Origin of the sequence: Microvirga sp. 3-52 (assembly GCF_018383585.1) — a bacterium.
GTDB lineage: Bacteria > Pseudomonadota > Alphaproteobacteria > Rhizobiales > Beijerinckiaceae > Microvirga.
This window is the reverse complement of record NZ_JAHAMK010000015.1, coordinates 1-55713: the sequence shown is the minus strand read 5'-3', so window position 1 is coordinate 55713 and position 55713 is coordinate 1. Positions and strand designations below refer to the sequence as shown.

The window sequence follows — 55713 nt, the reverse complement described above, 5'->3', positions numbered from 1 at the left end:
ATGTTCGATATCCCCGGCATGCCCGGCGCATCGGTGGGCGCGATCAATCTCTCCGACATGTTCGGCAAGGCCTTCGGCGGAGGACGGGCGAAAACGCGCCGCACCACCGTGCGCGAGGCCTATGACCCGCTCGTGACGGAGGAGGCCGACAAGCTGCTCGATCAGGACGCCATCGTGCAGGAGGCGCTGCGCCAAGTGGAGAACAACGGCATCGTGTTCCTCGACGAGATCGACAAGATCTGCGCCCGAGAAAGCCGCGGCGGAGCCGACGTGTCCCGCGAGGGCGTGCAGCGCGATCTGCTGCCACTGATCGAAGGCACCACCGTGTCGACGAAATACGGACCGGTGAAGACCGATCACATCCTCTTCATCGCGTCCGGCGCCTTCCATGTGTCCAAGCCGTCGGACCTGCTGCCCGAACTGCAGGGCCGGTTGCCGATCCGCGTCGAACTCGCGCCGCTGACGGTGGAGGATTTCAAGCGCATCCTCACGGAGACCGAAGCGAGCCTGATCAAGCAATCCGTGGCGCTGATGCAGACCGAGGGCGTGAGCCTGGTCTTCACGGACGATGCCATCGACGCGCTCGCGCAGGTGGCTGTCGACGTGAACAACTCGGTCGAGAACATCGGCGCCCGCCGCCTGCAGACGGTGCTGGAGCGGGTGCTCGACGATGTCTCGTTCACGGCGCCGGACCGTTCGGGCGAGACGGTGACCATCGACGCATCTTACGTGCGTGGCGAGGTGGAGACGCTGGCGAAGAACACGGATCTGAGCCGGTTCATTCTATGATGCGGACAAGCACGACGTCATGGCCGGGCCTGTCCCGGCCCTCCCGGTGATGTGAAGCGCCGCGCTTTGCGAATCCGGATCACCGGCGCAAGGCCGGTGATGACGGGAATGTGGAACCACTTTCCCGATTCGCGACTTGCACCGGGATGAATCCGGACCTGCAGGATCTGAAAGCGAAGGCGCTGATCATCCACCAGCGCCTCTGCGAGGTCTATGGCTGCCCGATTCCCTATTTCCATGCCCTCGATCCGTTGAGCGAGCTGATCTCGTCGCTGCTGTCCCATCGCACCCGCAACGCGGATTCGGGCCGCGCCTTCAAGGCGCTCAAGGCCCGCTATGCCGATTGGTGCGCGATGATGAACGCGCCGACGGAGGACGTCGAGGAGGCGATCCAGGGCGTGACCTGGCCGGAGCAGAAGGCACCACGCCTGCAAGCGGTGCTGCACGCTATCGAGGAGCGGCATGGCAGCCTCTCGCTCGATTTTCTCGATGCCATGCCGGTCGCGGAGGCGAGGGCGTGGCTCGAGAGCATTCCGGGAATCGGGCCGAAGACCAGCGCGGCGGTGCTGTCGTTCTCGATGCTGCGCAAGGCGGCTCTTCCCGTCGACAGCCATCATCATCGGGTCGCGCAGCGCACCGGCCTCATTCCACAATCGACAGCGGTTGGGCCGTCCCACGCGGCGCTCGCCGCCCTGCTGCCCGAGGAGTGGGACGCACAACAGGTCTATGACCACCATGAGGTCATGATGCTGCACGGCCAGCGCTGCTGCTTCTTCAAGAGCCCCGCGTGTGAGCGTTGCGCGGTACTCGATCTCTGCCCGACAGGGCAGGGGCGGGTGGAGGGCAGGCGGGCGGCTTCCTTGAAGACTGACAGTGTGGCGCAGGATCATCAATCCTCACGTTCCCGCGAGAGGTAGAGCGAAATTCTTCAAAAGCGGAACGACCCGCGGGTTTCCCGCGTTCGCCCCCCACGATTGAAGGAGTTAGCTCATGCGTAAGTTTGTCATGGCTGCCATCGCCACGGCAGCCCTCGGTACCCTTGGCCTTGCCGCTCCGGCCTCTGCCGCCGAGGCGCAGACGGCGCCGGTGAATGAACTCGTTGCGGCCCTGAAGAAGGGCGAGGTTCAGTCCGATTACGTTCAGTATCGCCGCCATTACCGCGGCGGAGGTGCCCGGTACGTGGATCGCGGGCGTTACCGCGGCAATCGCTACGGCTATGGCGGTCCGCGCCGCTATTATGGTTCACGTTATGGCTACTATGGACCGCGCTACTACCGGCGCGATTATGGCTCGGCCGCTGCAGCGGGTGCGATCGGTCTTGCCACCGGCGCCATCATCGGCGGCGCCATCGCCCAGTCGCAGGCCGCTCCAGCCTATGGCGGCAACGCCTACTGCGCCCAGCGCTTCAAGTCCTACGACCCGGCTTCGGGCACCTATCTCGGCTACGATGGCCGGCGCCATCCCTGCCCGTAATGGAATCGACGCTTGAATGAACGAAGCGGGCCCCTGGGCCCGCTTCTTTTTGGAACCTTGCGTTCTCGCGATCTTACTTCGCCGCGATGACGGCGATCTCGACCTTGAAGGCCGGAGCCGCGAGCTTCGCCTCGACGGTGGCGCGGGCAGGCGCGTTGCCGGCCGAGACCCAGGCGTCCCACACCGCGTTCATCTCCTGGAACGTGCTCATGTCGGTGAGCCAGATATTGGCCATCAGGATCTTCGACTTGTCGGTGCCGGCTTCAGTCAGCAGGCTGTCGATGATCGCGAGGATTTCCTTCGTCTGCTCGGTGACGCTCTGCCCGGCGCTCTGGCTGGCGACCTGGCCGGCGAGATAGACGGTATTGCCGTGAACGACGGCGCCGCTCATGCGGGGGCCGGGCTTGATGCGTTGGATCGTCATGGAATGTCCTTGTGCGTTTTCCAGAACAGGTGAGATCTGCCTTTTCGGGGGCAGGGGACTTCAGGTCAAGAGCGTCGGCTTCAGTAGAGGGTCATACGCTGCCTCTCCGGCAACTCCCTGTCATAGGCCTCGCCGCCGACCTGGTCGTTCGACAAGGCCGCGAGGATCTGGCCGGGGCTCGGCAAAGAGCCGCGCGCCACATGCTTCTTCGGATTCCACAGCTCCGAGCGCAGGATGGCGCGGGCACACTGAAAAAAGACGGTCTCGACCGTGATCGCGATGACCGATTTCGGCGCCTTGCCGTCGATGGCGAAGCTTTCGAGCAGGGACGGTTCGACCGAGATCACCGCACGCCCATTGACGCGCAGGGTCTCGCCGATGCCCGGAATCAGGAACAGCAGGGCCGCGCTCGGATCGCGCACGATGTTGCGCAGGGAATCGATGCGGTTGTTGCCGCGACGGTCCGGCAGCAGCAGGGTTTTCTCGTCCTGCACCCGCACGAAGCCCGGCCCATCGCCGCGGGGCGAGCAGTCGAGTCCCTCCGGCCCCCGCGTCGCCAGCGCCACGAACGGCGCGGCCTCGATGAAGGCCCGGTATTCGGGCACGACCCGATCCGTCTCCTTCAGGAGCGAGCCTTTGCTGATCTCGCCGTAAAGGGCTTCAAGTTCCGTGATGCTGGAAATGATATGAGACATAGGATTCGAGCCGGTGCAGGGATCGTGATTTGACAATCCGCACCTTGGTGCAACTGCATAGCAGCAGGCAAGCCGGAATGCGTGTGACGGCGAAACCGAAGTGAAAGACGTGTATGAAGAGCCTGCAAGGCAAAGTAACACCTGAAGCACCCGCCTCCGAGATCACGATCCGGACGCGCGAGATCCGTCTGGTGACGGGACTGGTGCTAGCAGCCTTTCTGCTCACCCATTTTTCCAATCATGCCCTCGGCCTCGTCTCGATCGAGGCCATGGAAACCGGACGCTCCTGGTTCAACCGCCTGTGGCGCAATCCTGTCGCCACGGTGCTTCTCTACGGCTCGGTTCTCACACATTTCCTGCTGGCCATGCTGGCGCTCTACCGGCGGCGGACCCTGCGCATGCCTGTTCGCGAGGCGGCGCAGCTGGCTTTAGGGGTGAGCTTGCCGTTCCTGATCATCGCCCACGTGGTCGGCACCCGGATCGAATGGGCCGTGACGGGGCACGATTCAGGCTATCCTGAAGTGGTCCGCAATCTCTGGATCCTCAGTCCCGAAGCCGGGGCCCGTCAGGCGATCACCCTGATCATCGCCTGGCTGCATGGATGCTTCGGGATCTACTTCTGGCTACGCCCGAAACCCTGGTTCCCGCAGCTCGCGCTGCTTCTCTACACGGGCGCCATTCTCGTCCCGGTTCTCGCATTGCTCGGCTTTGCGGAGGCGGGGCGGGAAATCGCGGAAGCGCCCGAGCAGCTGACCCAAATTCCGGACCCTCCCGCGTCCGACATCCTGCCGATGGTCGCGCCGGGCCTCTATGCCTTCTTCGGGGGACTGCTCGCGGCCACGATCGCCGCCCGCTTCGTCCGCAGCGGATGGCTGTGGTCGCGGCGGGTGCGCGTCTTTTACCCGAACGATCAGGTTGCGACCGTGCCGCAGGGCTTCAGCGTGCTGGAGGCAAGCCGCATCGCTGGCATCCCGCATATCTCGGTCTGCGGCGGGCGCGGCCGTTGCTCTACCTGCCGGGTGCGGGTGCTCGAAGGCCATCAGAGGCAACCGCCGCCCTCCGCCCAGGAGCGGGGCACGCTCGCGCGCATCAAGGCCGGCCCCCATGTGCGGCTCGCCTGCCAGTTCAGGCCGACTCACGACGTCTCGGTGGTGCCGATCCTGTCCACCGGACGCAACGGCGTGACCTCGCTGGTGCGCGGCGGCAGGGCCCAGGGGCAGGAGCATGAGATCGCCGTGCTGTTCTGCGACCTGCGCGGCTTCACGAGCCTTGCTGAGCAGCGCCTGCCCTTCGACACGGTCTTCATCCTCAACCGGTATTTCGAGGCGGTGGGCGAATCTGTCGAGGAGGCGGGAGGCTATATCGACAAGTTCATCGGCGACGGCGTGCTGGCCCTCTTCGGGCTCAAGACCTCGCCGCAGCAGGCGGCGAAGCAGGCGCTCGATGCGGCGCTGCGGATCAAGGCGGCGCTCGTGCATCTGAACCGGGAATACGAGAGCGAGTTCGAGCACCCGTTGAAAATCGCCATGGGGCTTCATGCCGGTCCGGCCATCGTCGGGCAGATGGGCTACGGCCAGGCCACGAGCCTGACTGCCGTGGGCGACACCATCAATGCCGCAAGCCGCCTCGAAGGGCTCGCCAAGGAGCTCAACGTCGAACTCGTCATCTCCGAGGACCTCGCCACCCGCGCCGGCCTCGACCTCTCCGACCGCGACTGCCAGATCATCCAGATCAGGGGGCGGGCTGCGCCCTTGGGAAGCTGGATCATCCCGGAGGCGGAGAGCCTCGCCCCCTGACGAAAAGAGCAGGATTTATCAAAAGCGTTCCGCTTAAGGTTGGACCAACGACCTTGAAGACGGATTGCCGCACGATGGAACAAGCGGCTTCGGAGAGCTATGCCGGCCGCCTCATGCGGGTCTCATCCTATATCCACGATCATCTCGATGAGGAACTCAACCTCGATGTGCTGGCCGATATCGCGTGCCTTTCAACGCATCACTGGCATCGGATCTATCATGCTCATTTCGGGGAAACGGTTGCCGCCACTGTCCGGCGTCTGAGGCTGCAGCGCGCCGCCGATCTGGCCCATACCAGCATGCCGATCATGAAAGTGGCAGGGCGGGCCGGCTACGACAGCCAGGCCTCGTTCACCCGCGCCTTCAGCGCCGCCTTCGGCTTGCCACCCGCGAAGTATCGCGAGGTCGGCAGCCATTCCGTCTTCAAAGCAAAAACGCCACAAGGAGTTCATGCCATGTACGATGTCGGCATCACGCCCGTTGCACCCAAGACCCTGATCGCCGTCGAGCACCGCGGTTCCTATATGGCCATCGGCAGGAGCTTCGATCTGCTCTTCACGACGCTCGCGCGACGCAACCTGATCCGACCGGACCTGGGCATAGTGGGCGTGTATCTCGACGATCCGATGAGTGTTCCCGAAGCCGAATTGAGATCGCAGGCCTGTGTCGTCGCGGATGAATCCATAGCTGTCAAAGCACCCCTTTTCAGCTCGCTTATCGAGGGCGGAGATTATGCGGTGCTGAAATACAAAGGTCCCTATGGCGACATGCGCGCGGCCTATGACTGGCTCTATGGTCAGTGGCTGCCGTCGTCCGGCCGCGAGGCCGCCGATGCCCCGGTCTTCGAGGATTATCTCAACAGCCCGCGCGATACGCTACCGACGGAGCTACGGACGGATATCTATCTCCCGCTGAAGTAAGATTCTTCCAGCGGGCAAAGAAAAGGCGCGGTTCAAAACCGCGCCTTTTCTGTTCTCAATCAGGCTGAAACCTTACTCGCCGGCAGCCTTCTGCTGATCGCGCTGGGCGCGTTCGGCGTCGCGCTCGGCCTTGAGCTGCTCGGTGATGTCTTCGCCAGTGTCCTGGTTGACGACCTTCATGGAGAGGCGGACCTTGCCGCGCTCGTCCATGCCGAGGAACTTCACCTTCACCTTGTCGCCCTCTTTCACCACATCGGTGACCTTGCCGACCCGGTTCTTGGCGAGCTCGGAGATGTGGACGAGGCCGTCGCGGGAACCGAAGAAGTTCACGAAGGCGCCGAATTCCATCACCTTCACGACCGTGCCCTCGTAGATCGTGTTGATCTCGGGCTCGGCCACAATGGAGCGGATCCAGTTATAGGCTGCTTTGATCGACTTGCCGTCGGCCGAGGCGATCTTGATGAGACCGTCGTCGTTGATGTCGATCTTCGCGCCGGTCTTCTCCACGATCTCGCGGATGACCTTGCCGCCCGAACCGATGACTTCGCGGATCTTGTCGACCGGGATCTGCATGGTCTCGATGCGCGGAGCATGCTCGCCGAGTTCGGCGCGCGGAGCGGTGAGCGCCTTGTTCATCTCGGCGAGGATGTGCGTGCGGCCGGCCTGAGCCTGCTCGAGCGCCACGCGCATGATCTCTTCCGTGATGCCGGCGATCTTGATGTCCATCTGGAGCGAGGTGATGCCCTGCTCCGTTCCGGCCACCTTGAAGTCCATGTCGCCGAGGTGATCCTCGTCGCCGAGAATGTCGGACAGGACCGCGAAGCGCTCACCCTCGAGGATGAGACCCATGGCAATGCCCGCCACCGGACGGCGCAGCGGCACGCCTGCATCCATCAGCGCCAGCGAGGCGCCGCAGACGGAGGCCATGGAGGAGGAGCCGTTCGACTCGGTGATCTCCGACACGACGCGGATCGTGTAGGGGAAGTCGTGAGCCGCCGGCAGCATCGGGTGGATGGCGCGCCAGGCGAGCTTGCCGTGGCCGATCTCGCGGCGGCCGGGCGAGCCCATGCGGCCGGTCTCACCGACGGAATAGGGCGGGAAGTTGTAGTGCAGCAGGAAGGTTTCCTTGCGGGTGCCTTCGAGCTGATCGATGAACTGCTCGTCCTCGCCGGTGCCGAGCGTGGTCACGACCAGCGCCTGGGTCTCGCCGCGGGTGAACACGGCCGAGCCGTGGGTGCGCGGCAGGATGCCGACTTCCGACTGGATCTGACGAACGGTCTTGAGATCGCGGCCGTCGATGCGGGAGCCGGTGTCGAGAATGTTCCAGCGCACGACCTTGGCCTGGACTTCCTTGAAGGCAGCCTTGACTTTCTCGGGATCGAACCTGGGCTCGCCGTCGGCGGGAAGCAACTCGGCCATCACCTTCGCCTTCACGGCGTCGACGGCGGCATAGCGGTCCTGCTTCTTGGTGATTCTGTAGGCTTCGCGCAGGTCCTTCTCGGCGATGGCGAGAACGGCCTGCTCGACCTCGGACATGTCCGCGGGCTGGTAGTCGCGCGGCTCCTTGGCGGCCTTTTCGGCGAGGCGGATGATCGCCTCGATCACCGGCTGGAAGTGCTTGTGGCCGAACATCACGGCGCCGAGCATCACATCCTCGGCCAATTCCTTCGCCTCGGATTCGACCATGAGCACGGCGTCGGCGGTGCCGGCGACCACGAGGTCGAGGGAGGTCTGGTCCATCTCCTGCAGCGGCGGGTTCAGCTTGTACTGGCCGCCGATATAGCCGACGCGGGCCGCGCCCACAGGACCCATGAAGGGGACGCCCGAGAGGGTGAGAGCGGCGGAAGCCGCCACCATGCCGACGATGTCGGGATCGTTCTCGAGATCGTGCGAGAGCACGGTCACGACGACCTGGGTGTCGTTCTTGTAGCCCTCGACGAAGAGGGGGCGGATCGGACGGTCGATGAGGCGGGAAACCAGGGTTTCCTTCTCGGTCGGACGGCCTTCGCGCTTGAAATAGCCGCCCGGAATGCGGCCGGCGGCATAGGTGCGCTCCTGGTAGTTCACCGTGAGCGGGAAGAAGTCGAAGCCCGGCTTCGGCTCCTTGGCCGAAACCACGGTGGCAAGAACGGTGGTCTCACCGTAGGTGGCGACGACGGCGCCGTCGGCCTGACGGGCCATCTTGCCCGTTTCGAGCACGAGCTTGCGCCCGGCCCAGATCAGTTCTTCGCGTTGAATATCGAACATGGCATGTCTTTCATGACAGCGGGGCGGGGGCTCGATGCCATGAGCAAGACGGCGAGAGGCTCGCGCCGGCGGGTGAAACCGCCTCACAAGCCCCTTGCGATCCTGCCATGGTCATCGTGTCTGCCGCCTCCTTAGAAAACACCGGGACGTGGATCGTCTTAACCGGTGCCGGAGCGAGGTGCCCGGACCTTGTCCGAGCGTCCGCTCCATTCGTGTTTGGGCATGATCTGGCCGAAAAACCGGAACTCGCTTTTTCGGACCATGCCCGGAGACCGTCCGGAGCCGGGCTCCGGACGGAAGTTTTCAGATCAAGCTTAGCGGCGGATGCCGAGCTTCTCGATCAGCGTGCGGTAGCGGCTCTCGTCCTTCTTCTTGAGATAGTCGAGAAGCGAACGGCGTGCCGACACCATCTTCAGGAGGCCACGACGGGAGTGGTTGTCCTTCGTGTGGCTCTTGAAGTGGCCGGTCAGGTTGTTGATACGCTCGGTCAGAATGGCGACCTGCACCTCGGGGGAGCCTGTGTCGCCAGCCTTCTGGGCGAATTCCTTTACGAGCGCGTTCTTGCGCTCAGCCGTAATCGACATCGTCATTCCTTTCAGGTTGGTTTTGTTGAGGGACCTTGGCCTTCAGGCTTCAGGTCCGGGGCATCCGGAAGGGCCGGGCCGGGATGTCGTCCAGCGCGGTCCGAACTCGGACGCGTCTTTCAGGGCATAAGCCTCAGAAAAGATGGCGCACCATACACGAAATGCGCCCAAGTGCCAGAGAAATCATTTTTCCCAAGCAGAGCAATAAGATGGCCCGATTGAGCCGATCTCAGCCGGAACAAGTTATCAGCGCCACGGTTGGTGAACGAGACACCCCCAATATAGGAAGTTCAAACCATGGTTGCCACCACAGCCGATCTCGCGTCTTCGGAAACCGTCAAAAACATCTTCATCACCGGCGTTCAGAATGCCCATGCGCTCGAGAAGGAAGCGCTCCAGCTCATGCAGCGTCAGGTGGAGCGTTTCGAGAACTATCCGGAAATGTCGCAGATCCTGCGCACGCACATCGCCGAGACGGAAGGGCAGATCCGCCGCCTCGACGAGATCCTGCACACTTTCGGCGAGGACCGGTCGCTCCTGAAGGACATAGCCACCCAGTTCATGGCCAACATGGCAGCCGCCGGCCACATGCCGATGGCTGACGAGGTGATCAAGAACACCTTCGCCAACCATGCCTTCGAGAATTTCGAGATTGCCGCCTACACGTCCCTGATCGCCATGGCCGAGGCCTCGGGCCATCAGCGATTCATCCCGGCGCTCGAGGAGACCCTGCGCGAGGAGCAGAAAACCGCGCAGCTGATTCGGGACCAGATCGTGCCGATCACCCAGAAGTACCTGATGCGCGAAGCACAGGGTCTAAAGGCGGATCGGTAAGTTTCGCGTTCTTTTTGCGACGTCATGGCCGGGCTTGTTCCGGCCATCCCTGTTCAGAGGAGCACGGCGCTCGTCGGATCTGGATCATCGATACGAGAGCCCCGGGTGGAATGAACAATCGGATCCATTTTTCCGTGCGCTAGAGCATCGTGCGGAAAAGTGGACCCGGTTTTTCCGCGCACAACGATGCTCTCATTTTATGGAGAAAGCATCGGATGGGTCCCAAAAGTGCAAATCCACTTTTGGGTCCGATGCTTTAGGCCGGAGAGCACGATTGTGCGGCTTCAACCGCCCAGGTTGAACACCCGATGCGGCACAAGCTCGCCGCGCTCCACGTCCCCCACGGCGATGAGGACGCCGTTGCAGGTGGCATAGACTTTTCCTGACAGCGGCGCCTCGCGGCCGCGCAGGATGATGGACTGGCCGCGCATCAGGCGGCCGGCCATGTCGCGGCTCACGGGAATCGAGGGAATTTCGCTCAGGGCGGTTTCAACCGGGCGAAGCGCCGCCGGGTCGGTGGCGATATCGTCCACGGTGACGGCATCGTGTTCGGTGAAAGGGCCGACGCGCGTGCGCCGCAGGGCCGCGATATGGCCGAGGCAGCCCAGCGCACGGCCGAGATCGCGCGCGATGGCGCGCACGTAAGTGCCCTTGCCGCAATCGGCCTCGATGATCGAGCGGTCGCCTGCGTGGTGGATCAGGGCCAGCCGGTCGATCTCCACCATGCGCGGCTGCAGTTCCACCACTTCGCCGTCGCGGGCGAGATCATAGGCGCGTTCACCCGCGATCTTGATGGCGGAAAAGCGCGGCGGCACCTGCTGCACCTGGCCGGTGAAGCGGGGCAGGAATGCCTCGATCTCCGCCGGATCCGGCAGCCAGTCCGTCCGCTCGACCACGTCGCCCTCGGTATCGTCGGTGGTGGTCTCGGAGCCCCAGGCTACGGTGAAGACGTAGGATTTGCGCCCGTCCATGACGAAGGGCACTGTCTTGGTCGCCTCACCGAGGGCAATCGGCAGGATGCCGGAGGCCAGCGGATCGAGGGTGCCGGCATGGCCCGCCTTCTTGGCGGACAGGCCGCGTTTCACCACCGCCACCGCGTGGGTCGAGGTCATGCCAACACCCTTGTCGAGGATGATCCATCCGTTGACGTCGCGCTTCTTCGGGCGGTCGCCGGGCGGCCTCCGCTGCGGGCGTTCTTCGCTCATCGCTTCTTACTCGCTGTCGTCGTCGGATGTGTCGGCGTCAGGCTTGACCGTGTCGCGGGCGACGCGCTCGGAGCGCAGCAGCGCATCGATGCGGGCGGCCTCGTCGAAGCTCTCGTCGCGGCGAAAGCGCAGATCGGGCGCAAATTTCAGGTTCACCCGCCGGGCCACCTCCTGGCGCAGCAGCTTCTTGTTCTTGTCGAGGGCCTTGAGCACCGCCTCCTCGTCGCGGCCGCCGAGCGGCATGACGTAAGCCGTGGCGAGCTTCAGGTCGGGGGACATGCGCACTTCCGGGATCGTGATGACGTTTCTCGTCAGCACGTCGTCCTGCAGGTCGCCGCGAGAGAGGACCTCGGCGAGCGCGTGGCGGATAAGCTCGGCAACGCGCTGCTGGCGCTGGGAGGGTCCCGTGGTTTGTTCGAAACGTTTGGCCATTTTTACTTCTCCGGGATTGGACCGGATCGATCAAAAGGGATCATGGCCGGGAGCGACCCGGCCATGACGATTGATGTGCGGTTGTGGGATGAAGATGGAAGCTTTTTACAGCGTCCGCTTCACCTCTTCCACGCGGTAGCACTCGATGAGGTCGCCGACGCGCATGTCCTGGTAGTTCTCGAAGGACATACCGCATTCCTGGCCGGACGTGACCTCGCGGGCATCGTCCTTGAAGCGCTTGAGCTGCGAGAGCCTGCCTTCGTGGATCACCACGTTGTCGCGGATCAGGCGGACATGGGCGCCGCGCTGGACCACGCCATCGAGGACGCGGCAGCCGGCGATCTTGCCGACCTTCGACACGTTGAACACCTCGAGGATCTGCGCCTCGCCGAGCCGCTCCTCGCGGAGCGTCGGAGCGAGCAGACCGGACATCGCCGCCTTCACGTCATCCACGAGGTCGTAGATGATGTTGTAGTAGCGGATCTCGATACCGGCACGCTCGGCCGCTTCGCGTGCTTCCTTGTGAGCGCGCACGTTGAAGGCGAGGATGATGGCGCCGGAGGCTTCCGCCAGGGTGACATCGGATTCCGAGATGCCACCGACGCCCGCCTGGACGATGCGGGCCGCAACTTCCTCGTTGCCCACCTTCTCGAGAGCACCCACGATCGCTTCCGCCGAGCCCTGCACGTCGGCCCGGACCACGAGCGGGAATTCCTTGCGGCCCGCTCCGGCCTTGAGATCGCGCATCATGTCGGCCAGCGTGCGTCCGGCCGAACCCATGCGGGCCGCCTGACGCTCGCGCTTCTGGCGAGTCCGGTACTCGGTAACCTCGCGGGCACGGGCTTCCGACTCGACCACCGCAACGCGGTCGCCGGCCTCGGGCGTGCCGTTGAAGCCCAGAACCTCGACGGGGACGGAGGGACCTGCCTCCTTCACGTTAGCGCCGAGATCGTTGATCAGAGCGCGCACGCGGCCCCATTCGGCGCCGGCCACCACGATATCGCCGGTGTGGAGCGTGCCGCGCTGAACGAGCACTGTCGCCACCGGACCACGGCCGCGATCGAGCTTCGCCTCGATGACGGTGCCTTCCGCCGACCGCTCGGCATTGGCCCTGAGCTCTAGGATTTCGGCCTGGAGCTGGAGGCCTTCGAGCAGGGTCTCGAGGCCCTGGCCGGTCTTGGCCGAGACCTCGAACTCGAGGGTTTCGCCGCCCATCGACTCGACGACGATGGAGTGCTGAAGCAGTTCCGTGCGGACCCGCTGCGGGTTGGCGTCAGGCTTGTCCACCTTGTTGATCGCTACGATCAGCGGCACGCCGGCCGCCTGCGCGTGGTTGATCGCCTCGATGGTCTGCGGCATGACGCCGTCATCGGCCGCCACCACTAGCACGACGATATCCGTCACCTTGGCGCCGCGGGCGCGCATGGCGGTGAAGGCCGCGTGACCGGGCGTATCGATGAAGGTGATCTTGCCGCCGAGCGGCGAGGTGACCTGATAGGCGCCGATATGCTGCGTAATGCCGCCGGCTTCGCCGGAGACCACGTTGGTCTTGCGGATCGCATCGAGCAGCGAGGTCTTGCCGTGGTCGACGTGGCCCATGATGGTCACGACCGGCGGACGGGTGACGAGGTTCTCGTCCACGTCCGGAGTATCGAACAGGCCTTCCTCGACGTCCGATTCCGCGACGCGTTTCACCGTATGGCCCAGCTCCTCTGCGACGAGCTGGGCGGTATCGGCATCGATCACGTCGGTGATCTTGTGCATCTCGCCCTGCTTCATCAGGAACTTGATCACGTCCACGGCGCGCTCCGACATGCGGTTGGCGAGCTCCTGGATGGTGATCGTCTCCGGAATCGTCACCTCGCGGGCGATCTTTTCCTTCTGTTCCACCTGGCGGTGGCCCATGAGACGCTGATTGCGGCGCCGGAAGGCGGCGAGCGAGCGGGTGCGCTCCTCTTCGCCCGAGGTCGCATTGGCCAAGGTCAGGCGGCCGCGGCGCTTCTCCTCGCCGGGCGCGGTCTTGGGTGTTTTCGGCAGAGCCGCGGGCTTGGCCGCAACGCCGGGGCGCCGGATGGTGCGTGCTCCCTCCTCGTCATCCGCCGCAACAGCGCGGGCGGCAACGGGCGGAGCCGTGCGGACATTGGGTTTGGCCGTTTCCGGATCGGGCGCGACCGGCGCGGCAGGGCGCGCCATGTGGTTCAGGCTCGGCGGACGTCCGCCGGTGGTGCCACCACCGCTGCGCGGACCGCCGTAACCGCCCGGCCGGGGACCGTCCGAGCGAGCTCCGCCCGTGCGCGGGCCATCGAAACGGCCGGCAGGACGGGGACCCTCGGTGCGGGGCCGGTCGGAACCGGGCCCACGACTGGCGGGAGCCGGTGCGGAAGACTGGCGCGGGGCCTCTTCGCCCAGGCGGCGTCGGGCCTCGTCCTCGGCGCGGCGCTTGCGCTCCTCGTCGAGGCGGCGGCGCTCGTCTTCCTCGCGCTTGCGGGCTTCGGCCGCCTCGCGCTCCTTGGCTTCGGCCGCCTCGCGCTCGGCGCGGCGGGCAACCTCTTCAGCCTGCCGCTTGCGATCTTCCTCGTCGCGGCGACGCGCGTCGACGAGCGCGTTCATGCGCGCATCACGTTCCTGCTCGGATAGGGTCTGCAGCACCATGCCGCCGGAACGGGGGGTGTTCGGGGCGCTGCGCTGCGGACGGCCGCCCTGAGCAGGCGCTGCCGGTTTCGGAGCCGGAGCGGCCGGCTTGGGCGCACTCACGGGTGCCGCAGCCTGTTGGGGCGCGGGCCTTTCATCTTTGGTCCCGCTGCCGGGGCCGACAGCAGGGCGACGCTTGACCGTCTCCACCACGACCGACTTGGACCGGCCATGGGAGAAGCTTTGGCGCACCACGCCCTGTTCGACGGGTCGCTTCAGAGAAAGCGTCTTGGACGACACATGGAGAGTCTTGTCGCCCTGGTTTTTCGTATCACTCATTCCGCCTCAGTTCCTGCGGGTTTCATAGTCGTGGGTTCGCCGGTCCCGTTTCCGAGGCCAGTTTGATCGGCGTCGATGCCGCGAAAGGAGCGGTAACGATGCCAGCGGTTCAGAAAGCCGTCGCTCCCAGCGCCCGCGACGAGGGCAGCATGTATCACATGTGACCGGCCTAATGCCAAATCCAATTCGTCATTCGACAATTCTTGGATGACCGGAAAGCTAGATATTGCCTCGCCGAGGCGTTTTCGCAACTGGTTCGCTAATTTTCTTCGCCCATCTTCGGCCGCTTCTGCGGCATGAATAAGGGCAACGATGGGCTTATCCGTGATTGCCGACTCAACCTTGAAGAAGCCGGTGATCACCGCGCCCGCCTTGTTGGCGAGGGCCAAACCCTGGCGAAGATCGTCCCGGAGAATGCGTTCTATATCCTGGGCCAGGGTCTCCGGGGCCTTGGCTTCGGTTTTGAAGGCACGGGAGAAGAGGCGACGTTTGGCCGCTTCTTCCACCAGATCGGACCGGGCCGTGACCCAGACGCCGCGACCCGGCAGCTTGTGTCTGAGATCGGGAACGACCTGATGGTCGGGCCCGAGGACAAAGCGGATCAGTCCCGCGGGGCCTTGAGCCTCGCGGGTGACGATGCAGGTGCGCTCCGGTTCGTGCCGCGGCACAGGTGCTGACCTCGCTTTGCCATTGCCGGATTAAGACGGCTGAGCTTCGGTTTCGGCCTCTTCGGCCGATTCCTCAGTCTCAACGGTCTCTTCCGGCTGCTCGATCCAGCCCGCTTTCACGCGGGCGGCCATGATCATGTTCTCCGCATCGGCACGGGAGACATCGAAGCCGTCGAGAGCGCCCTTGTAGCGGGTCGCCTCGGCGCCGCGGCCTTCCGTCCAGCCGGCGAGATCGTCGGTGGCGCAGCCGGCCAGATCCTCGACATTCTTGATGTCGTTCTCGCCGAAGGCCACGAGCATGGCGGTGGTGACGCCGTCGATCTCCTTCAGATCGTCGGCGACGCCCAACTCCTTGCGGCGGGTCTCGTTCTCGGCCTCGATCCGGGCCAGATATTCCTGAGCGCGGCTCTGGATCTCGGCGGCGGTGTCCTCGTCAAAGCCCTCGATGGAGGCCACCTCGGCGGCGTCCACATAGGCGATCTCCTCGACGGAGCGGAAGCCTTCCGAGGCCAGGAGCTGGCCCACCACCTCGTCCACGTCGAGGGCGTTCATGAACAGTTCGGTGCGCTCGAGGAACTCCTTCTGGCGGCGCTCGGACTCTTCGGCCTCGGTGAGGATGTCGATGTCCCAGCCCGTGAGCTGCGAGGCCAGACGCACATTCTGGCCGCGGCGGCCGATGGCGAGCGAGAGCTGATCGTCGGGCACCACCACCTCGATGCGGTCGGCCTCCTCGTCGAGCACCACCTTGACCACTTCCGCGGGCTGGAGTGCGTTGACGATGAAGGTCGCCTGATCCGGGGACCAGGGAATGATGTCGATCTTCTCACCTTGCAACTCGCCGACCACCGCCTGGACGCGGGAGCCGCGCATGCCGACGCAGGCGCCGACGGGATCGATGGAGGAATCGCGTGAGGTCACGGCAATCTTGGCGCGGGAGCCCGGATCGCGGGCGACCGCCTGCACAGAGACGATGCCGTCATAGATCTCGGGCACTTCGGAGGCGAAGAGCTTCGCCATGAACTGCGGGTGAGTGCGCGACAGGAAGATCTGCGGTCCGCGCGCCTCGCGGCGCACATCGAACAGATAGGCGCGGATGCGGTCGCCGGGACGGAAGGTCTCGCGCGGAATGAGCTCGTCGCGGCGGATGATGGCTTCACCACGGCCGAGATCGACGATCACGTTGCCGTACTCGACGCGCTTGACTGCGCCGTTCACGACCTCCCCGATGCGATCCTTGTATTCCTGGTACTGGCGGTCGCGCTCGGCGTCGCGCACCTTCTGCACGATCACCTGCTTGGCCGACTGGGCCGCAATGCGGCCGAAATCGAACGGCGGCAGGGTGTCGGCGATCACGTCGCCCACCTGGGCGGCCGGATTGTGGCGGGTCCGGGCTTCGGCGAGGGTGATCTCGCGGGAGTCGTTTTCCACCGCGCCGTCGTCGACGACGAGTAGATGCCGGGCTAGGCGCAGCTCGCCGGTCTTCGGGTTGATCTCGGCGTGGATGTCGGTTTCGGCGCCGTAGCGGGACCGGGCTGCCTTGGCGATGGCATCCGCCATGGCGTCGAGCACGATCTGCTTGTCGATCACCTTCTCGCGCGCGACCGCATCGGCGATCTGCAAGAGTTCCAGCCTGTTGGCGCTGATAGCCATCGAGGTCGCTCCTTAATTCGGTTTCGTCTTATCAGATGGGCCGCGCGGCTCGGGCGCTTCCACCACATCCGTATCTTCATCAAGCTCGTCCGTGGTCGGCGCCGTTCCCCGGCGCAGCGATTCACGGATCAGCTCGTCGGTCATAACGAGGTGCGCCTCGCCCAGGTCCGTCAGAGGCAGATGCGCGATGGGCTCGAGGCCCTCCTTCACATCAGGCAACTCGACAACCAGCTTCCCGTTCTCCACGCCTCGAAGAAAGCCCCTGAAGCGCTTGCGTCCTGCCAGCGGCACGGCCATCTCGATCTTAGCGTCATAACCTATCCAGCGCTCGAAATCGCTGACGCGCACAAGAGGACGGTCGATGCCCGGTGAGGAAATTTCCAGATAGTAAGCCTGCGGAATCGGATCCTCGAGGTCGAGAACCGGCGAGATCGCCCGGCTTACGGTCTCGCAATCGGCCACCGACATGGTGCCGTCCGGCCTCTCGGCCATGATCTGCACGGTGCATCCATTCGTGCCGGTGACCCGCACCCGCACGAGGTTGAAGCCGAGATCCTCGATCACAGGCTCGACGATGGCCGCTACTCGGGCGGCTACGCCGTTCTCGGTAATCAGCCGCTTGTCGCGTTCGTTCGTCATGTCTCTCCGCATGCTCCGGCATTCAAACAATAAAAAAGAGCGGACCCGGCGGGGCCCACTCTTGACCAGCAGCTTGACGCTACAACCAGAGCTGACAACGGAAATATACTGATTCCAACCTCAAAATACAAGCGTTCTGCGAAAGTGGCCCTTTATCTCAGGTTCGCACGAAGGTGAGGTAGCTCGGCACGCGGCCCTCGCGGATGGCCTTGGCCTCGTAGCGCGTGCCCGGCCAGCCTTCATAGGGCTTGCGCCAATCGTCGGCACGGGCCGCGGTCCAGCGGAAATGCCGGGACCGCAAGGCTCGGGCGAGAACCCAGCCGATATAGTCGTCGATATCGCTGGCGAAGCGCAGCTCGGCGCCGGGCTTCATCACGCGGGCGAGCAGATCGAGGGTCTCGTCCGAGACGAGGCGGCGCTTTCGCTGCCGGCGCTTCGGCCAGGGATCGGGATAGAGGATATAGACCCGGTCGAAAGACGCATCCGGCAGGGTCGGCAGCAGGTCGGTGATGTCGTCGTCCCAGACGCGGACGTTGTCGAGGTGCTCGTGCTCGATCACGGCCAGGAGCTTCGCCATGCCGTTCACGAAGGGCTCGCACCCGATGAAGTTGACGTCGCGATGGCTACGGGCCTGGGCGGCGAGATGCTCGCCGCCGCCGAAGCCGATCTCGAGCCAGGTTTCCTGTGCCTGACGGTTGGGAAACTGACTGGAAGGTGCGCTGCCCGGAGTCACGCGGATTGCGGGCAGCAGGTTTTGGACCAGTTCGTCCTGGCCGGCGCGAAGCTTCTTGCCTTTCCGGCGCCCGAAAAAGGCGCCGGCCCGTTCCGATGCTTCGCTCATGAGCCGATATCTTTGAACATGATCTTGCCGGAAAACCGGAATCCACTTTTCCGGATCATGCCCTTAGCGGAACGCCGCCTTCAGACGGTCGGCGAGGTCCGTGCGCTCCCAGGAGAAGCCGCCATCCGCATCCGGCTTGCGGCCGAAATGGCCATAGGCCGAGGTGCGCGCATAGATCGGCTTGTTGAGGCCGAGATGCGTGCGAATGCCGCGGGGCGAGAGGTCCATGGCGTCCATGAGGACGGCCTCGAGCTTGCCCTCGTCCACCTTGCCGGTGCCGTGGAGGTCCACGTAGATCGACAGGGGCTTGGCCACGCCGATGGCGTAGGAGAGCTGCAGGGTGCAATTCTCGGCGAGCCCCGCCGCCACCACGTTCTTGGCGAGATAGCGCGCGGCGTAAGCGGCCGAGCGGTCCACCTTGGTGGGATCCTTGCCGGAGAAGGCACCGCCGCCGTGGGGGGCCGCGCCGCCATAGGTGTCGACGATGATCTTGCGGCCGGTGAGGCCGCAATCGCCGTCGGGACCGCCGATCACGAACTTTCCGGTGGGGTTCACATGCCAGATGGTCTGGGCCGAGATCCAGCCTTCGGGCAGGGTCTGGCGGATGTAAGGCTCGACGATGGCGCGCACGTCCTGGGAGGAGAGGTTCTCGTCCAGGTGCTGGGTGGACAGAACGATCTGGGTCGCCGCGACGGGCTTGCCGTTCTCGTAGCGCACCGTAACCTGGCTCTTGGCGTCCGGACCGAGCTTGGCCGCCTCACCGACCTTGCCCTTGCGGGCAGCGGTCAGGTTCTCGAGGATCTTGTGGGCATAGTAGATCGGCGCCGGCATCAGCTCGGGCGTCTCGTTGCAGGCATAGCCGAACATGATGCCCTGGTCGCCCGCGCCTTCGTCCTTGCTGCCGGCAGCATCGACGCCCTGGGCGATATGCGCCGACTGGGCGTGGAGATAGACCGAAACGTCGGCGTTCTTCCAGTGGAAGCCTTCCTGCTCGTAGCCGATGTCCTTGATGGCATCGCGGGCGAGCTGGATCACCGTATCCTTGGTGATGGAGCCGGGGCCGCGCACCTCGCCGGCGATGACGACGCGATTGGTGGTGGCAAGCGTCTCGCAGGCCACGCGGGCTTCGGGCTCGGCGCCCAGATAAGCGTCGACGACGGCATCGGAGATTCGGTCGCAGACCTTGTCCGGATGACCTTCGGAAACCGACTCGCTCGTGAAAAGATAGCTCGAACGCCGCACGATGGAATTCCTTCAGGCAATAAACATTGGCGCCCGCAACGATCCGCGGGCTCTAAAGCATGCTCATGCCGCAGGCTGAAGGAAAGGTCAAGCGAACGTGTTCTTTATGACGAACGCTCTGCCTCTTCTTGAGTGGCAAGCTCCTGGGTGGCAAGCGCGCTCACGAGCTGAACGATGCTTTTGCGGACCTTCGGGCTTTTGATGCCGGCGAAAGTCCGGACGAGTTGAAGCCCTTCAGGGGTCGACATCATGTCAGAGACGTAGGGAGGAGCACCGCTTTCGGCGAAACCTGGCTCGGACTTGCCGCCTTTGATCCCGTCGAAGAAGAAACCGATCTCGACATTGAGGATCTTGGCGATTTCAACGAGGCGGGCAACGCTGATTCGGTTCATCCCCTTTTCGTATTTTTGAACTTGCTGGAAGGTCAGCCCAAGCATATCGCCAAGTTTTTCTTGACTCATTCCGATAGAAACACGGCGCATACGCACTCTGCTTCCGATTTCCTTATCGATCGAGCCCGTCGATTTCTTCATTATGGCCTGTCCCCGTGCCGAAACTGACGCCACGCCAAGGCATGATTTACTTAAGGAGAGCGATTTGGCGCTTGCGACGTGCAATCAAGATGATTAAGCAGATCGCAAGCGTAGCCGTCAAAGAAAACCTGCTCCACTTCCTATAAAGAGTAACGGGTTCGGCAACTGGAAGAGAGACGTCAATAATCCCTTCAACTCCTAGTGGAAGTGCCTCCACGCTTCGGCCGAAGGGATCGACGACAGCCGAGATTCCCGTATTGGCCGCCCTAACCAGAGGCAGCCCTTCCTCAACGGCCCGCAGGCGGGCTTGAGCAAAGTGCTGATAGGGCCCCGGCGTCTGCCCGAACCACGCGTCATTCGTCACATTGAGGATCAGGTCCGGGCGCGGGCCTTCGGCCAGGATCTCGCCGGGAAAGATGGCCTCGTAGCAGATGGTCGCAGCGACCGAGGGCAGACCCGGAATGGACAAGGTGGCGCGCTTTTGGCTCGGCTCGAATCCGCCGGGAATATGCACGAACTGGCGGAGCCCTGCAGCTCGGATCAAGGTGTCGAGAAATTTCGGCACGTATTCGCCGAATGGCACCAGATGGACCTTGTCATAGGCGCCAAGGATCGTGCCCTTCTCGTCGATCACCTGAATGGCATTGTAGAATTTTCCGGCTGCCTCGCCCGGCAGCGGGGTGTCCATGCGGGCCGCGCCCGTGATGAGCACGGAACCCGGCCCGAGCAGTGTGGCGATCTGAGCCAGCGAGCCGGCATCGCGGTGAAGCAGGAAAGGAAAGGCCGATTCCGGCCAGACGACGTGCGTCGGGGTCGCGGCGCTGCCGTCTCGGCCCGGGCGGGCACTCAAGCTCAGGTAGTGCCGCATGATGGCGTCCCGGTTGCGCGGGTTGAACTTGGCGTCCTGAGGCAGGTTGGGCTGCATGATGCGCAGGCGCACATTGTCGACGATCGGGGAGGCCTTTGACGGGACGCGCCAGAAGCCGAAGGCGGCAAGGCCGACGAGGAGACCCGCCGCGATGCCCGGCGCCGTCCAGCGCGCGCGCATCATCTTTCCCGTGACAAGGACGGCCGGCGCGGCGCCGATCGCGAGGCTCAGGAAGGTCAGGCCATAGAGGCCGACCAGCGAGGCCGTCTGCATCAGCCAGAGGTTCTGGCCGAGCGCCATGCCGGGGCTGTTCCAGGGAAAGCCCGTGAAGAGATGGCCCCGCAGCCATTCGCTCACCGTCATGCCGAAGGCGAAGGCCAGAATCCGCCAGGCGTCAGGCAGCCAGAGCAGGCGCGCGAGAGCAAAGCCGAAGGCGGGAAAGAAGGCGAGCAGGGCGGGCAGGCCCAGCACTCCGAACGGCATGGCCCAGGCGAACTGATCCGCTTCCACGAGAAAGGCCGCGCCGAGCCACCAGAGGCCGGCGACAAAATAGCCGAAGCCCCAGAACCAGCCGAGGAGGGCGGCGGACTTGAAAGGAGTCGACCGCGAGGGCCCGTCCTTGACGGTGCCGTCCAGGAGCCAGACCGCGGGAGCAAGGGAGAGACCAAGCGCAGGCAGAAACCCGAAGGGCGGCATGGCCAAGGCGCCGACGGCCCCGGCCACAAGGGCCATCAGCCAGCGACGCAATCCTCGTGCGAGGATGGCGTGATCGGCCAGCCGCATCATTCTGCGGCGGCACTTTCAGGACGCGGGACGTTGGTCTGACCTTCTCCGGCCTCGCTCTCGGGAGCGAAGGTGCGGCGATGGACACGCAGGCGCTTCACGCGCCGCGGATCGGCGTCCAGAACCTCGAATTCCAGGCCCGAAGGTCCCTCGATCACCTCGCTCCGGGACGGGACGCGCCCCGCGAGCGTCACGATGAAGCCGCCGATTGTATCGATGTCCTCGGCGCCTTCCTCCTCGGTCAGGTCGAGCCCGAGCACGTCCTTGACCTCGTCGAGGCTGGCGCGGGCATCGGCGATGTAGGTGCCGTCGGCGGCCGCCACGATGGTGAGGGTGGCATCCTCGTCGTGCTCGTCCTCGATGTCGCCGACCACCATTTCGACCAGATCCTCGATGGACACGAGGCCGTCGGTGCCGCCGTATTCGTCGATCACGAGGGCCATGTGCGTGCGGGTGGCCTGCATGCGCACCAGAAGGTCGATGGCGGGCATGGAACGCGGCACGAACAGGACCGGGCGCAGGATATTGGCGGAGGACAGCGCCATCGACAGGTCGATCTGGCCCAGGCTCGGCAGAGGAGCCTCATCGCCCGACCCCGCTTCCGAGGCGCCGCCATCGGCGCGCATGGCGATGAAGTCGAGGAAATCGCGGATGTGGACCATGCCCTTGGGATCGTCGAGGGTCTCGCCATAGACGGGCAGGCGGGAATGCCCGGCCGTCCGGAACAGGCTCAAGAGCTCGCCGAGGTTGGTGTCGGCCGCCACCGCCACGATGTCGGCACGGGGCACCATCACGTCCTCCACACGGATCCGGTGGAAGGAGAGCACGTTCTTGAGCATCGCCCGCTCCTGGGGCGAAAAGTCGGTGTCCTCGACGGTCTCCGCGAGGACGTCCTCGAGATCGTGGCGGATGGATTCGCGGGGTTTCAGGCCGAGACGGGTCAGGACCCGGTCGTACCAGTGGTCGCGTGTGTCGTCTGTCTCCGTGAGCGTTCGGACAGGTCGGTCGCTACGACTTCGATCTTCGTTCATTGCTTTGGGTTGTCAGCCGTTCATGCTGCCATATCGCGATAGGGATCGGCGATGCCAAGGGTGGCGAGCGCCTTGACCTCAAGACCTTCCATGATTTCCGCTTCCGCTTCGACCTCATGATCGTAGCCGAGAAGATGCAGAACCCCATGGACCATCAAATGAGCAAAATGATGCGCGAGCTCCTTGGATTCCTCCTCGGATTCGCGCACCAGGGTTTCGTACGCTAAAGCAATATCGCCTAAATTGCGAGGGCCTGTCACACCAGGCTGCTCGGGTGCCGGGAAGGAGAGCACGTTGGTGGGCTTGTCCTTCGCTCTCCAGGTGCGGTTCAGCTCCTGGATCCGCGCATCGTCCGTGAGCATGACGCTCGCCTCGAAATCGCCCTTCGCTTCGTAGGTTACGGCGAGCGCCGCCTCGGCCGCCTTCTGAGCCAGAGCCTCTGCGTCCTTGAGTCGGTCCCAGTCGCCCGCCTCGATCATGATGTCGAGCGTGATCACGGCCTGCGGTCCCGATCGTAGCGGGGTTGATCCTGCTGAGGCGGCGCGTCGCGGGCCGCCCTGTCGTAGGCCGTCACGATGCGGCGCACGAGATCGTGGCGCACCACGTCCGCCTCCTTGAACGTGACCCGGGCGATGCCTTCGACCCCATTCAAGATGCGCACGGCCTCGACCAGGCCGGATTTCTGGCCCGGCGGCAGGTCGATCTGCGTCGGATCCCCGGTGATGATCATCCGCGAGCCCTCGCCGAGGCGTGTCAGAAACATCTTCATCTGCATCGACGTGGTATTCTGCGCCTCGTCGAGCAGCACCAGGGCATTGGTGAGCGTGCGCCCGCGCATGAAGGCGAGCGGCGCGATCTCGATCATGCCGGTCTGCAGGCCCCGGTCCACATGGCGGGCCTCCATGAAGTCGTAGAGCGCATCGTAGATCGGGCGCAGGTAAGGATCGACCTTCTCGCGCATGTCGCCGGGCAGGAAGCCGAGACGCTCGCCTGCTTCCACGGCCGGACGGGAGATGATCAGGCGGTCCACCTGTCCCGCTTCGAGCAGCGAAACCGCATAGCCCACCGCGAGCCAGGTCTTGCCGGTACCGGCGGGGCCCTCGGCGAAGACGAGCTCGTTGGTTTTCAGCGCCTTGATATAGGTGTTCTGCGAGGCGTTGCGGGCGCGGACCGGCCCGCGCCTGCGGGTGGAAATCTGGTCGAAGGAGGTCAGCCCCGGTGCGGCAGGTTCTTCGGCCGCAGGGAAGAGGCTGCCCTGCAGCGTGCTCTCTTCGATGGCGCCGTCGACATCGCCCGGTCCGAGCGCTCCGCCCAGGCGGGCACGCTCATAGAGCCCTTCCAGGACCCGGCGCGCCATTTCGGAGGCCTCGGGCGTGCCCTTCACCGTGACCCGGTTGCCGTTGGCAATCGCCGTCACGTTCAGGCGCCGCTCCAGATGGGCGAGGTTCTGGTCGTATTGTCCGAAAACGAGGCTGGCGAGGCGGTTGTCGTCGAAGGTGAGGATGATTTCAGCCTCTTCGACCACGCCAGGATGCAAGCTGTTGGCGTTCCGTCCCTTTTGTGCGCGTGCGGTCACATTGTCCGCTGGGCTCAAATGCCTCTCCTCTGAATTGTCGCTCGATCATGCGTAGCGACCGGATATGGGGTCTTATCGGACAAGGAACTAGGCCGCGGCTTGGCTGCCGGGCTCAGATACTTCTCCGAACAGGCTGTTGGAGCCAGCCTGCGTGATCCGCACCGTCACGATCTCACCGATCCGGCGGCGGTCGCTCTGAAACTGCACCGGCTGCAGGTAGGGCGACTTGCCAGCCATCTGGCCTGGGTGACGACCCGGCTTCTCCAAGAGAACGTCGAGGGTCTGGCCAACGGTTCCGCGATTAAAAGCCTGCCGCTGCATTTCCAGCAGATTCTGCAACCGCGCCAGACGCTCGGCCTTCACGGCCTCCGGCACCTGGGCCTCGAGCTCCGCCGCCGGTGTGCCGGGACGGGGGCTGTACTTGAACGAGAAGGAGCTGGCAAAGCCCACATCGGCCACCAGCCGCATGGTTTCCTCGAACTCCGCATCCGTCTCGCCGGGAAAGCCCACGATGAAGTCGGAGGACAGCGCCAGATTGGGCTGAGCCGCTCGGATGCGCTCGATCAGACGGCGGTATTCGTCACCCGTGTGCTTGCGGTTCATGACGTCGAGGATGCGATCGGAGCCGGACTGTACCGGCAGATGCAGGTACGGCATCACCGCCGGCAGATCGCGATGGGCCGCGATCAGCTCGTCGTCCATGTCCCGTGGATGGCTCGTGGTGTAGCGCAGCCGTGCGATGCCGGGCACGTCCGCCAGTCGATGGAGCAGGCGGCCGAGCGACCAGACCGAGCCGTCCGGCCCCGCGCCGTGATAGGCGTTCACGTTCTGCCCGATCAGCGTCAGCTCGCGCACTCCCGCATCGGCGAGGCGCAGGGCCTCGTCGAGGATCTTCGGCACGGGGCGCGAGGCTTCCGCGCCGCGGGTATAGGGCACCACGCAGAAGGTGCAGAACTTGTCGCAGCCTTCCTGGATGGTGAGGAAGGCCGACACGCCACGGCTCTGGGTCTTGGCCTTGCTTGGCACAGGCAGGTGATCGAACTTGTCCTCGATCGGGAATTCCGTGTCGACGACGCGATCAGTGCGGGACTTCTTCAGCAGCGCCGGCAGGTTGTGATAGTTCTGCGGGCCGACCACCACGTCGACGGCGGGCGCCCGGCGCAGGATCTCCTTGCCCTCGGCCTGGGCGACGCAGCCGGCGACCACGACCCTGGTCTCCTGGCCGTGGGCCTGACGCTCCTGCTTCAGTTCGCGCACACGACCGAGTTCGGAATAAACCTTCTCGGCGGCCTTCTCGCGGATGTGGCAGGTGTTGAGGATGACGAGATCCGCCTCCTCCATCGCCCTGGTTTCGCTGTAGCCCTCAGAGGCCAGCATGTCCGCCATGCGCTCGGCATCGTAGACGTTCATCTGGCAGCCATAGGATTTGACGAAGACTTTTTTCACGAGGTCGGCCTGTTCTGCTTGCAATCGGGCGGTCGGAGATGGAGCGCCCTTTTAAGCCTTTTATGCGTGCAAGAGAATAGCGGCTGTTTGGCTCAAGAATTTTGACGGCTTGAGCGCATCCCGGCGCAGCGCAGCCGAACCCGGGATCGTCGGACAAATACGATGCTGGGACCGCGACATTGTCATTTCCGCGAAGGCGGAAATCCATAGCCGCTGACGGTGCCGAACTCGTTCGGGGTCGTGGTTATGGATTCCGGGGCTCCGCTTTGCCGCCTGGGGGCGCTTGGCTCACTCCTGAAAGGCGCCCTCGACCGGCGCCGACAATTCCGCATCGGCGGCCAGAATTTCGTTCACCACCTTCGCGAAAGCCGGACGCGCGCTGAGCCTCGCGTACCAGGAGGCCAGAGCCTCGTGCCCTCTCATGGACGGACCGCCAAGGCGGCGGGTCCAGAATACGGCCATGAAGACGGAGATATCGGCGGCCGAGAAGGCGCCGCAGAGATAATCCTTGCCCCGCAGCGTGCGGTCGAGCGCGTCGAGGTGGCCGGCGAGAACCGGCTCGGCCTCCCGGGCCTTCGCTTCCTTCGCGTGCCACCGCTCCGGATCATCGGGCATCGGTTCGGTGCGATGCATCAGGAGGCGCAGGGGCGCCAGCATGACCTCGTCCCCGAACACATCGAAGAGCCGGCATCGGGCCCGCTCCACCGGGGATTTCGGATAAAGCGCCGGGTCGGGATGGGCATCTTCCAGGTATTCGACGATCACGGTCGAATCGTAGAGGGACAGGTCCCCGTCGACGAGGACCGGGACCTGTCCCTTGGGATTGACGGCCAGCACGTCCGGGTTCCTGGGGCTGTAGCCCTTCGTCTGCGTGAACGGCACCAGGATCTGCTCGAAGGCGAGCCCCTTCTCGTGAAGGGCAATCTCGACCTTGCGGGAAAAGAGGCTCACCGGACCGGAATAGAGCTTCATCAGGGTGCCTTTCGGGAGATCATCGGCTGAAAGTGGAGGGAAGGTGATCCTGCCAGGAGGCTGCATTCAAGCCCTCCACATCGGCCCGCGACAACCCGATATCGGCAAGCGCATGGTCGTCCAACTGGTACAGGACCTTGGACGTCTTGCGCCGGTCGAGCCAAGCCTCGTAGCGGAGCAGGAGCTGCAGCAGAATGCTCTTCCGCTCGCGGCGGGTGGTATGAAACCCAAGATTTATTGTGGCATGTCCGATCGCCATGACGTTCTCCTTCGATGGCGTTCCATTGAGGATAAATGTGCTCCTGTGATAGGCTGCGAGCAAACGAGAAGTTCTTGAGTTGTGCCCAAGGAGAGCTTGGGCGAGAGACCCGGATCCGCCATGTCCCGTCGACGCCTTCCGCCGCTGAATGCCTTGCGCGCCTTCGAGGCTGCGGCCCGCCACCTGAGTTTCGAGAAGGCGGGTGACGAGATCGCCGTCACCGCGAGCGCCGTGGGCCAGCAGGTGAAATCGCTCGAAGCCTGGCTCGGACGACCCCTCTTCGTGCGCCAGCCGAGCCGCGGCGTGGTGCTGACGCCGCTCGGCGAGCATTATGCCGCCTCCCTGTCCGACATCCTCGACCGGCTCGACAATGCCACGGCGCAAGCCCTGCGGTCCGACCGCTCCAACGTGATCACGGTGAGTTCCATGCCGAGCTTCGCCGCAGGGTGGCTGATTCCCCGCCTCGGCTCCCTCAAGGGGCAGCATCCCGACCTGGAGGTGCGGGTCTCGGTGGATACCCGCCTGACGGACTTTGCCCGCGAGGATGTGGACGTGGCAATTCGCTTCGGAAGAGGAAACTATCCCGGCCTGCGCTCGGACCTGCTGATGGAGGAGTTCTTCTTCGCCGTGTGCAGCGCGTCCCTGCTGGGGGACCCCGCACGTCCGCTGAAAGAGCCGTCGGATCTGCGCCATCACACCCTCTTGCACGAGAGTGTCGAGAGCATTCCCGACTACACCACCTGGGACCGCTGGCTCGCGGCTCTCGGCGTGACAGGCATCGACACCTCCCGCGGTCCGCGCTTCACCCATACCTATCTCTGCCTCCAGGCCGCAGCCTCGGGACAGGGCGTGGCGCTCGCGACCAATGTGCTGATCGGCGACTACCTCCAGGCGGGCCGCCTCGTTCAGCCCTTTCCGCAGCAGGTGAAGGGGTCCTACCAGTATTACGTGGTCTGCCCGGAAGCCACCGCCGACCGGCCGGCCCTCGCGGCCTTCCGGGCATGGCTTCTGGAGGAGGCGAAGGCCCATGCCGCCGAGGCGGCAGGGATGTGATGAGCTGTGTCATGGCCGTCCTCGGCCGTGATCCGGGACGGCCATCCCGATCATGTGAGGCGCAGCGCTGTTCACATCGAGATCACCGGCACAGGGCCGCTGATGACGTGGAGGGGTTTGTCGAAATCACGCTGCCTTCAGGGCGCGGCGCACCTCCGCTTCGGCAGAAGCGGTGGCCTGTTTGCGGTTGCCGTTGAAGGGGATCGGTTCGCCCCAGGTCACGACGACATCGAGCGGAACGCCCCGCACGAACATTTTCAGATGGGGCCCGAGATCCATATCGCCGTACCAGGCGATGTAGGGACGATCGCGCCGGGTCACGGGCAGGCCGTTGCGGCGGGTGTAGGAGATGGCGAGCGGCTGGAGATAGACCCGCTCGACGCTGTCATGCATGAGGGCGGTCTGGGCCGCGCCGACGAGCGAGGAGCGGAAGGGCAGGAGGCGGTTGCCGTCGCTGGTGGTGCCTTCCGCGAACAGCACGATCGCCTCGCCCTTCACCAGCCGGTGGGCGAGCGCGTCGTTTACTTCCGCCGTGGCCTTGCGGCGCTGGCGGTCGATGAAGACGGAGCGCTGGAGCTTTGCGAAGAGGCCGACCACGGGCCAGCCTTCGACCTCCGATTTGGCGATGAAGGAGAGCGGATGCAGCGATCCGATCACCGGGATGTCGAGCCAGGAGACATGGTTCGACAGGACGATCGTCGGCGCATCCCCCGGCGGCGTTCCCTGTTCGATCACGCGCACGTTGAAGATCTTCAGGAGCGCCCTGTGAAACCACACGGGCAGCACATGCAGCATGGACGACCAGCCGAGGCGCAGGGCCAGGACCTGCAACGGCACGAGCACGAGGCTGCACAGGCCGAGCAGCACGAGCCGCAGGACGACGCCGATTTTCGTCACGCGTCATCCTTGTCCAGGGGCACCGCGTAGAGTTCGAGCCGGTGGTAGACGACCTTGTAGCCGAGCCGCCTGGCGATCTCGTTCTGCAGCGCCTCGATCTCCTCGGAGCGGAACTCGATCACGTCGCCGGTCTCGAGATTGATGAGATGGTCGTGGTGCTCCCGCGCTGCCTGCTCGTAGCGCGAGCGCCCGTCGCGGAAATCGAGCCGCTCGAGAATGCCCTCGGTCTCGAACAATTTCACGGTGCGGTAGACGGTGGAAAGCGAGATGCGGTCGTCCACCTCGGCCGCGCGCCGGTGCAGCTCCACCACATCGGGATGGTCCTCGGCGGAATCGAGAACTTGCGCGATGATCCGGCGCTGGCCGGTCATGCGCAGGCCCTTGTCCCGGCAGGCACGCTCGATGGCGTCCGACCGGCGCGGTTTGGCGGATGTGCTGTTCCGAAGTGCCAAGGCTGCAATGACTCCTTGCCGAGGCTTATAAGCGAGGGAGGCGAAGCGGGCTATAGGTCCAATGCCATGGTGAGTGCTGCAGCCCTCGTCCCATCGGCTTTCTGATAATAGCCTTCCCGCCGTCCGATGTCCCGAAAACGCAGGCGGCGGTAGAGGGCAATGGCCGGCATATTGCCCTCCTCCACCTCCAGGTGCACTTGGGCAACCCCCTGGCGTGAGAGTATGTCGAGATGATGGGAGAGAAGCGGACGGGCATGGCCCCTGCCCCGCGCCTCCGGGGCGATGGCCACCGTGATGATTTCCGCCTCGTCGAGCACGATCCGCGACAGGGCAAAACCCATGGGCTTGGGCGCGCGCCCGAGAAAGAGCCCATCCGCCACGACGCCTCGCTCACTGAGCAGGCGCTCGAAATCGAGCGTGCTCCATGCCCGCGCGAAGGCGGAGGCATGGATGGCCGCCAGGCGAGCGGCCGCCTCCGTGCCGAGGGCCTCGATACGCGGAGCCGGCGGATGGATGAAGCGGTCGAGAATGCTCATTGCGAGAATTCTCATTGCCTTGCGATTCGGGCCCCGTCCTGCGGTTTGGCATCGGGCTCGCGCAGGTAGAGCGGCTTCGGCAGCGCCTGGTTCGGATCGGCCAGAGCTCCGAGCCGGGCCACCCAGGCGATATCCGGATAGGCCGATACATCGCTGATATAAGCCTCGACCCCCTGGGCGCGGGCCTCCGCAGCGAGCATGGCCGAGGCCGACCCGGCGATGAGGATCGGACCGGAGCCGAGAAGCCGGATGGCATCGCGATAGGTCATGAGCCCCGGCGGAATGATGGTGCGCCCGCCGGGCGCGATGGCCTGGATATAGATATGGCCGTGCTTCGCATCGATCGCAGCGGTGAAGAGCCCGCGCTTGTCGCTGACCATCAGCGGCGCCAGGAAGGCCGAGAGGGTCGCGACGCCCACGACCGGGATCCCGGCCGCCAGACCGATGCCGCGGGCAGCGCTGATGCCGACCCTCAGGCCCGTATAGCTGCCCGGCCCGACGGTGACGGCAACCCGATCCAGGCTCTCGAAGCCGCCTTCGACCTGCGCGGAGAGCCGGTCGAGGAGCGGCATCAGGGCCTCGGCATGGCCGCGGTCCATGGGAATGGTCTCAGCGGCCAGCGGCACGGGCTCGCCCGCTTCCAGGATAGAGGCCGAGCAGGCGCCGAGGGCGGTATCGATGGCAAGGACGCGCAACGTTCGTCTCCGTCAGGTCTGCAGAAGTCTTTAGAGCATGAAGCGGACCGGAGGGAACCCGGTTTCACGCTTCTGGGGTGCGGTCGGACAGTTTCAGCTTGAGCGGGCCGACGGGCCGGTGCCATGATCGGTCCATGACAATCCCAACCGACCCTGCTTCCCCCGAACCCAAGCCCTGGACCGTGAGAACCTCGCGGGACGTGATTCGCGACCGTTGGATCAAGCTTCGCGCCGACGATTGCGTGACCGCCGAGGGTGTGGAGGTGGCCCCCTATTACGTGCTCGAGTATCCCGACTGGGTTCATGTGGTGGCCCTCGACGACGAGGATCACATCATCCTGGTCGAGCAATATCGCCATGCCTTTAGAGGCCTGTCCCTCGAAGTGCCCGCAGGAGCGATCGACTGGGAGGATTCATCTCCGCTCGCAGCGGCGGCCCGCGAGCTCGAGGAGGAGACGGGATATGTTGCGGAGCAATGGCGCCATTTCGGCAAGCATTCGCCCAACCCCGCGACCCACACGAATTTCTGCCATACCGTGCTGGCGCAAGGGGTGCGCCTGTCCGGCAAGAAGCTGAACGACCCGACCGAGCAGATCAAGGTGGTGCGGATGCCGGTTCAGGAAGCCATTCGGCTCGCTGCCGATGGCACCATTACGAATGCGATGCAGATCGCCTCCCTTGCCATTGCGCTGAGCGCCATCGGCAAGTGGCGCCTGTGAACCTCACTCGATCCGGCAGAATTCCTCGAAGGCGAAGCGCGGCTGGCGCGGATGGAGCCTTTCGGGGATGCCGTAGCCGAGATTGATCAGGAAGTTCGACCTGAATTCACCATCCGGAAAGAAGGCTTCGTCAACGCCCTTGCGGTCGAATCCTCCCATGGGTCCGCAATCGAGCCCGAGCCCGCGGGCGGCCATGATGAGATAGGCGCCCTGGAGGCAGGAGCCCTGGAAGCCCGTCCGCTCGATGGTCTCGGGCTTGCCGGCGAACCAGCTGCGCGCATCGGGGCTGTTCGGCGCGAGGAAGGTGAGCTTTTCATAGAACTCCGTGTCGTAGGCGACGATCACCGTCGCCGGCGCGCTCATGGTCTGGCGCATATTGCCTTCGTCGAGATGGGGTCTGAGCTTCTGCTTGGCCTCTGGAGACACCACGAAGACGAAGCGGCCGGGCGACGAATTGGCGCTTGTCGGGCCGAGCTTGGCGAGATCGGCGACAGCGCGCAGGGTCGCCTCCGGGATCCGGCGATCCTCCCACCAGCGATAGGTGCGGGCTTCGCGAAAAAGCTGATCCAGGGCGGCATCGGGCAGGGCGGACAACAGGCGATCTCCCAAGAAAAAGCGAGGCTCGAAAAGGCCGCGCTTCGTTAGGCGAATTCCCGAGATCAGATCAAACGGCTTGTTAGACCGCCTGCACTTCGCGCACGTCCGGCAGGAAATGGCGCAGCAGGTTCTGGATGCCGTGACGCAGGGTGGCGGTCGAGGAGGGGCATCCCGAGCATGCGCCCTTCATGACCAGATACACGGTGCCGTCCTTGAAGCCACGGAAGGTGATGTCGCCGCCATCGCCCGCCACCGCCGGGCGGATGCGGGTTTCGAGCAGTTCCTTGATGGTCTCGACCGTGGCGGCGTCCTGTTCGTCGAAGAACTCCTCGCCGTCTTCCTCCGTGGCGCCATAGCCGTTGGCGAAGAGCGGCGCGCCGGCCATGAAATGCTCCATGATCGCGCCGAGGATAGCAGGCTTCAGATGCTGCCATTCGCCGTCTGCCTTCGTCACGGTGACGAAGTCATACCCGAAGAACACACCCGTGACGCCCGGCACGGAGAAGAGCCGCTGGGCGAGAGGGGAGACTTCGCCGGCTTCAGGGGTCTTCGCCTCGAACGTGCCTTCCGGCATCACGACGCGGCCGGGCAGGAATTTCAGGGTGGCGGGATTGGGGGTCGCTTCGGTCTGGATAAACATCGCTTCTTTCGTCCTCTGCGCCGGTTCAAGGCCGGCCGAGTGGGGTGTTAGAATCGTTCTAACAGGTTCCACCCCCAATGTGGAATGGCTCGCGGTGGATTCCAAGGGGAGAATATATGCCCCCAAGGCATTCCGGGGCTGCGGCGCGGCGCCAGGCCCGGTGGATCGAGCGTTGATCCCCTGCAGGGAGGGTCGGGGGTAGACCGGGCAGAACCTGCCTGTCAGGGCCAGCCATCCCGGTCCTGTGAGGCGCGACGCCTCATTCAACCGGGATCACCGGCATAAAGCCGGCGATGACGTTGTAGGGAGAGCAGCGCGGGACCTATGGAGCGCGTTGCTGCGACTTTGCGATCCCCACCCTTTCCGCTCCTCCCTGCAAAAGGGAGGAAGATGCCGATCAGCCGGCCAGCGCGTCGATTTCCTCGTCCGTGAGGCTGCCGGGCACGATGACGATGGGAACCGGGAAGGAGGCGGCGGCGCGACCGCCAAGGGTCGAGACCAGGGGGCCGGGACCTTCCTTGCCGCTGCCGGCGGCGAGAACCAGGAAGGAGATGTCCTCATCTTCCTGGATGAGCTTCATGATCTCGTCCGCCCGGGTGCCGACGCGGATGAGCTGTTCCGGCTCGACGCCTGCCGCATTGCGCGCCTCGCGGGCGGCCGCGTCGAGCTGCTTCTGGGCTTCCTCGCTCGCTTCCTCGATCATGGCTTCGCCGACGCCGAGCCATTCGAAATTGTCGGGCGGGTCCACGACCGCGAGCATGACCAGGCTCGCGCCGGTGCGGGCCGTTCGCCGCGAGGCGAAGTGAACCGCGCGGGCGCATTCCGGGGTCTTGTCGACCACCACCATGAATTTCGGACGGTGGCCCGATTCGTAGGATCGGCGCTTGCCGCTCACAGAACGCTCTCCTGCATGATGCCTGATGCTGCCCTGCCATAGCGGCAAGAGCAAGCCCGGAGCATCAGCGCGACCGCACGAAACCGACGATGTCCTTAACCGCATCCATGGTCACGGAGGCAAGGGCGCGGGCGCGGCCTGAGCCGTCGGCCAGCACCGCATCGATATGGCCTGGATCGGCCATCAGCTGGCGCATCTCGTCGGCGACGGGCGAGAGCTTCGTCACGGCGACATCCACGAGGGCCGCCTTGAAGCCCGAGAACTGCGCGCCGCCATGCTGCCGCAGCACCTCTTCCGGTGTCGTGTCCATGAGGGCCGCGTAGATCGCCACGAGATTATCGGCCTCAGGGCGGGCCTTCAGGCCGTCGACCTCGCTCGGCAGGGGCTCGGGATCCGTCTTCGCCTTGCGAATCTTCTGGGCGATGGTGTCGGCATCGTCCGTCAGGTTGATGCGCGAGTAATCGGACGGGTCCGATTTCGACATCTTCTTCGAGCCGTCGCGCAGCGACATGACGCGGGTCGCAGGACCCTGGATCATCGGCTCGGTCAGCGGGAAGAAGGCATCGCCGAAGCCGTGCGCGGCAATCGATTCGGCCCAGTCGTTGTTGAATTTCTGGGCGATGTCACGGGTCAGCTCCAGATGCTGCTTCTGATCCTCGCCCACCGGCACGTGGGTGGCGCGGTAGACCAGGATGTCGGCGGCCATCAGGTCCGGATAGGCGTAAAGGCCGACGGAGGCGTTCTCCCGGTCCTTGCCGGCCTTGTCCTTGAACTGGGTCATGCGGTTCAGCCAGCCGAGACGGGCGACGCAGTTGAACACCCAGGCGAGCTCCGCGTGCTGAGGCACCTGGGACTGATTGAAGACGATGTGGCGCTTCGGGTCGATGCCGGCAGCGAGGAACGCGGCCGTCACCTCGCGGATCTGACGGGTGAGGTCCGTCGGGTTCTGCGGCACGGTGATCGCGTGCATGTCGACGACGCAATAGATGCAGTCGTAGTTCTCCTGCATGGCGACGAAGCGCTTGATGGCCCCGAGATAGTTCCCGAGATGGAGATTGCCGGTGGGCTGAACGCCCGAGAACACCAGCTCCTTGAACTGCGCCATCGTCTTGAACTCCCGCAGGGGTGCATGGGCGGTTTTGAGGCTGAACCGCCGACCGCTCCAGATTGTCTTGATCTTCGCATCGTTCCGCAGCGCCCGGAGGCCGCTTGGCTCGACAATGCTCCATTGAGGCGCGGGTTATGACAGGGCGGCGCCACGATGCAAGGGTCCTTACGATTTTTTCCTGAGAGCGGCCCAGTCGTCCCGGGTCACGGCGCCGGTGGCCCAGGCCGCGAGCGCATAAAGGAAAAGTCCCCCGAGGCAGAGACTGGTCAGGGAAAGAACGCCCGCCTGTGGGATGACGCTCATGGCGGCCACCAGCCCAACGCTCATGGTGAGAACCGCCCCGGCGATCCGCGTTACCCGTGCCAACAAGGCTCGATCCGGCGACCAGAGACCGAATCGGCGAAGACCGGAGGCCACGGCGACCGCATGGCCGAGGCATCCGACACTGACCCCAAGCGCGATCCCCGTCGGGCCGAAGGGCCAGGCAAGCGGAAGGGAAGTGGCCACGGTCAGGGCGAGGCCGAGAATCGCCGCCAGCAGGGCCGCTCTTAAGGAGCCACGGGCGAAAAGGGTTTGGCTCAGCACCTTGGCGGCTGTCGCGAAGGGCAGTCCCAGACTCAGGGCCATGAGAACGAGAGCCGTGCCCTCCGCGTCGGAAGACTGAAACGCGCCGCGCTCGAACAGCATGCTGCTCATGGGGCGGGCAAGGATGAACAGGGCCGCGCTGGCCGGAAGCGCGAGCAGCAGCGCCACTTCCAGCGCCCGGTTCTGTGCTGTCACGATCGCCTGAATCTCGCCCGCCCGATGCCGGCGGGCGAGCTCAGGCAGGAGCAGGCCCGAGCCCAGTGCGGCCATCAGTCCAAGCGGCAGCTGCATCACCCGCTCGCCATAATAGAGCCAGGAGACGCCGGAGGGCCAGAACGAGGCGATCTGGGTTGCGGCCAGGATGAAGAGCTGCATGGCGCCGCTCGCCGCGAGCACGGGAAGACCGGCGAGCAGAAGATTTTTCAGAAGAGGGGACCAGCGGGGTTTTCGGAAACGGACGAGTCGGATCTTGCCGCTCCACAAGGCCGCGGCCACGAGGGCGAGCTGGATCAGGCCCGCCAGGCTCGAGGCCGCCGCGAGCCATGTGGCCTTCTGCACGAGCGGCAAGGACAGACGGTCCATTCCGATCAGCGCCAGAATCAGGCCGCCATTGACGGTGAGCGGGGCAAGCGCCGTCGCGGCAAAGCGCCCGCGCATGTTCAGGACAGCGGCGCCGATGGACGCGAGGGTGACGCACAGCACGACGGGAAAGGACAGGCGGGTATAGAGCGTGACCAGCGCCAGCGTCCCGCCATCGTCGTGCAGCCCCGGGGCGAGGATGAAAGCCAGAAGTCCCGCCCCGATCTCCACCAGGCCCGTCAGCGCGAGCAGCGCCATCCCGAAGACGCTCAGCACATCACCGGCCGTGGCGGCCGCATCGTCAGGCTCCAGGCGGCTGAGAGCCGGGACAAGTACCGGATTGAGCCCGCCCTCACCGACGATGCGGCGCACCAGGTTGGGCAGGCGGGAGGCGGCGAGAAAGGCATCCGCCACGGGCCCGGCTCCCAGTGCCTGCGCGAACAGAACGTCCCGGACGAAGCCGAGAACGCGTGAGGCCATCGAGCCGAGGCCGACCAGAAGCGAGGAGCGGATGAGCGACATTTCCACCGGGCTTAGCGGGTCGCCCGATATGCCGCAACTTTTCCGCCTTGTCGGGGGGCGTGGGGTTATTCAGCCTGGTGAAGCCTTTCCGTCATGGCCGTCCCCGGACTTGATCTGGCGATCAGCCCCTCGCCCGTGCAATCGCCTCGCGCTTCTGCTCCAGGCTCATGCCGCCGATATAAGCCTCCGTCCCGATCAGGAAGGACGGAGTTGCGACAAGTCCGAGATCGTTGCCGGTGGCAAACGCATCTTTCATCCAGCCGGTCGTCCGGTCGCTGTTGGCAATCTCGGTCATGCGCTGGCGGTCCCCGCCGAGCCGTTCGGCCTCGGCCAGCGCCCGTTCGCCGTCGACCGTGCCGCGCAACGCGAACAGCGCAAGATGCAAGGGCAGATAGCGTTCGGGGCCATAGAGCTGCAGATAGGCCAGGGCCGCGCGCGTCGCGGCGACGGATTGCGGACTGAGCACGGCGAAATTCACCAGCACATAGGAGAGATCGGGCTCTGCCTTCAGCAGATCGGGCAGGGCCTGTGCCGAGCGTTTGCACCAGGGACAGTTGTAATCGAAATACTCCACCATGATCACATCGCCATGCTTGTGGCCGATGCGCACGACGGAGGGCAGGTTCAGGGCATTTTCGATCAGCTCCACCGGGATCAACTGCGGCTCCGGCGCGGATTGCGCAAAGGCGGGAGCTTTCGTGCCGGACAGGGCGAGACCGGCGAGAAGAACGCGGCGGGACAGGATCATGAACGAAACTCTCGTAAGGAGAGCCCCTCGTGCCGGTCGATCATGGCGATGGCAAGGCCAAGGTTCTGTTTCTCACACCCTCGTGAGGGTCGGGAGGCAGGTTCATCCCGTTGCAACCCATGCCGATCGTGCAGAGAATCGCCGCAACAAAAGGGAAGCAGCCTGTTGGAATCTGGTTTCGATGAGCACGAACTGGCGGCGATCTCCCGGGAGTGCATTCCGGGCACCCCACCCTGGCAAATATCCCGCGTGCCGCGAGGCTACGAGACCGTGCTGTCGCACGAAGGAGAACGCTTCGCCGGGACGATGCCGGTTCACCGGATCCGGCTGGGCCCTGTCCTATGACGGGGTCGCAGGATGAGGGGGGTCACACCCCCGCCCATGATGTGATGAAGGACGTGATGTCCTCGGCCGGCATGGGGCGTCCGAAATGGTATCCCTGGACGAGGTCGCAGCTCATGCGCTGCAGAAGGGTCGCCTGAACGGCACTCTCGACTCCTTCGGCGACGACCTCGATGCCGAGATTGCGGCCGAGGCTCAGGAGAGCCCGGACGATGGCGGCATCGTCCGCATCCGTTTCAAGCCCGTTCACGAAAGTCCGGTCGATCTTGATCGCGTCCACCGGGTAGCGCTTGAGATGCGACAGCGACGCGTAGCCGGTGCCGAAATCGTCGAGCGCAATCGTCACGCCCTCCGCGCTCAGCGTGCGCAGAGCCCGCTCGACGAACTCGGCGCCCGAACCGAGAAACACGCTCTCGGTCACCTCCACCTCGAGGCAGCGGGCCGGCACGTCCATGCCCCTCAAGTCGTCGAGCACGCGCTCCGCATAATTGTCGCGCCGGAACTCCACGGCCGATGCATTGATGGCGATGCGCCCAAACGCGAGACCGGCATCGAGCCAGCCGCGCATATCCTTGAAGATGCAGGACCGCATGCGCTCGCCGATGGCCGTTCCAAGCTCCGTGTCGTTGAAGGCGGGAGCGATCTTTTCAGGCGATTGGATGCCGCTGCGGGGATGATGCCAGCGCAACAGTGCCTCGAACCCGCCGAGCGCGCCCGTGGCCAGCACGACCTTGGGCTGATAGAACGGCACGATCCAGTCGGACGCAACCGCTCGTGCGGCCACTTCCAGGGCCGAAGCCGTTCTTTGCGACTCCTCCCGCATGGTCGTGACGAACATCTTGAATGCGCCCCGCCCGGAGGTCTTGCTGCGATAGAGCGCTAGATCCGCCTGCTTCTGAAGCTCCTCGGGACTCATGGCGAAGCCGACGGAGAGAGCGCCACCGATGCTGGTGCGGCAGTCCAGCAGCTTGCCCTCGCGTTTCAGCGGTCCCTGCATGCGGGCGAGAATGGCGTCCGCCATCGCAGCCACATCGCCTTCTCCGGCGATTTCGGGCAGGATGACGGCGAATTCGTCGCCGCCCAGACGGGCGATGGTGTCGACCGATCGCACGACGCTGCGCAGCCGCTGGGCGAATTCCTTCAGAAGAGCATCGCCGGCATCGTGGCCGAATCGGTCGTTGATCTGCTTGAGATGATCGAGATCCATCACCAGCAGGCCCGTGGCGTGCCCGGCGGACGACTTCTCGTCGAGGGCCTGCTGGAGGCGCTCACGGAAGAGCCTGCGGTTGGCGAGTCCGGTCAAGTCATCGTGATAGGCCGCCCAGTGCAGCCGTTCTTCCGCGAGCTTCCGGTCATGGATGTCCTCAACCGTTCCATACCAGCGCAGGACGGTTCCATCCTCGGCGAGACGCGGGATGGCCCGGCTCCGGAACCAGCGGTAGCCGCCATCGGCGAGGCACGCGCGGCATTCCACATCCAGCTGTTTGCGCGTGCGGACAGCTTCGAACCATTTCTCCCGAACGAGGGGCAGATCGTCGGGATGCACGGCCTTGGCCCAGCCGGAGCCCGCCGTCTCTTCGGGAGAGACGCCCATCATCTGGTTCCAGCGGGAGGAGGTGGTGAGGACGTTGCCTTCACTGTCCGCCGTCCAGGGAATTTGGGGGTTCAGCTCGACCGAGTAGCGGTAATGCTCTTCGCTTTCGCGCAGGGCCACCTCGCTCCGCTGGCGCTCGACGGTCAGAGCCGCCAGATGCAGCACGGCATCCATGCGCTCCATCTCGTCGCGGGTCGGAGTGCGGGGATCGCCGTAATAGAACCCGAAAGTGCCGAGCACATCGCCGGAGCGCGAGAAGATCGGCTTCGACCAGCAGGCCCGCAATCCGCAGGACAGCGCAAGGTCGCGCCAGTTGGTCCATAAGGGATCGGACGCGATATCGGTGACGATGACGCTCGTGCGGGAATGAGCGGCGGTTCCGCACGAGCCTGTAACAGGTCCGATGCTCAGACCGTCGATGGCGGCATTGTAGGAGGCGGGCAGGTTCGGCGCGGCACCGTGCCGGAGCAGCCCGCGGTCCGAATCGTGCAGCAGGATCGAGCATTTCGCGCCGGGAAGCTGCGCTTCCGCCAGAAGGCAGAGGGCGGCGAGGATCTCGCCGATGGGCTGGCCGGCGGCGACCATTTCCAACACGCGGGCGTGGCCCTGCAGGGCGAGCTCCGCTTCTTTCCGGTCATGGATGTCTTCGGTCGTGCCATACCAGGAGATGACGGCTCCAGTCTCGTCTCGTCGCGCGGCCGAGCTGGAGCGGCACCAGCGGTAACTGCCGTCGGCCGCCTTGATCCGATACTCGCATTGATAGGGGGTTCCGGCAGCCAGGCTTTCGCGCCTGGATTTGATCAGGCGAAGCACGTCGTCCGGATGAACCAGCTTCACCCAACCGTTGTCGACCAGTTGCTCGGGGGGCTGTCCGATCCATTCTTCCCAGCCGGGCCCGACCTGAACGACCTTTCCTTCCGCGTCGGCGAGCCAGGGAATCTGCCGGCTCAGGGCGAATGCGTAATGATACAAACTGTCATAAGTAGTTGGGTCATTCCTTTGCGGCACGATTGAATCTTCACGAGATCTCTCATGTGCCAAAGCAAGGCCGACATCATTATTCCATTGCATTTCGCAAACCAGAATGCCGCGAATATCGAATAAATTCTTGGCCTATATTACGATGCCTGTCCATTAGGAGAAATGAACTAATGTGGCCTTCCCAGAAGCCTGGAGAACTCGTTTTTTATTGATGATTTATTAGTAAGGTTAAGCGTCGATCCTTCGATGTGACGCTCAAGGTCCGGAGAAGCAGCTCTTGGGACCGGCAAGGTCCGGAGACTTGCCGGCTGGTGCACCCCGACACCCGCTCAGTTGCAGGGAGCGTCGAACGCAATCATTCAAACTGTCAGAGGATCACAGAAGAGGGCCTTCAGCCCTCTTCGCCCGTCACGCCTGCGGCGTCCTGCGCCTTCAACACCTCGGGGCGGGGCATCGAGATGACGTTGTAGCCGGAATCCACATAGTGGATCTCGCCGGTCACGCCGTTGGACAGGTCGGAGAGCAGATAGAGAGCCGAGCCGCCGATATCCTCGATCGTCACCGTGCGGCGCAGGGGCGCATGGGCCTTCTGGTAGGTGAACATGAGGCGGGCGTCCGAGATGCCGGCGCCGGCGAGGGTGCGCACGGGGCCTGCCGAGATGGCGTTGCAGCGGATGCCCTGCGGACCGAGGTCGGACGCGATGTAGCGCATGGAGGCTTCCAGTGCCGCCTTCGCCACGCCCATCACGTTGTAGTTCGGCATGACCCGGGTCGAGCCGCCATAGGTCAGGGTCAGGAGCGACCCGCCGTTCCTCATGCGCTTGGCGGCGCGCTGCGCGATCTCCGTGAAGGAGAAGCAGGAGATCACCATGGTGCGGGAAAAATTCTCGCGGGTGGTGACGTCCACATAGGAGCCCTTGAGCTGCGACTTGTCCGAGAAGCCGATGGCGTGGACCACGAAGTCGAGGCCATCCCAGGTCCTGTCGAGGGCCTCGAATACCGCATCGACGGAGGCGATGTCCTCCACGTCGCAGGGGACGACGAGATTGGAGCCGAGCGACTGCGCCAGGGGCGCGACGCGCTTGCCCAGGGCCTCGCCCTGATAGGTGAAGGCGAGCTCCGCTCCGTGCTGGGCCAGGGTCTTGGCGATGCCCCAGGCGATGGAATGGTCGTTGGCGACGCCCATGATGAGGCCGCGCTTTCCTTGCATCAGACCGGTCACTTGGGTCCCCTTATGCATCGGCTCCATGGTGCGACGCCAATTGTTATGAAAGTGTGCATCGCGAGCCGGAATGTCGGTAAGATTCAGCGTGTCCATGCGAAGTCCCCTGAATATGTCGGGGCATCGCATGGAGCTGTCTCAGGTTTATGACGGCGTCTTACCCGTTATAGCGGCTGAAGACGAGTGTGGCATTCGTGCCGCCGAAGCCGAAGGAATTCGACAGGACCGTGTCCATCTTGGCATCGTCGATGCGCTTGCGGACGATGTTCATGTCGGCGAATTCCGGATCGAGCTCGTCGATGTGGGCGCTCTCGCAGATGAAGCGGTTGTTCATCATCAGGAGCGAATAGATTGCCTCCTGCACGCCGGTGGCGCCGAGCGAGTGGCCGGTGAGCGATTTCGTCGCGGAGATCGGCGGGCACTTGTCGCCCGAGCCGAAGACCGTGCGGATCGCCTCGATCTCCTTCTGGTCGCCGACGGGAGTCGAGGTGGCATGCGGGTTGATGTAGTCGACGGGGTTGTGCACGTCCTTGAGGGCCATACGCATGCAGCGGATCGCGCCCTCCCCGGATGGGGCCACCATGTCGTAGCCGTCCGAGGTCATGCCGTAGCCGACGATCTCGCCGTAGATGCGGGCGCCGCGGGCCTTGGCGTGCTCCAGCTCTTCGAGCACCAGCACGCCCGCACCGCCGGCGATGACGAAGCCGTCGCGGTTCGCGTCATAGGCACGGGAGGCCCGGGCCGGGGTGTCGTTGTACTTGGTGGACATGGCGCCCATGGCGTCGAAGAGATTGGACATGGACCAGTCCAGATCCTCGCAGCCGCCGGCGAACATCACGTCCTGCTTGCCATACTGGATCATCTCGTAGGCGTTGCCGACGCAGTGGTTCGAGGTCGCGCAGGCCGACGAGATCGAGTAGTTCACGCCCTTGATCTTGAACCAGGTGGCGAGCGTGGCCGAGGCCGTTGAGGACATGGCCTTCGGCACCGCAAACGGACCGATGCGCTTCGGGCCTTTGTCGCGGGTGATGTCGGCCGCTTCCACGATGATTCGGGTGGACGGCCCGCCCGAGCCCATGATGATGCCGGTGCGCTCGTTGGAGATCTCGTTCTCCTCGAGGCCTGCGTCCCGAATGGCCTGATCCATGGCCACATGGTTCCAGGCGGTGCCTTTGGCGTGGAAGCGCATGGCGCGCCGGTCGACGATCTCTTCCGGATTCAGGCTCGGAGCGCCGTGAACCTGGCACCGAAAGCCGTATCTGGTGTAATCCTCGGCCTTGCTGATGCCGGACTTCGCTTCGCGCAGAGAGGCAAGCACCTCCTGCGTGTTGTTGCCGATGGACGACACGATGCCCATTCCGGTGACGACGACGCGCCTCATAGCCTACCTCTTCAAAGGACCATACAGCCAGCCTTAACGTCTCAACACGTAAGGTCGACCCTGCTCATTCTCAACACTGAGCCATGCGAATGGGATGAAAGCGTGATCCCAAGGTCGAAGGCCCGGCCGCCAGAGCATCGGACCCAAAAGAGAAGGACCTTTCGAGATCGCTCCAAATGCTCATTTTTCAACCGGCGCATCGTTCGGCGCGGAAAACCGGATCCAAATTTCGCCGACGCGGATCCCGGTTCCGCACGATGCACCAGGCGGCAAGGCCGGTTCTTTAAAAAAGACCGCGCTTTGTCAATAGGATGGAACAGGCACTGACCTTGGGTCAGCGCCAGAAAGCCTAGCCGCCTGCGGCTTCTTCCGACTGGAACAGGCCGACGCGCATGTCCTTGGCCTCGTAAATCCGGCGGCCGTCGGCCTCGAGCCAGCCGTCGGCGATGCCGAGCACCAGCTTCGAGCGGAAGACGCGCTTGAGATCGACGCCGTAGACCACTTTCTTGACCGTGGGCAGCACCTGGTCGGAGAACTTCACCTCACCGACGCCGAGCGCCCGGCCGCGTCCGGGCGAGCCGCCCCAGCCGAGGAAGAAGCCCGTCATCTGCCAGAGCGCGTCCAGGCCCAGGCAGCCCGGCATCACCGGATCGCCCTTGAAGTGGCAGGGGAAGAACCAGAGATCCGGCCGCACGTCGAGTTCCGCCACCACGTGGCCCTTGCCATAGGCGCCGCCATCCTCGCCGATCGACGTGATCCGATCGAACATCAGCATGGGCGGAAGCGGCAATTGCGCATTGCCGTGGCCGAACAATTCTCCGCGCCCGCAGGCAAGGAGCTCTTCATAAGTAAAGCTGGACTGGCGGGCCATTCCGGATGCCGATCCTTTCATTGCGTCTTCAAAAAGCGGCCTCGAGGAAGCCTCGAGACCAGGGTGCGGGCTCTGGTAGCACAGGCTTGGCCATCCATCAAAGGACCTGCGCCGGGATTCTTTGGCTGTGGTGAGGAGCATTTCAGCCGCCATCGCGGGGCAGCCTTGCAGTAACCCTCTCGCTTTCCTATGATTGTGATGTTAGAAGCGCCCATCCGTTCATTCAGTTCCGCCAATGACCGATCCTTTGTCTGCCTATATCGAGTCTACCATCGCTCCGGCTCACCGGAGGGGGTGCCCCGTGTCCGAATTGCGGGACAAGCTGCGCCGTGTAGGCCTGCGCCCGACCCGGCAGCGCGTGTCCTTGGGCTGGCTCCTGTTCGGTAAGGGCGACCGGCACATTACGGCTGAAATGCTGTTCGACGAGGCGTCCCGCGCCCGCGTCCCGGTCTCGCTGGCGACCGTCTACAACACCCTGCACCAGTTCACGGAAGCGGGCCTGCTGCGCCAGCTCGCGGTGGACGGGGCCAAGGCCTATTTCGACACCAACCCGACCGAACACCACCATTTCTTCCTGGAGGAGGAGGGAGAGCTCGTCGATATGCCGCTCACGTCCGGCGTCAGCGTCGCGGAGCTGCCCGAGCCGCCGGAGGGCATGGAAGTGGCCGGCGTCGAAGTCATCGTGCGTCTCCGCCGCAAGAGCGTCTAAGTCGACGCCCCTCCTTAACTTTCGAGTGAGCGGCCTTCCGGTCTCAGCGCATTGTGCGGAACCAGAGGTCCGCGTCGGCGACCCGAAGGGCCACGCGGGTGAAAAGCGAACCCGGTTTTCCGCATCGACGATGGGCCGCTTTCGGGTCCGATGCTCCAGCAGATGCCGCTCAGCCATAGCCTCGTCGCCCTCCTCGTCACCACCCTCTGGGGCCTGAGCTTCGTCGTCATCAAACTCGGGGTCGGCACCACGCCGCCCCTGCTGCTGGCCGCGCTCCGCTTTCTCCTCGCGGCCCTTCCGGCGGTCTTCTTCGTCCCGCGGCCCAAGACCGGCTGGCGCAATGTCGTCGCTTATGGCTTCTTCCTCGGCGTCGTCCAGTTCGGACTGCTGTTCGCAGCGCTCAGCCTGGGCATGCCGGCAAGCCTCGCCTCCGTGGTCATGCAGGCGCAGGTCTTCTTCACGATTCTCTTTGCGGCCCTGTTCATGGGTGAGCGCCCCGGCCTGCATCAGGTGATCGGCGGCTTCGTGGCCAGCCTCGGCCTCGTGCTGATCGCCTGGCCGCGCATGACCGGTGGCGGCGCCGTTCCCTTTCTCATGACCGTGCTGGCCGCCGCCGCCTGGGGCGTGGCCAACATCATCTCCAAGCGGGCCGGCCGGGTCGACATGCTGGGTTTCATCGTCTGGTCGAGCCTCGTGGCGCCCCTGCCGCTGTTCGGCCTGTCGCTCTGGCTCGACGGTCCGAGCCAGGTGATCTCCGCCCTTGCCCGGATCGACGGCGGCACCCTCCTGGCGGTGGCCTATCTCGCCTATCCGACGACAATCTTCGCCTTCGGGATCTGGGCCTATCTCCTGTCCCGCCACCCGGCCGCCACGGTGACGCCCTTCGCCCTGTTCGTCCCGGTCGCGGGCATTCTGGGCTCGGCCCTCATCCTCGGCGAGGCCATGCACCCGATCGAGGCCGTCGGCGGAGCGGTGATCGTGCTGGGCCTCGCGTTCAACGTCTTCGGTCAGCGTTTGATGCGGCGGCTGGTTTAAAAAATTGCGGCGGCCATGTCCTGCCATTGCGGAGCGAGCGTAGCATGGCACCGCAACGACGATGGACAGGATGTTCAGCGAATGAAACCGAAGCCGACCAGGGCGTAGGCGATGAGGAAGATCGCCACGAAGATGTTCAGGAAGCGCGGAGCGACGATGGACGCGATGCCGAGAACCAGGGCCAGGATCGGCAGCAGCTTGAAGCTCAGGTTGAGGGACATGGAGGCAGGCTTTCAGGTTCTGCGAAACGATGTTTCCTTCTAAGACCCAAAAGCTTGATAAATCGGAAACGTCCTATTCGACCGTCTCGTTGGGATAAACGCCCCACAGCTTTTCCTGCTGGATGTAGCCGTCCACGTCGCGGGCCCCGTCCATCACGATCATGACGCGGCACCATTTGCCGTCGCAGCCCTTGATGTTGGTGATCACGCCGGGCTGCAGATGAGCCACTACGCCGCCCTTCTCCTCCGCCCGGTCCAACAGGCTGATCGGAGGCTGCTGGCTCTTGGCCCAGGGCATCACGAGGGCGGTGCGCCGCCCCGACAGGAGAGAATGGAGGACCCAGCCTTCCGTGCCTTCCGAATCGCGGATGCGCCGCCAGGTTTCGTATTCGGCGATGATCTCCACCGGCAGGCCGGCACGCTGGAACACCCAGGCCGTTCGATGATCCTTGGAGGGACCCTCGCGCAGATTCACCCGGTCCGTCTTGAGGCTCACATAGCGCGGCACCGGCAGACCCGTGCCGAGACGCCCGCCCGGAGGCTGCTGCTGTGCCAGCGCCGATGCGGCGCTCAGGCTGACAAGAGCAAGGGCAAGGACGATCTTGCGCATGGTTCCCCCGGATAGTGGCTTTGTCTAGGATTGAGGCTCTGGTAGAGAAGCTTGACGGAGACCGCCACGCGGCGGGTCGTCACCTTTGATCGCCGAAGTAGAGTTAAGAGAGCGTGAAACTCTTTAAACTTCGCGGGTTTTTCAGTGCTGGGGACGCTTGAAGTCGATGAAAAAGAGACCTGTCGTCGTTGTCACCCGCCGCCTCCCCGATGTGATCGAGACGCGCCTGCGCGAATTGTTCGACACGCGCCTCAACCTTGAGGACAAGCCTCTCTCCCCGGAGGACCTCGCCGAGGCCGTCAAGACGGCCGATGTGCTCGTGCCGACCATCACGGACGAGATCGACGCCTCGGTGCTGGCACAGGCCGGACCCAACCTGAAGCTCATCGCCAATTTCGGCAACGGCGTCGACAACATCGATGTTACGGCTGCCGTGGCCAAAGGCATCGCGGTCACCAATACGCCGGGCGTGCTCACCGAGGACACGGCCGACATGACCATGGCGCTGATCCTGGCCGTCGCCCGCCGCATCCCCGAGGGAGCCCGGGTGATCCCGGACGGGGAATGGACCGGCTGGTCGCCGACCTGGATGCTGGGCCGGCGCATCACGGGAAAACGCCTCGGCATCGTCGGCATGGGCCGCATCGGCCAGGCGCTGGCCCGGCGCGCCAAGGCCTTCGGGTTGTCGATCCACTATCACAACCGCCGCCACGTGCCGCCGAAGATCGAGGCGGAGCTCGAGGCGACCTATTGGGAATCCCTCGACCAGATGCTGGCCCGCATGGACGTCGTGTCGGTGAACTGCCCGCATACTCCGGCAACCTATCATCTGCTCTCCGCGCGGCGCCTGAAGCTCATGAAGCCCGATGCGATCCTGGTGAACACGGCCCGCGGCGAGATCATCGACGAGAGCGCTCTCACCAAGCTCATCGAGGCCGGCGCCATCGCGGGAGCCGGCCTCGACGTGTTCGAGGAGGAGCCGGCGGTCAACCCGCGCCTCGTGCGGCTCGCCAAGCAGGGCAAGGTGGTGCTGCTGCCCCATATGGGCTCGGCCACCCACGAGGGACGCGTGGCCATGGGTGAAAAGGTCATCGTCAACATCAGGGCCTTCGTCGACGGCCACAAGCCGCCGGACCGGGTTCTGCCCAGCATGCTCTGACGGTGTTCGACCGGAAAGCATGGCGCCGTCGGCGGCCCGCATGCCTGCCGAACATTTTCCTTGTCCCGGAATAACGATAACATATGTTAATCCAGATGATTCGAGTTGTTCGACCTGCGTAACCTTCAACCATCCTGCGGGGAGCGCTCCCGGTTCGATGAACGGCCATACGTCACCCTTGCGACCCGTCGTGCTCCTTGTGGAGGATGAGCCCTTCGTTCGGATGGCGACCGCCGATGCACTTGAAGATGCCGGTTTTGAAGTGATCGAAACCGCCAATGCCCACGCCGCCCAGGAAGCTCTGCTGCGCCGCACGGATATCCGGGTTCTGTTCACAGACGTACGGATGCCGGGCTCCATGAACGGCCTCGAACTCGCGTCCCTCGTCCGCAGTCGATGGCCACACATCTCCGTGGTCATCACCTCCGGCCATCTCGAGCCCGATGACGGCATGCTCCCGCGCGAGGTCGTCTTCATCGCCAAACCTTATGGCGAACAGGTCCCCGCCAGGGCGATACGGGCCCTTCTGGACTGACGCTCAAGGCCACTGGACGGCCTTAATCCCAACGCCTCGTCGATCGGCGGGCGGACGCCCTCCATTCTTCACGAACGCGAAGATGTTGGCGGAGGCTCCATGCAACCAAAATCCATCCTGAGCATAAACATATGTGAGTGCGGCCAAGAAGGGAGTTTGGCCAGAACAGGATCGTGTTGACCCCTGAACGGCCCGAATGACCAACCCTCTGATTCTAAAGCTCGAACAGCGCGATCAGCTTTCCGACGATGAGAAGAAGGCATTGGAAAATGCGATTGCGCGGATTCGGGTCGTCGAGGCCGACGAGGACATCGTGCGCGAGGGCGACCGCCCGACGGAGAGTTCCCTGCTCCTGGACGGCTTTGCTGCCCGCTACAAGATCGTCTCGAACGGACGGCGGCAGATCTCGGCTCTTCATGTTCCGGGCGATTTCCTCGATCTGCATAGTTTTCTCTTGAAGACGATGGACCATGGCGTGCTGGCTCTGACCACCTGCCGCATCGCCACCGTTCCGCACGCGACTCTCGAGAAGATCACTGACGAGTATCCTCATCTCACGCGGATGCTATGGCTCAGCACGCTGATCGACGGGGCCATTCACCGGGAATGGCTGACGGCCATGGGCCGCCTCTCCGCCACGGCCCACATGGCGCATCTGATCTGCGAGCTCTTTCTGCGCCTGAAGGCGGTCGGCCGGGCCGACGGCGATACGATCCAGCTGCCTGTCACCCAGGCCGAACTGGGCGATACCCTGGGCCTCTCGACCGTTCATGTGAACCGCGTGCTGCAGGAACTGCGCAAGGAGGGACTGATCCGCTTCCAGGGTGATGCGTTGACCATTCTCGACTGGGAGCGGCTGAAGAAGGTCGGCGAGTTCACCTCGACCTATCTCAGCCTCCAGAACGAGGACCGGTAGCCCTGACGTGCGGACAAGCGATGCGTGACATTACTCTCCAGCCGATTCCGGTCATGGCCAACGGCGGCTCTCACGAGGGACAGCTCATCCTCGCCGACGGCCAGCTGGTCGCCGTCTTTGTCCGGGTCACCCCGGAGGAAACCGCCGGCGGGCGGGGGCAGGCGGAGGGCTGGTTCCTGGAGGCAGGTTTCGGTCCCTGCGGCAGCATGATCAGTGCAAGGCCGCCGGTTCTTGTCGATCTCGACGAGGCGGTCAACTGGGTCCGTACCCGGTTGGACAACGGCCTGGATCAGCCCTGAAAGCCTCGGCGCAGCTGCGCGACGACTTCTCCGGCCGCCCTCTCGCCTTCCTCCCAGGCTCCCCCGGCCGTGCCCCATTGGGCGCGCGACAGCGCCTCACCGGCAAACCAGATCCGCTCCCCGACCGGCGCCTTAAGGGCATCACGGATAGCATAAAGCCCCGGCGGCACCACGGCCCAGGACGAGCGCGCCCAGGGATCGTGCCGCCAGGCGGTGCTGTGAACGGCGGAGAGATTCCGGATCGCCCGATAGCCGAAATGCTCCGCCAGCACCTCGCGTGCGTAGCGATGGGGCGCATGGATATCCCGCCGGTCGAAAGCGGCGGCGGTGGGCTGGTCGAGCTCGAAGAAATGGAACGGCGTGCCGTCGATGCGGGTCAGGAGTCCCGGGGGCTGCCGGTGGGTTCCCGTCAGGCTCGCCAGCCGGTCCGCACCGCGAAAGGGTGAATCCGGCCAATGCAGGATCACGTGCTCGTAAACGCCCTGCGTGAAGCCGTGAACGGCTTCGCCCACCGTGTTGGGCAGGGCGGGCGCGAAGCGGATGGCACCTTGCTGCAGCACCGCCATCGGAGTGGTCACGATGACGGCACTGGCCTGGAGCGTTCCGGCGGAACTATCGACCCGCACGCCCTGTCCGGACCAGTCGATGGCAGGGACGACGGTGTTGAGCCGCACGGGCAGATCATGGCCGAGGCGGCGCACATAGGCGCCGAGGCCGCCCGCGATGAACAGGTTGTCGGAATATTCCATGCTCGGAAAATCGTGCAGGCTGACTTCGTCGAGGGGGCGGCCCGAGACGAGGCCGTGGATGGCGGCGACCCGCCGGCCTTGCGGTCCCATCGGCGGAAGCGTTTTGGCCGCCGGCTGATCCTCGCAGGCGTTGGCCGCCTGGGTCATCGCCCGGTCGGCCATGGCGAAGGCGCTGTCGAGGGCCGCCCGCTGGGCTCGGCTGCCCGGCCTGCCGTGGACGAAGAAATGCCCGTCCACCGGCGCGCGGCGCAGCGGCTCGCCGCGTCGATGCCCGAGCCTCACGAGAGGATTGATCGGACCCGCATGGAGCCAGTGGGCGCCGAGATCGAGCGGATGGCCCTTGAAGGGACGCGTGACCGTGCGTCCGCCCATCCGGCCCCGCGCCTCCAGCACCGTCACCGAGAGACCGGACGCCAGCAGGCGCCGTGCCGCGGCGATCCCGGCGCTTCCCGCACCGACGATCACCACATCCGGATTCGTATTCAGGCTTGCCGGCGTTTCGCCTTCCGATGACACGATGGTCTCACCTCTCGCTTTGCGGCGGGTTCGTTCATAAGTAAGGTTCGCCTCCCGCATCAAGGGATGCCCTGAAAGGAAACGAACCATCTATGCTGATCCAGTCGGTTTTCGCAGCGGCTCGCGAGGTATTCTCGCCCGCTTTGCGGCGCATTCTCTGGAAGTCGATTGGATTGACGGTGGCGCTGCTCATCCTGGTCTGGCTCGGCCTGACCAAGCTCTTCGACATCTTCCTCACAAACCATGATCTGAGCGCCACCTATCCGATCATCGACAGCTTCGCGTTCTTCCTCGCGGGCTTCGGCCTCTTCGTCGCTCTGATCTATCTGCTGCCGGCGATCTCCGCCATCGTGGCGGGCTATTTCCTCGACGACGTGGCCGAGGTGGTGGAGCGCAGGAGTTATCCTGCCGATCCACCGGGCCAGCCCCTGCCTTTCGGAAAGGCCATCTTCTATGGCCTTCGTTTCGCCGGCCTGTCACTCCTCGTGAACCTCGTCGCCCTGCTCCTGTTCTTCATCCCCGGCATCAATATCGGCGTGTTCTTCATCGCCAACGCCTATCTGCTGGGCCGGGAATATTTCGAGCTTGCGGCGGGCCGCTTCTGGTCGGCCGAGGACGTGACGCGCCTGCGCGCCGAGCACCGGGGCACGGTGCTGGCCGCGGGTGCCGTGGTGGCGGCTGTCGTGCTCGTGCCGGTGGTGAACCTGATCACGCCGATCTTCGGCGCGGCCCTGATGGTTCACCTGCACAAGAAGCTCACGCAGAATCCGGCGAAGCGGATGCCCCTTCGCCGTGACACCCGGACATCGATCGAGAAAGCCTGAAGGCTTTGCCTCTCAATCCCTTCAGTGGCTCGCCTGCTGACCCACGGCCGGACCGGATGCCCGCTCCGGGTGGAAGTCGGATCCGGTCCCCCCTGAGCGCGGCGCGAGCAGGTCCGGATTCGTCGTCGTCGCGTTGCGCTTGAGATCGAACTGGCCGGTCCTGCGGAAGCGCAGGAGGTAGCTCGGCACGATCGCCTCGATGGTGGTGGGCGTGAGGCCAAGGCCCTGGAGCGTGCGGCTCTCGCGCAGGGCGCCTTCCGAGACCACGTTGTCCGTCTCGAGCAGGATCGCCTGGTCCCGGGTGGTCACGAGTTCGTTCGGGATCAGGCCCAAGGTCAGCATGTCGAGGAAGCCCAGGGTGCTGCCCATGGTCCGGGCCAGCTTGTTCGGCACAGGCACGATGACGCGCTTGCGCTCGGTGACCTTGAGGACGAATTCCATCATCTGGCGCATGGTGCGGATCTCGGGCCCACCGAGTTCGTAGACCCGGCCACCCGGCACGGCGCCGTCCACCGCCCGCACGACGGCCTCGGCCACATCACCCGCATAGATCGGCTGGAAGCGGGTCTCGGCGCCCGGCAGCGGCAGCACGGGGAGCATGCGGGCGAGCGTCCCGAAGCGGTTGAAGGAGCTGTCGCCCGGCCCGAACATCAGGGAGGGGCGCAGGATCACGGCATCCGGCCTCTCCTGGAGCAGGGCGGCCTCGCCCTCGCCCTTGGACCGGGCATAGGCCGATTCGGAATTCGCATCGGCGCCGATGGCCGAGACATGGACGATGGACACAGCCTTTTTGGCGAGCCGCGCGATCATCGCCGGGGCCTTGGCCTGGAGCGTATCGAAGCGCTGGCGGCCGTTCTCCTGCAAGATGCCGACGAGGTTGACCACATGGTCCGCCCGGGCCACGGCATGAGCCACCGAATCCTCGTTGCGCAGGTTGGCGTGGATCGGGTTGATTTGGCCAACCTTGCCCAGGGGCAGGAAATTCGCGAGGTTCGGCTGGCGGGTCGGCACGAGGACGCGATAGCCGCGTTCGGCCAGACGGCTCACCACGTAGCGGCCGAGGAAGCCCGATCCGCCGAAGACCGTGACGGTTTGCTGCTCAGGCGTGCGAAGGGCACCGATCATGAAACTCTCCTGCCCTGAGAGGGACTTGCATGGAGCTTGGGTGTGAAATTTAAAATGTCTCTAGTCAAACGCCGCTCCCCTGTGAAGAGGTGCATGATAAAGAAAGCACATCGGTCGCACTTTCAGCGATTGACGTGCCGCCAGAAGCACCGTAAACGAAGCCTCGCCGAACAGGCAGGCCCAGGTGGCGGAATTGGTAGACGCACTGCTTTCAGGTAGCAGCGGGTAACACCGTGGAGGTTCGAGTCCTCTCCTGGGCACCACTTACCCAAGTGGTCCAACGCCTTTCTGATCAACGATTTTCCTAATCCTTCAACGCTCTTGCAGATCCCTAGTCTCACACAGGGGTCTCACACATGGCGTTCACGATGGCTCGTCCGTGGAAGGACAAAAAGACGGGCAAACTCCACCTTCGGCAGCGTACCCCCAGCGATCTGAAGAGCCTCAAGGGCACCTTCGTGTCCCTGCCGCTTGGTGGGCAGGTGAAAACGGTCAAGATTGGCGAGATGGTCCAGATGTCCCTGCATACGAGGGACACCTCCGAGGCCAAGCAGCTTCATGCCATCGCCGATGTAGCCCTGAAGCGGTTCTGGGAGGCGCACCGGGCGGGGATCGGGATCAGTACCTACCACCAACCTAGCCCAATCCTATCCCGCACCAGCCAACAAGCGCCCGTAATTGTCTCCTCCAAGCCTGTGGCCGAGGAGCCTCCGCTCACGGTTGATGCATTGCTAGAGAGATGGCTTGCCTATCAATCCGATAAGAAGGCGAAGAACACCCTGAAGCGGTACAAAGCCAGCCTGAGGTCGCTTGCTGCATTCACGACGGGAACTGATGTCCGATCCCTCTCAGGGGATGATCTCCACGCTTGGGCGGAGCATAGGCGCGATAAGGAAGGTGTGAGCCCCAGAGCCGTGAATAAGAACGACCTTGTTGCTGCAAGTTCTATGTTCAGATGGGCGATGGACCGATCTGGGGGGAGGGTGCTTGCCAGTAATCCTGCCGCAGGGGTTCGTCTGGATGGGCCCAAGTTGGTGGTGAGACGAGAGCGAACCTTTCGGCTCTTCGAGATGAGGGCGATCCTCAAAGCTGCTCTGGACGTGATGCCTCATCCAAAGGACCTGTCGATTTCCAATGCGGCTCGTTGGTGTCCTTGGCTGGCTGCTTACTCTGGGGCTCGGATTGGAGAACTTTGCCATCTTCGCGGCACAGACATTTGGATAGAGGAGGGCATCCCTGTCATGCACCTCTGGAGGACGAAAACTGGCATTCCCCGCAAAGTCCCCATCCACTCTCATTTGATTGAGCAAGGCTTCTTAGAATTCGCAAGATCCTGTGGAAGTAAGCCACTGTTCTACGACGAATCACGTCATCGAGAAGGGGCGCAAACCAACCCTGCTGAAATCCGAGCGCAGCAACTCGCGATCTGGGTGCGCGAAGCAACTGGATTGAAGGACAGAGACGTGGACCCGCAGCATGGGTGGAGGCACTCATGGAAAACCATCGCCTTGGGAGCAGGGATTGAAGAGCGTATCCGAGACGCTATCACCGGGCATAAAGTCACGTCAGTAGGCAGGAAGTACGAGGCACCCCCAATAACTATGTTGGCTGGAGCTTTGGCGAAGTTCCCTCGGCACCACGTGGGGTAACTGCCCAGTACCTGTTCACCCTATCTGCTTAGCAAAGTAAGGGTATGTCGCAAGAGAGTAGCAATAAAGGGTTCCCATGACACGAAACGTGCTGAAGAAGTTGGCATGGATCGGAGGGCTATTCTCTTCGATAGCCCTCGTGGTCGGGCTTCTCGCAGATGGGAAGGACGCTCTCCAAGCGATCCATGACCTACAAAACTGGGGGCGGGATGACGCCGCAATCACGGGCACTTGGACGAATAGCGGTGAGGGATTCGTGGACGCCGCCGAATGGGCAAATAAATCAGCAAGCAACGTCGTTTGGCTGAGCGTCGAGGTCGAGGAAGGAGTGATCACAGGATCGATCCACAACCCGCGCATGTGTGCGTTCCTGCCATGGAAATATGTACAGTTCGAGGGAAGCAACACATGGTGGGGCACCACCGGATTAGCCTACGACTTTGTCGGCGGGGAGAAGGTAGCGGTTAGCACGTTTGACCTAGAGATCGACGATAAGGGGTTCCTTGTGCTCACGCCCACGAGCGCCAGCCCAGTGTTTCCTACCGTCGTGAGACTTGCGAAGACCAATGAGAATCCTGAACGCAATATGGAAGGAGTTCCCCATCTTTGTCAGGGCATCATGGACGAACTCTTGAAGCGCAGACAGCGCGGTGGTCCTGTAAAAGAGTAGCTATTTATCTCGTCCATAAGACCCCCGACGTTTAAAACAGGCTCCACCTGCTAACCCAGACCGGTTGCAGGTAATAGCACCTTACGATCTTAGACTGGAGAATCTCCAGGTGCTTCACTCACCTACTGGGTCGCAACAGCAATAACGATAAGTCATTGCGATCCTTGCAGAAGCTCTTTGACCTTCCGAATAACCTGAGGCTCACATGGCGGAAGCTAAAAGGCGGAACCATGAGAGACTTTTTAGTGGCTCAGTATTCTCTTGGAGATGTAGTTCCGTTTATGGCGCAAAGGCTCTCTATGACTCTGTCACTAGCGAGATTTTACATTCTGATCCGACAATTGGATATTGCTACTGTATAGCCCACGAATCCATTCTCTCGCAGAAGAACATCAACAGCGGATGGGGACAGGTCGCAGTTTGGGCCAACAATGACCTTCTCAATGGCGTTGGAAGCATCGAATGTGCCTTGACGATAACGACCAAAGGGAAACTTGAGGTATTTTATTTCTCCCGCTGCTGAGTTGCGCACTAGAGGCTCTGACCAGAGTACAGGTTGATCATCAGGAAGAAGTGCGGTCATCGAGAAGGCTGGATGCCAATGCTTTTCTGGGGGCATGTTCCTTTGCGCATGTAATAGCCTCACCTCAGCTTCATATGACCAAGTATCGTGTTTAATAGACGTGATTATTGAAAAGACCCCTGAGACAACCTCTGCCTTCGCGAAGAACGTATCATGGCTAGCGGCCTGTTCTGCTAAGTCATTAATCAACCCAATAGTTTCTTGGTCAGGGATGATGTTCGGGTATCGCACCTTTTGAACTCTGACAGGCATATCCACGATTGCTGTAGGCCGGAGCCCAATCGACAACCCAGTATAGTAAGCACCATAAGTGGCCCACATCGGAAGCGAGTCGCCCGAATGTGTTAAAGATAGGCAGTAAGGAGTTGTGTTGCTGAAGTAAGACGTTAGGTCATTTTCTAAATATTCAATAAAGTGACGGCTAAGATTGCTTGAAGCCTTATTTTTTGAAGCGTTCAAGATATTAAAAACGTTGTCATATCCGATTCTCAGCTCTCTCGGATCGTTTGAGTTCTTTAGATCAGATAGCCACAGCTCCTTTGATCTGATTATCCCTTCAAACCCGGCGCTGCTTGTGTAGTGGTATAACGTGCTTCGGGGGGTGTACTCGAAATATGCCATGTAAATAATCTGGATTTAAAGGTGCGTCGTTGTTCACCCAAAGGATCGACTCTAGTGGATGGAATCTAACGCTTGGTGCCCACGCCTGACGGCGGCGATGATTTCATCTGGATCAGCCGTCCACGTGAAGGGCTTGGGACTGGCGTTCGTCTCGGCAACGTAGCGGTTGATGGCCGTCTGAAGGTCAACCACCGAATG

General features: G+C 63.8%; 56 protein-coding genes, 1 tRNA gene and 1 pseudogene (1 of these 58 only partly in view). 18 read left to right on the top strand and 40 right to left on the bottom strand.

Features of this window, described 5'->3' with window-relative positions:
* From hslU to KHP60_RS13315, 3 genes are all read left to right on the top strand, one after another.
* Positions 1-789, top strand: partial view of an ATP-dependent protease ATPase subunit HslU gene (hslU, locus tag KHP60_RS13325; protein WP_213564779.1) — the 3' portion only. 525 nt of this gene lie to the left of the window's left edge; only the last 789 of its 1314 coding nucleotides appear in the window; its start codon lies beyond the left edge, outside the window; the stop codon is at positions 787-789.
* 146 nt (positions 790-935) lie between these two features.
* Entirely contained in the window at positions 936-1706 is a 771-nt protein-coding gene (gene nth / locus KHP60_RS13320) for an endonuclease III (protein WP_213564778.1), read from the top strand.
* A gap of 73 nt (positions 1707-1779) precedes the next feature.
* Entirely contained in the window at positions 1780-2262 is a 483-nt protein-coding gene (locus KHP60_RS13315) for a BA14K family protein (RefSeq protein WP_249688753.1), read from the top strand.
* A gap of 73 nt (positions 2263-2335) precedes the next feature.
* Here the strand turns inward: KHP60_RS13315 and KHP60_RS13310 are convergent, their stop codons facing one another.
* Together KHP60_RS13310 and KHP60_RS13305 are read right to left on the bottom strand one after the other, a co-directional pair.
* On the bottom strand, positions 2336-2686 hold the full coding sequence (locus KHP60_RS13310; RefSeq protein ID WP_213564777.1) for a RidA family protein: 351 nt from the start codon (positions 2684-2686) through the stop codon (positions 2336-2338).
* A gap of 80 nt (positions 2687-2766) precedes the next feature.
* Complete coding sequence (locus KHP60_RS13305) at positions 2767-3381, bottom strand: pyridoxamine 5'-phosphate oxidase family protein (protein WP_213564776.1); 615 nt, start codon at positions 3379-3381, stop codon at positions 2767-2769.
* Between the two features lie 113 nt (positions 3382-3494).
* On the opposite strand from KHP60_RS13305, the gene KHP60_RS13300 reads away from it, so the two are divergent.
* Both KHP60_RS13300 and KHP60_RS13295 read left to right on the top strand, forming a co-directional pair.
* A complete protein-coding gene (locus tag KHP60_RS13300; RefSeq protein WP_213564775.1) occupies positions 3495-5177 on the top strand; it encodes an adenylate/guanylate cyclase domain-containing protein in 1683 nt (560 codons plus the stop codon).
* A 74-nt stretch (positions 5178-5251) separates the two neighbouring features.
* Complete coding sequence (locus KHP60_RS13295) at positions 5252-6097, top strand: GyrI-like domain-containing protein (RefSeq protein ID WP_213564773.1); 846 nt, start codon at positions 5252-5254, stop codon at positions 6095-6097.
* Between the two features lie 72 nt (positions 6098-6169).
* Here KHP60_RS13295 and pnp read toward each other — a convergent pair whose 3' ends face one another.
* A complete protein-coding gene (gene pnp, locus KHP60_RS13290) occupies positions 6170-8344 on the bottom strand; it encodes a polyribonucleotide nucleotidyltransferase (RefSeq protein ID WP_213564771.1) in 2175 nt (724 codons plus the stop codon).
* A 314-nt stretch (positions 8345-8658) separates the two neighbouring features.
* A complete protein-coding gene (rpsO, locus tag KHP60_RS13285; RefSeq protein WP_173948757.1) occupies positions 8659-8928 on the bottom strand; it encodes a 30S ribosomal protein S15 in 270 nt (89 codons plus the stop codon).
* A 297-nt stretch (positions 8929-9225) separates the two neighbouring features.
* Between rpsO and KHP60_RS13280 the strand changes: the two genes are divergently transcribed.
* A complete protein-coding gene (locus KHP60_RS13280) occupies positions 9226-9762 on the top strand; it encodes a ferritin-like domain-containing protein (RefSeq protein WP_213564770.1) in 537 nt (178 codons plus the stop codon).
* Positions 9763-10046: 284 nt separating this feature from the next.
* On the opposite strand, the gene truB is transcribed toward KHP60_RS13280, so the two are convergent.
* From truB to KHP60_RS13200, 16 genes are all read right to left on the bottom strand, one after another.
* Positions 10047-10967, bottom strand: coding sequence for a tRNA pseudouridine(55) synthase TruB (truB, locus tag KHP60_RS13275; RefSeq protein ID WP_213564769.1), 921 nt, complete (start codon positions 10965-10967; stop codon positions 10047-10049).
* Between the two features lie 6 nt (positions 10968-10973).
* Entirely contained in the window at positions 10974-11399 is a 426-nt protein-coding gene (gene rbfA, locus KHP60_RS13270; protein ID WP_213564768.1) for a 30S ribosome-binding factor RbfA, read from the bottom strand.
* 105 nt (positions 11400-11504) lie between these two features.
* Entirely contained in the window at positions 11505-14369 is a 2865-nt protein-coding gene (gene infB, locus KHP60_RS13265; protein ID WP_213564767.1) for a translation initiation factor IF-2, read from the bottom strand.
* The gene (locus tag KHP60_RS13260) at positions 14366-15037 is read right to left on the bottom strand and encodes an RNA-binding protein (protein ID WP_213564766.1); all 672 of its coding nucleotides are present in this window, start codon (positions 15035-15037) and stop codon (positions 14366-14368) included. The genes infB and KHP60_RS13260 overlap by 4 nt, the downstream gene beginning before the upstream one ends.
* 30 nt (positions 15038-15067) lie before the next feature.
* On the bottom strand, positions 15068-16687 hold the full coding sequence (gene nusA / locus KHP60_RS13255; RefSeq protein ID WP_213564764.1) for a transcription termination factor NusA: 1620 nt from the start codon (positions 16685-16687) through the stop codon (positions 15068-15070).
* 12 nt (positions 16688-16699) lie between these two features.
* On the bottom strand, positions 16700-17326 hold the full coding sequence (rimP, locus tag KHP60_RS13250) for a ribosome maturation factor RimP (RefSeq protein ID WP_213564762.1): 627 nt from the start codon (positions 17324-17326) through the stop codon (positions 16700-16702).
* A 157-nt stretch (positions 17327-17483) separates the two neighbouring features.
* On the bottom strand, positions 17484-18167 hold the full coding sequence (locus KHP60_RS13245; RefSeq protein WP_213564761.1) for a tRNA (guanosine(46)-N(7))-methyltransferase TrmB: 684 nt from the start codon (positions 18165-18167) through the stop codon (positions 17484-17486).
* A gap of 63 nt (positions 18168-18230) precedes the next feature.
* A complete protein-coding gene (gene metK / locus KHP60_RS13240; RefSeq protein ID WP_213564760.1) occupies positions 18231-19409 on the bottom strand; it encodes a methionine adenosyltransferase in 1179 nt (392 codons plus the stop codon).
* Positions 19410-19513: 104 nt separating this feature from the next.
* Positions 19514-19942 (bottom strand): helix-turn-helix domain-containing protein, encoded by a 429-nt coding sequence (locus tag KHP60_RS13235; protein WP_213564759.1) that lies wholly within the window; start codon positions 19940-19942, stop codon positions 19514-19516.
* A 46-nt stretch (positions 19943-19988) separates the two neighbouring features.
* Positions 19989-21596: an apolipoprotein N-acyltransferase gene (gene lnt, locus KHP60_RS13230; protein ID WP_213564758.1), complete on the bottom strand. Its 1608-nt coding sequence runs from the start codon at positions 21594-21596 to the stop codon at positions 19989-19991.
* Entirely contained in the window at positions 21593-22624 is a 1032-nt protein-coding gene (locus KHP60_RS13225) for a hemolysin family protein (RefSeq protein WP_213564757.1), read from the bottom strand. The genes lnt and KHP60_RS13225 overlap by 4 nt, the downstream gene beginning before the upstream one ends.
* A gap of 20 nt (positions 22625-22644) precedes the next feature.
* On the bottom strand, positions 22645-23103 hold the full coding sequence (gene ybeY, locus KHP60_RS13220; protein ID WP_213564866.1) for an rRNA maturation RNase YbeY: 459 nt from the start codon (positions 23101-23103) through the stop codon (positions 22645-22647).
* 14 nt (positions 23104-23117) lie between these two features.
* Positions 23118-24218 carry a PhoH family protein gene (locus KHP60_RS13215; RefSeq protein WP_409366285.1) on the bottom strand — a complete coding sequence of 367 codons (1101 nt, stop codon included), beginning with the start codon at positions 24216-24218 and terminating at the stop codon, positions 23118-23120.
* A gap of 69 nt (positions 24219-24287) precedes the next feature.
* Positions 24288-25646 (bottom strand): tRNA (N6-isopentenyl adenosine(37)-C2)-methylthiotransferase MiaB, encoded by a 1359-nt coding sequence (miaB, locus tag KHP60_RS13210; protein ID WP_213564756.1) that lies wholly within the window; start codon positions 25644-25646, stop codon positions 24288-24290.
* Between the two features lie 288 nt (positions 25647-25934).
* On the bottom strand, positions 25935-26618 hold the full coding sequence (locus tag KHP60_RS13205) for a glutathione S-transferase family protein (RefSeq protein WP_213564755.1): 684 nt from the start codon (positions 26616-26618) through the stop codon (positions 25935-25937).
* A gap of 19 nt (positions 26619-26637) precedes the next feature.
* Positions 26638-26877: a DUF1127 domain-containing protein gene (locus KHP60_RS13200; protein WP_213564753.1), complete on the bottom strand. Its 240-nt coding sequence runs from the start codon at positions 26875-26877 to the stop codon at positions 26638-26640.
* 120 nt (positions 26878-26997) lie between these two features.
* Here KHP60_RS13200 and KHP60_RS13195 point away from each other — a divergent pair, with 120 nt between their 5' ends.
* A complete protein-coding gene (locus KHP60_RS13195; RefSeq protein WP_213564751.1) occupies positions 26998-27930 on the top strand; it encodes a transcriptional regulator GcvA in 933 nt (310 codons plus the stop codon).
* A gap of 126 nt (positions 27931-28056) precedes the next feature.
* Here KHP60_RS13195 and KHP60_RS13190 read toward each other — a convergent pair whose 3' ends face one another.
* The 4 genes from KHP60_RS13190 to tsaB are packed head-to-tail and all read right to left on the bottom strand — an operon-like array spanning position 28057 to position 30510.
* Positions 28057-28827 (bottom strand): 1-acyl-sn-glycerol-3-phosphate acyltransferase, encoded by a 771-nt coding sequence (locus tag KHP60_RS13190; RefSeq protein WP_213564749.1) that lies wholly within the window; start codon positions 28825-28827, stop codon positions 28057-28059.
* Positions 28824-29279: a Fur family transcriptional regulator gene (locus tag KHP60_RS13185; protein ID WP_213564747.1), complete on the bottom strand. Its 456-nt coding sequence runs from the start codon at positions 29277-29279 to the stop codon at positions 28824-28826. Before KHP60_RS13185 ends, KHP60_RS13190 begins: the two co-directional genes overlap by 4 nt.
* Positions 29280-29329: 50 nt before the next feature.
* Complete coding sequence (locus KHP60_RS13180; protein WP_213564745.1) at positions 29330-29815, bottom strand: GNAT family N-acetyltransferase; 486 nt, start codon at positions 29813-29815, stop codon at positions 29330-29332.
* A gap of 11 nt (positions 29816-29826) precedes the next feature.
* On the bottom strand, positions 29827-30510 hold the full coding sequence (gene tsaB / locus KHP60_RS13175; protein WP_213564743.1) for a tRNA (adenosine(37)-N6)-threonylcarbamoyltransferase complex dimerization subunit type 1 TsaB: 684 nt from the start codon (positions 30508-30510) through the stop codon (positions 29827-29829).
* A gap of 134 nt (positions 30511-30644) precedes the next feature.
* On the opposite strand from tsaB, the gene KHP60_RS13170 reads away from it, so the two are divergent.
* On the top strand, positions 30645-31229 hold the full coding sequence (locus tag KHP60_RS13170; protein WP_213564742.1) for an NUDIX hydrolase: 585 nt from the start codon (positions 30645-30647) through the stop codon (positions 31227-31229).
* Positions 31230-31232: 3 nt separating this feature from the next.
* Here the strand turns inward: KHP60_RS13170 and KHP60_RS13165 are convergent, their stop codons facing one another.
* From KHP60_RS13165 to fabA, 10 genes are all read right to left on the bottom strand, one after another.
* Entirely contained in the window at positions 31233-31826 is a 594-nt protein-coding gene (locus KHP60_RS13165) for a malonic semialdehyde reductase (RefSeq protein WP_213564864.1), read from the bottom strand.
* Between the two features lie 79 nt (positions 31827-31905).
* A complete protein-coding gene (locus KHP60_RS13160; protein ID WP_213564741.1) occupies positions 31906-32466 on the bottom strand; it encodes a NifU family protein in 561 nt (186 codons plus the stop codon).
* A gap of 397 nt (positions 32467-32863) precedes the next feature.
* On the bottom strand, positions 32864-33361 hold the full coding sequence (locus KHP60_RS13155; RefSeq protein ID WP_213564740.1) for a universal stress protein: 498 nt from the start codon (positions 33359-33361) through the stop codon (positions 32864-32866).
* A 64-nt stretch (positions 33362-33425) separates the two neighbouring features.
* On the bottom strand, positions 33426-34466 hold the full coding sequence (trpS, locus tag KHP60_RS13150) for a tryptophan--tRNA ligase (protein WP_213564739.1): 1041 nt from the start codon (positions 34464-34466) through the stop codon (positions 33426-33428).
* Between the two features lie 168 nt (positions 34467-34634).
* On the bottom strand, positions 34635-36155 hold the full coding sequence (gene murJ / locus KHP60_RS13145) for a murein biosynthesis integral membrane protein MurJ (protein WP_213564738.1): 1521 nt from the start codon (positions 36153-36155) through the stop codon (positions 34635-34637).
* Positions 36156-36276: 121 nt separating this feature from the next.
* Positions 36277-36903: a thioredoxin domain-containing protein gene (locus KHP60_RS13140; protein ID WP_213564736.1), complete on the bottom strand. Its 627-nt coding sequence runs from the start codon at positions 36901-36903 to the stop codon at positions 36277-36279.
* Between the two features lie 367 nt (positions 36904-37270).
* Positions 37271-39811, bottom strand: coding sequence for an EAL domain-containing protein (locus KHP60_RS13135; protein ID WP_213564734.1), 2541 nt, complete (start codon positions 39809-39811; stop codon positions 37271-37273).
* 400 nt (positions 39812-40211) lie between these two features.
* Complete coding sequence (gene fabI / locus KHP60_RS13130; protein ID WP_311925033.1) at positions 40212-41042, bottom strand: enoyl-ACP reductase FabI; 831 nt, start codon at positions 41040-41042, stop codon at positions 40212-40214.
* 157 nt (positions 41043-41199) lie between these two features.
* Positions 41200-42423 (bottom strand): beta-ketoacyl-ACP synthase I, encoded by a 1224-nt coding sequence (fabB, locus tag KHP60_RS13125; protein WP_213564732.1) that lies wholly within the window; start codon positions 42421-42423, stop codon positions 41200-41202.
* Positions 42424-42772: 349 nt separating this feature from the next.
* On the bottom strand, positions 42773-43294 hold the full coding sequence (fabA, locus tag KHP60_RS13120) for a 3-hydroxyacyl-[acyl-carrier-protein] dehydratase FabA (RefSeq protein WP_213564730.1): 522 nt from the start codon (positions 43292-43294) through the stop codon (positions 42773-42775).
* Positions 43295-43529: 235 nt separating this feature from the next.
* On the opposite strand from fabA, the gene irr reads away from it, so the two are divergent.
* Both irr and KHP60_RS13110 read left to right on the top strand, forming a co-directional pair.
* Positions 43530-44003 (top strand): Fur family transcriptional regulator Irr, encoded by a 474-nt coding sequence (gene irr / locus KHP60_RS13115; RefSeq protein ID WP_249688752.1) that lies wholly within the window; start codon positions 43530-43532, stop codon positions 44001-44003.
* Between the two features lie 162 nt (positions 44004-44165).
* Positions 44166-45038, top strand: a complete 873-nt coding sequence (locus KHP60_RS13110) for an EamA family transporter (protein ID WP_213564728.1) — start codon at positions 44166-44168, stop codon at positions 45036-45038.
* A gap of 74 nt (positions 45039-45112) precedes the next feature.
* On the opposite strand, the gene KHP60_RS13105 is transcribed toward KHP60_RS13110, so the two are convergent.
* Together KHP60_RS13105 and KHP60_RS13100 are read right to left on the bottom strand one after the other, a co-directional pair.
* Entirely contained in the window at positions 45113-45259 is a 147-nt protein-coding gene (locus tag KHP60_RS13105) for a DUF3096 domain-containing protein (RefSeq protein ID WP_152715407.1), read from the bottom strand.
* A gap of 73 nt (positions 45260-45332) precedes the next feature.
* Positions 45333-45869: an SH3 domain-containing protein gene (locus tag KHP60_RS13100; protein ID WP_213564727.1), complete on the bottom strand. Its 537-nt coding sequence runs from the start codon at positions 45867-45869 to the stop codon at positions 45333-45335.
* Positions 45870-46035: 166 nt separating this feature from the next.
* Between KHP60_RS13100 and KHP60_RS13095 the strand changes: the two genes are divergently transcribed.
* The 4 genes from KHP60_RS13095 to KHP60_RS13080 all read left to right on the top strand — a co-directional run bounded on the left by KHP60_RS13095 (position 46036) and on the right by KHP60_RS13080 (position 48778).
* A complete protein-coding gene (locus KHP60_RS13095; protein WP_213564726.1) occupies positions 46036-47028 on the top strand; it encodes a D-glycerate dehydrogenase in 993 nt (330 codons plus the stop codon).
* A 157-nt stretch (positions 47029-47185) separates the two neighbouring features.
* Positions 47186-47563 carry a response regulator transcription factor gene (locus KHP60_RS13090; RefSeq protein ID WP_213564725.1) on the top strand — a complete coding sequence of 126 codons (378 nt, stop codon included), beginning with the start codon at positions 47186-47188 and terminating at the stop codon, positions 47561-47563.
* A 196-nt stretch (positions 47564-47759) separates the two neighbouring features.
* A complete protein-coding gene (locus KHP60_RS13085; protein WP_213564724.1) occupies positions 47760-48479 on the top strand; it encodes a Crp/Fnr family transcriptional regulator in 720 nt (239 codons plus the stop codon).
* 20 nt (positions 48480-48499) lie between these two features.
* Positions 48500-48778, top strand: coding sequence for a hypothetical protein (locus KHP60_RS13080; RefSeq protein WP_213564723.1), 279 nt, complete (start codon positions 48500-48502; stop codon positions 48776-48778).
* Here the strand turns inward: KHP60_RS13080 and KHP60_RS13075 are convergent.
* Complete coding sequence (locus KHP60_RS13075; RefSeq protein WP_311925031.1) at positions 48769-50043, bottom strand: NAD(P)/FAD-dependent oxidoreductase; 1275 nt, start codon at positions 50041-50043, stop codon at positions 48769-48771. The two genes, KHP60_RS13080 and KHP60_RS13075, sit on opposite strands and share 10 nt — an antisense overlap.
* Before the next feature lie 92 nt (positions 50044-50135).
* Between KHP60_RS13075 and KHP60_RS13070 the strand changes: the two genes are divergently transcribed.
* Positions 50136-50867 carry a sulfate transporter family protein gene (locus KHP60_RS13070; protein ID WP_213564722.1) on the top strand — a complete coding sequence of 244 codons (732 nt, stop codon included), beginning with the start codon at positions 50136-50138 and terminating at the stop codon, positions 50865-50867.
* A gap of 21 nt (positions 50868-50888) precedes the next feature.
* Here KHP60_RS13070 and KHP60_RS13065 read toward each other — a convergent pair whose 3' ends face one another.
* Positions 50889-51992, bottom strand: coding sequence for a complex I NDUFA9 subunit family protein (locus KHP60_RS13065; protein WP_213564721.1), 1104 nt, complete (start codon positions 51990-51992; stop codon positions 50889-50891).
* 178 nt (positions 51993-52170) lie between these two features.
* Between KHP60_RS13065 and KHP60_RS13060 the strand changes: the two genes are divergently transcribed.
* The 3 genes from KHP60_RS13060 (at position 52171) to KHP60_RS13050 (ending at position 54311) form a co-directional block, all read left to right on the top strand.
* Positions 52171-52255: transfer RNA gene (locus KHP60_RS13060), tRNA-Leu, on the top strand.
* A 93-nt stretch (positions 52256-52348) separates the two neighbouring features.
* Positions 52349-53641 carry a DUF6538 domain-containing protein gene (locus tag KHP60_RS13055; RefSeq protein WP_213564720.1) on the top strand — a complete coding sequence of 431 codons (1293 nt, stop codon included), beginning with the start codon at positions 52349-52351 and terminating at the stop codon, positions 53639-53641.
* Between the two features lie 88 nt (positions 53642-53729).
* A complete protein-coding gene (locus KHP60_RS13050; protein ID WP_213564719.1) occupies positions 53730-54311 on the top strand; it encodes a hypothetical protein in 582 nt (193 codons plus the stop codon).
* Positions 54312-54633: 322 nt separating this feature from the next.
* Here KHP60_RS13050 and KHP60_RS13045 read toward each other — a convergent pair whose 3' ends face one another.
* Complete coding sequence (locus KHP60_RS13045; protein ID WP_213564718.1) at positions 54634-55515, bottom strand: DUF2971 domain-containing protein; 882 nt, start codon at positions 55513-55515, stop codon at positions 54634-54636.
* A gap of 51 nt (positions 55516-55566) precedes the next feature.
* Positions 55567-55713: pseudogene (locus KHP60_RS13040) on the bottom strand (IS630 family transposase); the annotation flags it as partial.

What these genes read in the sequence shown, in the direction of transcription:
- nth (WP_213564778.1), top strand. Translation starts at nt 936, where the DNA reads ATGAATCCGGACCTGCAGGATCTGAAAGCGAAGGCGCTGATCATCCAC.
- KHP60_RS13315 (WP_249688753.1), top strand. Translation starts at nt 1,780, where the DNA reads ATGCGTAAGTTTGTCATGGCTGCCATCGCCACGGCAGCCCTCGGTACC.
- KHP60_RS13310 (WP_213564777.1), bottom strand. Translation starts at nt 2,686, where the DNA reads ATGACGATCCAACGCATCAAGCCCGGCCCCCGCATGAGCGGCGCCGTC.
- KHP60_RS13305 (WP_213564776.1), bottom strand. Translation starts at nt 3,381, where the DNA reads ATGTCTCATATCATTTCCAGCATCACGGAACTTGAAGCCCTTTACGGC.
- KHP60_RS13300 (WP_213564775.1), top strand. Translation starts at nt 3,495, where the DNA reads ATGAAGAGCCTGCAAGGCAAAGTAACACCTGAAGCACCCGCCTCCGAG.
- KHP60_RS13295 (WP_213564773.1), top strand. Translation starts at nt 5,252, where the DNA reads ATGGAACAAGCGGCTTCGGAGAGCTATGCCGGCCGCCTCATGCGGGTC.
- pnp (WP_213564771.1), bottom strand. Translation starts at nt 8,344, where the DNA reads ATGTTCGATATTCAACGCGAAGAACTGATCTGGGCCGGGCGCAAGCTC.
- rpsO (WP_173948757.1), bottom strand. Translation starts at nt 8,928, where the DNA reads ATGTCGATTACGGCTGAGCGCAAGAACGCGCTCGTAAAGGAATTCGCC.
- KHP60_RS13280 (WP_213564770.1), top strand. Translation starts at nt 9,226, where the DNA reads ATGGTTGCCACCACAGCCGATCTCGCGTCTTCGGAAACCGTCAAAAAC.
- truB (WP_213564769.1), bottom strand. Translation starts at nt 10,967, where the DNA reads ATGAGCGAAGAACGCCCGCAGCGGAGGCCGCCCGGCGACCGCCCGAAG.
- rbfA (WP_213564768.1), bottom strand. Translation starts at nt 11,399, where the DNA reads ATGGCCAAACGTTTCGAACAAACCACGGGACCCTCCCAGCGCCAGCAG.
- infB (WP_213564767.1), bottom strand. Translation starts at nt 14,369, where the DNA reads ATGAGTGATACGAAAAACCAGGGCGACAAGACTCTCCATGTGTCGTCC.
- nusA (WP_213564764.1), bottom strand. Translation starts at nt 16,687, where the DNA reads ATGGCTATCAGCGCCAACAGGCTGGAACTCTTGCAGATCGCCGATGCG.
- rimP (WP_213564762.1), bottom strand. Translation starts at nt 17,326, where the DNA reads ATGACGAACGAACGCGACAAGCGGCTGATTACCGAGAACGGCGTAGCC.
- KHP60_RS13245 (WP_213564761.1), bottom strand. Translation starts at nt 18,167, where the DNA reads ATGAGCGAAGCATCGGAACGGGCCGGCGCCTTTTTCGGGCGCCGGAAA.
- KHP60_RS13235 (WP_213564759.1), bottom strand. Translation starts at nt 19,942, where the DNA reads ATGAAGAAATCGACGGGCTCGATCGATAAGGAAATCGGAAGCAGAGTG.
- lnt (WP_213564758.1), bottom strand. Translation starts at nt 21,596, where the DNA reads ATGATGCGGCTGGCCGATCACGCCATCCTCGCACGAGGATTGCGTCGC.
- KHP60_RS13225 (WP_213564757.1), bottom strand. Translation starts at nt 22,624, where the DNA reads ATGAACGAAGATCGAAGTCGTAGCGACCGACCTGTCCGAACGCTCACG.
- ybeY (WP_213564866.1), bottom strand. Translation starts at nt 23,103, where the DNA reads ATGATCGAGGCGGGCGACTGGGACCGACTCAAGGACGCAGAGGCTCTG.
- KHP60_RS13205 (WP_213564755.1), bottom strand. Translation starts at nt 26,618, where the DNA reads ATGAAGCTCTATTCCGGTCCGGTGAGCCTCTTTTCCCGCAAGGTCGAG.
- KHP60_RS13200 (WP_213564753.1), bottom strand. Translation starts at nt 26,877, where the DNA reads ATGGCGATCGGACATGCCACAATAAATCTTGGGTTTCATACCACCCGC.
- KHP60_RS13195 (WP_213564751.1), top strand. Translation starts at nt 26,998, where the DNA reads ATGTCCCGTCGACGCCTTCCGCCGCTGAATGCCTTGCGCGCCTTCGAG.
- KHP60_RS13180 (WP_213564745.1), bottom strand. Translation starts at nt 29,815, where the DNA reads ATGAGCATTCTCGACCGCTTCATCCATCCGCCGGCTCCGCGTATCGAG.
- KHP60_RS13170 (WP_213564742.1), top strand. Translation starts at nt 30,645, where the DNA reads ATGACAATCCCAACCGACCCTGCTTCCCCCGAACCCAAGCCCTGGACC.
- KHP60_RS13160 (WP_213564741.1), bottom strand. Translation starts at nt 32,466, where the DNA reads ATGTTTATCCAGACCGAAGCGACCCCCAATCCCGCCACCCTGAAATTC.
- trpS (WP_213564739.1), bottom strand. Translation starts at nt 34,466, where the DNA reads ATGGCGCAGTTCAAGGAGCTGGTGTTCTCGGGCGTTCAGCCCACCGGC.
- murJ (WP_213564738.1), bottom strand. Translation starts at nt 36,155, where the DNA reads ATGTCGCTCATCCGCTCCTCGCTTCTGGTCGGCCTCGGCTCGATGGCC.
- KHP60_RS13140 (WP_213564736.1), bottom strand. Translation starts at nt 36,903, where the DNA reads ATGATCCTGTCCCGCCGCGTTCTTCTCGCCGGTCTCGCCCTGTCCGGC.
- fabB (WP_213564732.1), bottom strand. Translation starts at nt 42,423, where the DNA reads ATGAGGCGCGTCGTCGTCACCGGAATGGGCATCGTGTCGTCCATCGGC.
- fabA (WP_213564730.1), bottom strand. Translation starts at nt 43,294, where the DNA reads ATGGCCCGCCAGTCCAGCTTTACTTATGAAGAGCTCCTTGCCTGCGGG.
- irr (WP_249688752.1), top strand. Translation starts at nt 43,530, where the DNA reads ATGACCGATCCTTTGTCTGCCTATATCGAGTCTACCATCGCTCCGGCT.
- KHP60_RS13110 (WP_213564728.1), top strand. Translation starts at nt 44,166, where the DNA reads ATGCCGCTCAGCCATAGCCTCGTCGCCCTCCTCGTCACCACCCTCTGG.
- KHP60_RS13105 (WP_152715407.1), bottom strand. Translation starts at nt 45,259, where the DNA reads ATGTCCCTCAACCTGAGCTTCAAGCTGCTGCCGATCCTGGCCCTGGTT.
- KHP60_RS13100 (WP_213564727.1), bottom strand. Translation starts at nt 45,869, where the DNA reads ATGCGCAAGATCGTCCTTGCCCTTGCTCTTGTCAGCCTGAGCGCCGCA.
- KHP60_RS13095 (WP_213564726.1), top strand. Translation starts at nt 46,036, where the DNA reads ATGAAAAAGAGACCTGTCGTCGTTGTCACCCGCCGCCTCCCCGATGTG.
- KHP60_RS13090 (WP_213564725.1), top strand. Translation starts at nt 47,186, where the DNA reads ATGAACGGCCATACGTCACCCTTGCGACCCGTCGTGCTCCTTGTGGAG.
- KHP60_RS13085 (WP_213564724.1), top strand. Translation starts at nt 47,760, where the DNA reads ATGACCAACCCTCTGATTCTAAAGCTCGAACAGCGCGATCAGCTTTCC.
- KHP60_RS13080 (WP_213564723.1), top strand. Translation starts at nt 48,500, where the DNA reads ATGCGTGACATTACTCTCCAGCCGATTCCGGTCATGGCCAACGGCGGC.
- KHP60_RS13070 (WP_213564722.1), top strand. Translation starts at nt 50,136, where the DNA reads ATGCTGATCCAGTCGGTTTTCGCAGCGGCTCGCGAGGTATTCTCGCCC.
- KHP60_RS13065 (WP_213564721.1), bottom strand. Translation starts at nt 51,992, where the DNA reads ATGATCGGTGCCCTTCGCACGCCTGAGCAGCAAACCGTCACGGTCTTC.
- KHP60_RS13055 (WP_213564720.1), top strand. Translation starts at nt 52,349, where the DNA reads ATGGCGTTCACGATGGCTCGTCCGTGGAAGGACAAAAAGACGGGCAAA.
- KHP60_RS13045 (WP_213564718.1), bottom strand. Translation starts at nt 55,515, where the DNA reads ATGGCATATTTCGAGTACACCCCCCGAAGCACGTTATACCACTACACA.